Below are 43,876 nucleotides of genomic sequence, written 5' to 3' on the forward strand. Positions count from 1 at the left end.
ACTGGGGACTGGGGACTGGGGACTGGGGACTGGGGACTGGGGACTGGGTGAAAAGTCTTTTTGTGTTTAGGTTCGATCGTCTGTTGATGTCCTAACACTACTGGGGACGGCTATAAATGCGCGATCGCTCTTAGTAAAACGTGCCATCCTATTTACAGGTGCTAATAACCAAGCAGCCCAAGCAGTTTATCAACAAATTGGCTTTTTGCCTACTGGCGAGAAGTATGGCTTAGTCTTATTTGAAGAGACTCAGAATTGAGAAATATTGAGTTAAACATTGGAGGCGCAACACCTTACGCCCTTGCGATCCATTTATATTTTAGCTATTTCTGGATTTGCTGGAATTGATTTTGTAGTCTTTACTGAATTGATTGTAATACTTGAAGTATGAGCCAGTATCGTTTCAAACAGTCATTTTCTGCCGATCCCAGCTTAAGCGATAAGCTTTTTGACTTGATGGAAGTCACATTTCCCGGACTCAGCAGTTTAGCAGAATGTGCAAGAAAACTAGGTGCATCCTGGGAAACAGCTTCAACTCCCTTTATTCGCTTTCATGATGATATAGCTATTACCCATGTGGGAGTGTTAGAAATTCCCATGCAAATTATGGGACAAAGGCTCACTGTCGGAGGAGTTCATGGAGTAGCTACCCGTGCAGAATTTCGCCGGAGAGGGTATTACCGGGAAGTGATGCAGGAAGTGCTAGGGTATTGCGATCGCGATCGCTTTTATGAAACCCTGGTACTGACGACACCACAACCAGAGTTGTACTTACCTTTTGGCTTTCGTGTTGTCGAAGAACACATCTTCAAAATTAAGTGTAACTCCACAGGTGGCACTGATAGCTTCAGAATACTGGATTTTACAAATACTAAAGATTACACATTGCTACACAGACTTTTGGAAACACGCATTCCTGTCTCTAATATAGTTGGCGTAGTCAACGAAAAACCTGTGTTCTGTGTCAATGAAGGAAGTCGTCCCTTATATTATGCAGAAGATTTAGATTTAATCGCCTGTATGGAGATAGAAGATAACCGACTTCATCTTTTCGATTTAGTGACAACGCAGATATGTTCTTTGAAGAATATTCTTAGTAAGATCCCTCAACCCATTGAAGAAGTAGTGATTTACTTTAGTCCAGAACTTCTGGATGTTAAAGATGTGCAAGCATTCACCCATACATTTGATGAAACCGTGCTGATGGTTCGTGGTAAATTTGCAGCAGAAGGCGAGAAATTTATGCTGCCGCGTTCTGCAAGGTGTTGAGTTACTTAAAAACAATTAAATCATAATAGAACTGAGAGTTTCATCATCAGGATTGCTTTATGATGTATCAAACTGACCCGCCGCGATCGCCAAAAGATGTATTGCCAACCATGTACGATCTTCCTAGTGAAGACCCAGAGGAGCCTGGTTTGCCCGATCAGTTTCATTTATTGCAACCTCGTCTGTTAGACGAAACCTTTCGTCCACCAAATTATCCAAGCGACGAGATATTTGTTGCTAGCGATCTGAATCTTTATTACGATCCGCGCCGTCCACTATGGTATAAGCGACCAGATTGGTTTGCCGTTTTAGGTGTTTCCCGTCTCTATGAACAACGAGATTTACGTTTAAGTTATGTCGTTTGGCAAGAGGGAGTTCAGCCTTTTATTGTGGTAGAATTGCTGTCTCCAGGCACTGAAAAGGAAGACTTAGGGCAAACATTGCGGGATATCAAGCAACCACCAGCAAAGTGGGAAGTATATGAGCAGATTTTGCGTGTGCCTTATTATATAGTATTCGATCGCTACAAATATGAGTTAAGGGTATTTAAGTTAGACGGTGGTCGTTATGCTGAAATCACACTGTCAGAGTCGCGCTTCTGGATACCAGAACTAGAATTAGGTTTGGGTGTTTGGCAGGGACGTTATCAAGATGTAGAACAGCCTTGGTTACGGTGGTATGATTGGACAGGCTGCTGGGTATTGACTTCTACAGAACAAGAAAGTCAAAGGGCTGAACAAGAAAGTCAACGGGCTGAACAAGAAAGACAACGGGCTGAACGGTTGATTGCACAATTGCGATCGCTAGGTGTTGAACCCGATTTAGATTAGCTTTTTGCCTGTTTTATAGCCCTGCAAACCACTCATAGCCTCGATCTTCCCAATAGCCTTTAGTGGGTAATAAATTGCTGACGAATGTAATTTGAGTTACCCACTTGCTTTGCTTGTAGCCCAATTTAATTGGGGATGCTAGGCGCATCGGCGCACCATTATCAACTGATAAGGGTTGTCCATTCTTTTGATAAGCCATGAGAGTTTGGGGATGTATGGCAGAAGCAAGATCCCAGCTTTCATAGTAGCCATCCGCAGATTTGAAGTAGACATAACGGACGTTTGACTTCGGCTGTACCAGCGCTACTAAATCTCGTAATCGCACACCTCCCCATTGAACGATCGCAGCCCAGCCTTCAACACAGACATGGCGAATTACCATTGAAGTCAAGGGTAGTTTTTGAATATCTCCCATACTCAATTGCATCGCATTATTCACCTCACCATCAATTATTAAGCGAAACTGTGCCGGATCGATTTGCGGGGTAAAATCAAAGGTATTAATCAGCAATTTATCTGCTTCTATGGCACTGACAGAAAATTCAGGTATAGGTTTTTGAGTTAGCAGAAGTGCTTCAAGACTTTGGTTTAGTGGCTCAGAGATTTGCCGCAGATTATCTGAGAACAAATCTGTTCCACAGCCACCAAGAAGAAAGCCTACTCCTGAAAGTCCAGATACTTGCAGTAACCGACGACGGGATAGGGTACGTTTGGGAAGAATCAGACTCATAAAACCTCTACAGCAACATAGATTTCACTAATTTGACTAATTCAAGGGTTAAAGCAAAGGTAAAAGTCAATATTTCGCATTTATCTGCCTTGCGATCGCCAACCTAAAGATTGTAAGTTAGTTACACACATAAAAATCCCCACGCATTTATTTTCTACTGATAACGGATATTTAATTTGTCTTAAGCGCTATTTTAAAAACATAAAAAACCCTAATTAGTTACAACTTTCAAATATGTCAGACAACAAAGAATTTTCATCCGAAAAAAGCTCTTCTGTTAAAAATGTCTTGATTATAGGTGCAGCCGGGTATATTGGCGGAGCGCTGTGCCGAAAGTTTTCTCAGACACAAGATTTTGCCGCATTGGCACTTGTGCGTCCGAGTAGTGATATTGAGCGTATAAAGCCTTTCTGCAAGGAAATAATCCGCTCTCAAGAGGTAGAAATTTCCAGCAATGATATTGCACAAGCAATTCGCAAGCATGATATTACAACAGTAATTAATGTAGCGTGGCATATGCCTCCAGAATCAACCCAAGAAGCTCAATTCGCTTTAGACCGTATAGCATTAGAAGCCACTTTATACGGTACTAGTGCAGTTTCGCCAGATATTCATGTAATTACAACCAGTGGGAATTTCTCTTTGATTACCGCCAATGGAGGACGAATAACAGAAATACCGCCGCCAAAAGGATATACACGACCCGAATATTTAGTATGTTTTGATTTACTATCGGGTGTAAATGTGTTGAAAGATGTGCTAGTAGAAGAATATATCAGTAATAAAGGTAATGCCTCGATTGTCTATCCTTCATCAGTGTATGGTTCAGCACCAACTCGTGGCAGTTTCTGGGATTTTGCAATTCAGCAGTTCATTACAGGGAAACCATACCAAGGCTATCAGCCATTTCCACCAGATTTTATGACGGCGTGGATTCATGTTGAAGATTTAGCAGACTGCTACATTGCGGTAGCGCGATTTGGCTCCAAAGGGGGACACTACCTTGCTGCACCTGAAAATTTTAGTATTAGCCAAGTGTCAAAAATGTTTGCCCAGGCTGCTCAGGTAGAATTTATAGCACCAGTCTTTGAAAACAAAGACAAAGTTATATTTGATGATTCTCATACTAGAGAAGTACTTCAACTTCAATGGAAGTATAAACTGGCTGATGAGATGAAAGGTTGGGTAGAAAGAATAAAAGAGTTAGGAACTTATTTTTTAGAGTAAATCAGGGGTAAATAACTAGTCAATTGTTCGATGAGCTTGATTAAAGCCATCCGTCAACGTCACCGACGAATGGCTGCTCGCTCTATTGTTATTCCTTTCCCCCTTACCCTTTACCCTTTCCCGACAAATGCCAAGAAGTCTATTATGGGAGGTTTTAAGACTTTATCAATAAGTATGTAATTACGAATTACGTTAGCGCAGCGTTAGCGACGCAGGAGCGTCATTACGAATTACGAATTATATTGCAATCCTTCAGCACTGCTACCAATTTTTCAATATGTGCTACTTCATGAGTTGCCATCACGGATATTCTGATTCGACTTGTGGGCACTGTGGGGGGACGAATTGCTGGGGCAAAAATGCCAGCATCTCTTAGCTGTTTTCCAGCTTTGAGCGCATCTGTAGCATTAGGCAATTGAAAACATAATATGGGTGATTCAGAAGGCAGCAATTTCAGGTTAGGTAACTGTTGCAGCAAAGTTTTCAAGTAATGTATATTCCTCCACAATTGGGCGCGGCGTTGCGGTTCTTGTTGCACTATTTTAATTGCTGCTAAAGCCGCGGCTGTATCAGCAGGTGAAAGCCCAGTGGTATAAATCCAACTGGGTGCGCGGTTTTGCAAAAAGTCAATTAGGGCGCTACTTCCTGCTACATACCCGCCTAAACTACCTAAAGCTTTACTCAAAGTGCCAACTTGAATTAATTGCTTTCCTGTACACCCAAAATGCTCTACACACCCAGCGCCAGTTTTTCCTAGTACCCCAGTGGCATGAGCTTCATCGACTAGCAGCATACAGCTAAATTCATCAGCGATCGCCAACAGTGCAGGCAACGGACATAAATCGCCATCCATGCTGAAGACGGTATCAGTAAGAATCAAACAGCGTCGGTAATTTTGCCGCTGCTGCTTCAACTGAGTTTTTAATACTGCCAGATCGCAGTGTGGATATTCCACCACTGCTGCACCGCTAAGAATCGCTCCATTTTTCAGACTGGAATGATTGTACTGGTCAGAAAATATTAAATCGCGCTTGCCCACAAGAGCGGTAATTGCACCCAAATTTGCTAGATACCCGGAACTAAATACCAAGGCATCTTCTGTTTGTTTGGTAGATGCGATCGCCTCTTCTAACTCCCTGTGTAACTCCCGATGCCCACTGAGTAATCTCGAACCAGTACTACCAGTCCCAAATTCCGCGATCGCAGCAGTTGCAGCCGCCATCAACCGTTCATCTCCAGCCAATCCCAAATAGTCATTGCTGGCAAAATTAATTACCTCTTGCCCAGCTAAAACCACCGTTGCACCCGGACGACCACTGATCGGTTGTACTGAGCGATACCAGTCCGCCCGATGAATTGTTGCTAACGACTGTTCTAGCCAAGCATAAGGATCGGTGGGGAATGGGGACTGGGGACTGGGGACTGGGGATTGGGAATTGGGCATTGGGCATTGGGCATTGGGCAGGGGGCAGGGGGCATTGGGCAGGGGGCATTGGGCAGGGGGCAGGGGGCAGGGGGAGAATAACTAATAACAAATGACAAATGACCAATGACAAATGACAACTAAACTTGTTCGCTACTGAGATGAGCGATCGCTTGTTTAATCCAGTCTTCGACATAGGCATCTTTGGGTAGTCCGATGTCTTCGCTGACCACATGCAGGGCGTGACTGACTTCATGGGCAGTATATCCCAAGGCGAAGAGAGTCATTTGCACTTCTTCGAGAATTCCTGGTGCTGGCCCGCCTGTGGCGACGAAGAACCCGGCTGATTTGCGCCACTCGACTAATTTGCTTTTCAGTTCCAAACAGATGCGTTCAGCGATTTTTTTACCGACACCGGGAGCCTGAATGAGGATTTGTGTATTGCCAGCGATAATTGCTTGGACTAAATCTGGTAGTTCCAGAGTGTCTAAGAGGGCGATCGCTAAGGCTGCACCAATACCTGTGACAGTCAGCAAGTGGCGAAATAAATCGCGTTCAGCTGGGGAAGCAAAGCCATAAAGAAAGGGCACTTCTTCACGAATTTGCAAATGGGTAAAAATTTGCGTTACTCCTCCCGATTCTGGTAACTGGTTTGCTAGGCGTTGGGGAACTTGCAAATCATACCCCAAGCCATTCACTTCCAGAGTCAGAATCACGCGATTAGCGCCAATTGTTTGGATACCAGCGACTATACCTTTTAAATAACTAATCATTACAAGAGACCAAAATAATTTAAGCCTTCGATAATTCCACCTGCACAAAATCCTCTTGCCAGGTAGTGATAGTCTGCGGGATGCTCATTGTGCCATTGGAGTAACTCTTTTCGGGCATTCCCCACAATGATTCCCCGTTCGTTGCCTACAGCAAATAAAGCAATATCATTACCCGAATCACCACAGACAACTGTTTGTTCTGCTGCAAATTTCCACTTCTGGCGCAAAAACTGCATTGCTTGACCTTTATCGCTGGTCAGGGGTACAATGTCAAGGTCTATTCCGCTACTGTAGATTAACTTTACATTTAATTTAGCTTTTTGCAACTCAGCTTCAAGTTGTGGTAGAAGATTCGCAGATACTTCTTGTTCTAAAAAACAACTCACTTTGAAGGGACGCTGTTCTGAATCTGGTTGCCGAACTAACTGAGGATATTTTTTTGTAATAGATAATACAGTTTCCCGTTCCCATCCGGGAGAAAGGATTTCTGACCAACCTGAGTCTGGAGTATCAGTACCATCAAGGTAAATTTCTGTACCCACAGATAGGACGAGGGCATCGGGTTGCAAAAGATTTTTTTGAGCTTGGAGTTCTTTGTAAAGTACAGGCGATCGCCCCGTAGAATAAACGATTTTAGTGCCGTATTCTTGGCGATGTCTCTCCAACAGTTGATTTAGTTCTGGTAAAGCGCTGTCATCGCCCACAGTCCGGTATACGAGGGTGTCATCTAAATCGGTTACAAACAGAAATGGTTTCATGATTAATACCTCTTGCAAAATCTCGTTATTCTACCGCGTGAAGGGACTTTTGCAAGATATTTCTTTGTTAAAAACAAAATATGTCAGATATTCAATTCGACTAACCACTTTTAAAACAACTTCTAATGCCTTCAGATTTTTGTAAATTAATAAATTGTTTTTCTCTTGGTTGTATTTTCTTTATATTTATTGCATTTACAGTGTTATTTGAGCAAGATAAAGTGACAACTTTCACCTGCGAAAGAAAAACACAAATTCATTGTCAGTTAACTCTTGCAAATGAGTGGAAATCAAGCGTAGAAACCTATTCTTTAGAAGAGTTTAGAGGAGCAAAATTTTATTTTAATCATGGTATCGACAATTACTGTGTTGTTCTTTTGACTAATTTTGGCAAATTACCTTATACTTTTTACTATCCCTTCCAATCTGAAGCTCAAGAAATTGTAGATAAGATTAATACTTTCATTAGTAATCCTCAAGAAGAATTGGTTACTGTCACTCAAGACAGATCCATTTCTCTCAATTTAGCTGCCGCTATTTGTTTTATATTTAGTGTATTTGGTTTAGGTCTTACCCTTTACTCATATATTTCCACCCTGCCCTAACTGAATCAACAAATTTCCCACAGTTAAACTCAGTTGCTTCAAAGAGCGATCGCTAATATGCAGTCTTTGTCTCGTTCCCATGCTCTGCATAGGAATGGCTTATTAGAGGCTCCGCCTCCAGTCAAGACATTGAGTCAAAGACTCAATGAATGCATTCCCAGGCGCAGCCTGGAAACGAGTCAAGCCTCATCAAACCAGCTTTTTAGGACTTGTGTGTACACTGTAGCCTTTTATGATATCTGTTATATTTCAGGAAATAAATCAATTTATAAGTCCATTTCAATGATTGTTGCAAAGACTTAAGCCTTTCTTATACATGGAAGAAGATTAGCTGCAAAGTATTAAGCCTTTCCAAAAAATAATTATACATTAGCTGCAAATGCTTAAACCTTTCTTATACATGGAAGAAGATTAGCTGCAAAGTATTAAGCCTTTCCAAAAAATAATTATACATTAGCTGCAAATGCTTAAACCTTTCTTATACATGGAAGAACATTAGCTGCAAACGCTCAATTTTTGACAACTAGTGTTTAAATTTGAGCGATGTCGAATGAGACTTAGCACCAAAAAACAATGTAGAGACTTAGTACTACGTCTCTTTGGCTTAATGCACTACGATACAATCAATTTAACCACCTCTACTGCCTGCGCTCGTAGTCAACACCTCTTCACAACATTCGACTCCAACTGATTCTCCCTCCGACATTCCGCCTCTTGAGAGTGGTGATCGCCTACATTTGTGATCGCCCGTAGGCAAAAATGGATAAAGTCGAGCTTAGTCTTTGGTTTTATTCCTCTGTTCAAGCTACCCCTAGATTTTAAAAAATTAATCATAAATTTTGTGTTGAATATTATTAGTACATACTTTTACTAGATTCTTTTTTTACTCTGCACACTGTATAAATGCTAGAATCCTCAAGTAGACAGTTAGGATACTTAGATGCCAGTTGTAACTAACTCAATCAAGTTTGGTACAGACGGCTGGCGGGGCGTTATCGGTGACGAGTTCACCTTTGAACGCCTAGCCCTGGTCGCGCCAGTTGCCGCAAAAGTATTATATGATACGTATTTTTCTACGGTGGGTAGCCGGACAATAATTGTCGGTTACGATCGCCGATTCATGGCCGAAGACTTTGCTCGTGCTGTCGCCGATACTGTCTCTGCTGTCGGCTTTGATGTGCTACTGAGCGAAAGCTTTGCCCCAACTCCAGCTTATAGTTGGGCAGCAAAAGAACTCAATGCTTTGGGGGCGCTGGTAATTACAGCCAGCCATAATCCTGGTGCATATTTGGGGTTAAAAGTCAAAGGATATTTTGGTGGGTCGGTACCGCCAGAAGTCACAAAAGAGATAGAAGCGCAGTTGTCGGTTGGAGTACCACTAGCAGCTACCCCAGGCAAGCAAGAGAAGTTCGATCCCTGGCCCAGTTATACCCAAGCGCTAGAAGGTAAAGTTGATATCGCTAAACTTCGAGAAGCGATCGCATCTGGCAAACTGACATTATTTGCCGATGTTATGCATGGCGCGGCGGCTGGCGGATTGGCGAAACTACTAGGCGATCGAGTCAAAGAAATCAACAGCGATCGCGATCCCCTCTTTGGAGGCGGTGCGCCGGAACCATTGCCGAAATACCTTTCAAAGCTATTTGAAGTCATCAAGACTCACCGAGAAACCGATCAATCGGGTTTAACAGTGGGGTTAGTATTTGATGGAGACTGCGATCGCATTGCAGCAGTAGATGGAGAAGCCAACTTCCTCAGCTCCCAAGTATTAATCCCGATATTAATCGACCATTTAACCCTGCGGCGCGACTTTAAGGGGGAAATAGTTAAAACTGTTAGTGGTTCCGACTTGATGCCCCTTGTAGCAGCACTACATAACCTGTCAGTCTTTGAAACAGCAGTTGGTTATAAATACATCGCTGACAGAATGTTAGTAGCAAAAGTGTTGCTGGGCGGTGAAGAATCGGGAGGAATTGGCTATGGCAGCCATATTCCCGAACGCGATGCATTGCTGTCAGCATTGTACGTACTAGAGGCGATTGTCGAATCTGGTTTGGATTTAGGTGAATATTATCGCTACTTGCAGAAACAAACAGGGTTTACCTCAGCATACGATCGCATTGACTTGCCCTTAGCAAATATGGAAGTGCGATCGCGTCTTTTGCAACAACTGCAAACCCAACCCTTAACGGAAATTGCAGGGAAAGCAGTGATTGATTGCCAAACAATTGACGGCTACAAGTATCGCCTTGCAGATAAAAGCTGGTTAATGATTCGCTTTAGCGGGACTGAGCCAGTTTTACGCCTCTACTGCGAAGCCTCAACAATTGAGCAAGTGCATCAAACTCTTGCTTGGGCGAAACAGTGGGCGGAGTAAAATTAGTGAGGAGTTGAGAGTTAGGAGTTAAGAATTAATAACTCATAACTTATCACTCCTAACTCCTAACTGATAACTTTTTATGACATTACTTGTAGTAGCCACAGGAAATCCAGGTAAGTTGCGGGAAATGCAAGCTTACCTGGAAAATTCTGGTTGGGAATTAACCCTTAAACCTGAAGAGTTGGAAATTGAAGAGACGGGCGAAACTTTTGCCGCTAACGCTTGTCTAAAAGCGTCGCAAATTGCTAAAGCTACGGGAAACTGGGCAATTGCTGATGATTCAGGCTTGCAAGTAGATGCCCTAAATGGCGCACCAGGAGTTTATTCTGCACGTTACGCCAAAACCGACTCAGAACGCATTGCTAGGGTACTCAAAGAATTAGACAACGAGGTAAATCGGCAAGCTCAATTTGTTTGTGCAGTAGCGATCGCTCGTCCTGATGGTGCGATCGTATTACAATCTGAAGGTATTTGTCGCGGCGAAATTCTCCACGTGCCTCGTGGTGATAGTGGTTTCGGCTACGATCCAATTTTTTATGTGCAAGAGTTGCAATTAACTTTTGCTGAAATGACACGGGAGTTGAAGAGGTCAATTAGCCATCGAGGCAAGGCTTTTACAGCTTTACTTCCGCAATTAGAGAGAGTTAAGAGACGCGATTAATCGCGTCTGTACAAAAGTTAAGAGTAGAGACGCGATTAATCGCGTCTGTTAGGAGTTATGAATTCTGCTAAATCTTCATTCATTAGTCTTGACTCATAACTCTTAACTCTTAACTCATAACTTTTTTAAACTGCTTCTGTGTTCTTTTCGCCAGTGCGAATCCGAATCACTTGCTCAACAGGCGAGATGAAAATTTTACCATCGCCGATTTCACCAGTGCGGGCAGCAGCAATAATTTTGTCTACCACCATATCAACTTGATTGTCGTCAACGACGATTTCCACTTTGAGTTTTTGGAGGAACTCAACGGTGTACTCAGAACCACGATACCGTTCAGTTTGACCTTTTTGCCGTCCGAACCCCCGGACTTCAGAAACAGTCATGCCAACAATACCAGCGTTAACTAAAGCAATTTTCACCTCATCTAGCTTAAATGGGCGGATAATAGCTTCGACTTTTTTCATCTTCTTGACTCCTGACTTCTACTAGCTTCGTTTATATATCTAACCAGATCCGCTGTCCGAAGCTGTAACTAGCAGTGCTTTTCCTAAAAAATATGTAATAATTACAACTTTTTTAAAATGTAGGTGCTTTACTTGAGGGTTTATGACATAACAAGCGGCAAGGATTTATTAATTGGATAATCTTTGAGGTTCTAACATCAAGAAGTTGCTGTCAATTTAGCATTTTATGTAGCTTTTATAACCTAAAAATAGATTGTTTCCACCATTTAGCAGATTTGTTCAGATATTTAGAGAGCGATCGCAGCCAAATTGCATACTAGCCCGAAAGCCTGCTACTGCTGACTGTGGGAATGTCAACTAACGTTTCTGATGTTCAAACAAGGGACGCACAACGAAATATCCAGCACTAAAGGCAGTCAGCATGATTAACAAGATGGTAATAATTAACCACCAGCCATTGAGTCCCTTGACATCTGGCTCAGTAGTGGAATAATAACTGACTTGCTGCTCTTCTATAAAAATTGGTTCTGATATCGGAAAGTTCATTTCCATTACAGGTGCAGAAAAGTCTTGGTGGCGGCTTTTTTTAGCTGGTTGTTTGGACACAACAGATGGACGCGAACGAGAAACCTGCTGAGGTGAACGCGCTTGTGTTACTGGCTGTTTAGCAGTACTTTTAACATCACCAGAAGCTTGGTTAGCTTGGGGATAATTAGCTGTAGCATGGGAATCGACAAAATTTTGCAAACGAGAAAAAGACTCAACGACTTTGGTAATTTCTTGGCGTAATAGTTGATTTTCTTGTACTAGTTGCTGATTTTGGGTGGTGAGTGCATTTAGCCTCGCCTGTGCTGCTTGCAACTCTGTTGACAATTCCCTGTATACAGATAGTGGTACAGAGGGAGGATAGGCTTGAGTAGTCGGTGTTGGCGAATTTCTGTGAACAGAACCTATGGTTGTTCGCATCGGGGGCTTGGTATTAAAAATCAAAGTAATTAGATCGTACAGAGATGCTAACAGAGATAGTCACCCCTGAAACTATGCCCAAGAATAATAGAAAAATACCGAAAGGGCAAAGATTTTTTATTTGGGCATTGAAGATGAGGTACTGAGAAAACTTTTCTTTAGTCCCTATCCCGAATGCCCAGTCTCCAATCTCTAATCCCTAGTCTCTAGTCCCTAGTCCCCACAATGGGAAGAAGTGTCCCACAGGGCCTTGTCCTTCGCCAATATCTAGGGCGTAAGTGAGTGCGGTAGTCACATATTCCTTTGCCTGTTGCACTGCCTGCCACAAATCTTTTCCTTTAGCTAGATTAGCAGCGATCGCAGCCGATAGCGTACAACCAGTACCGTGGGTATTTTTTGTCTCTACTTGCTGGCAAGTCAAAACTTCTAACTTGTCCCCATCAAACCAGATATCAACGCCACGCAAATCCCCCTGCATACCTCCGCCTTTGACTAAAACAACCTTTGTCTTTAAAGTCTTGTAAATAATTTCCGCAGCAGCTTGCATATCCTCTAAAGAATTAATTTGTAAACCGCTCAAAATCTGGGCTTCATAGCGATTGGGCGTGATCATAACCGCTTTCGGAATCAAGGCATGGCATAAAGTCTTTACAGCATCATCATCAATCAATTGTGCTCCCGTGCGTGACACCATTACTGGATCGACTACTAAATTATTGATTTGTAAAGCTTCTACTTGCTGGGCAACAGCAAAAATAATTTCCTGATTGAGCAACATTCCAGTTTTAGCAGCTTGTACGCCAATATCCTCAACTACTGCCTGAATTTGCGCTACAACAGCCTCTGTTGGCATAGCATCGACCCTCTTCACTCCTAGAGTGTTTTGTGCCGTGACGCAGGTTATAGCACTAGTACCGTGGACACAGTGAAAAGCAAAGGTACGTAAATCAGCTTGAATTCCTGCACCACCACCGCTATCTGAACCAGCAATGGTTAAAGCAACAGGTATTCTGGAGTTTATTTCAGCGTTCATATTATGAAGATTAAGTAAGTTGGTGTCATCAAACCAAACTATCTCAAAGATTGATGAACTAGGCTAAAATCCTTTTTCTTCCTGCGCGCCACCACAACCTGACTTTAGAGTTCTGAATTATTTAGAGAAACTTCATCAAATCCTTGCACAAAGCGCTTTTTATGCTCATATCATTCTGGAAATTAATAGAACTCCAGCAGACATATCCATAATTTTTTGCATTTTGTTGTAAAAAAACTTACCAGGTTCCGGGCTTTTACTGATATCAAGTGCTATTTGTAAAGGTTAGTTTTAACTAAGTTCACAACGCTCAGTTACACCGCTTAAAACAGGTTCAACTAAGTTGTTACATTAGTCCCCTTAAGTTAAAGGGTCAACCTAACTAAAGTTTCAACCAATTTAACTTCGATCGCTTTAACTTTAAGTCCCCAGTTATCAGCTAAGGGTGAATTTTACCATGCAGATTTGGCAACCTTCTGACCTAAAACAACGCATAAAGTTCAGAGGAATTACTATGCCAAATCCGATCGTTTTATTGAAAAAAACAGATGCTAAAGCTGGTTTACAAAGAGCAGCAATGTCTACGATGGGCTACGCCTACGCAGTGGCTAAAGATAAAGTCTGGAGTAGAAGTATCTACGCGCTAATCGTCCAATTAATCTCAACAAAACTCTGACGATTGACGGTATTGATATTCCTGATTTAACCATTAACGGTTGACAGGATAAAAAATTTTCAGTTTGACAACAGTGTTTCTATAATCGACGCGATTTTAAGTCGCGATCGGATAACTGTGACTGTCCTTAACAGTTCAGATAGATGGCTCATTCAAATAACTACTTAGCAACTGAAGAAAGTTGCTGAGATTGTACTACCAATTTCCCTTACACATATTCGGAGTAAACAGATGGCTGGCAATACATATTACGTTTCTGCAACAGGCAGTGATAGAAATAATGGCTTAGACGAAGAATCTGCATTTCTCAGCTTGGGTAGAGCCGTATATGAGATGAAAGCAGGCGACACCCTCTATGTGATGAATGGAAATTATCAAATGAAAGGGATTACGCTTTTTAACTTGAATGGCTCACCAGATAACTGGACAACAATAAAAGCTTATCCAGGGGCTACGCCGACGATCACAACAACGGGAAGTGGCATTAATATATTGAGTTCATCCTACGTGCGGATTGAAGGACTTAATATAAAAGGCAATCGGGAAAACATCACTCTCGAATATGCCTTGCAAGAGAAGAATAACCTGAATAACCCCTTGACCAATAGTAATGGTATTGCTGTTAATGCATGGAAAAACGTTGATGGTGAAGGTGGTACTAATCCCCATCATATTGTCATCACTGGTAACACAATCCGTAACTTTCCAGGTGGAGGTATAGCATTCAGTAATTCAGACTATATAACTGTTGAGAAAAACATTGTGTCTGGAAATGCTTGGTATTCACCTCACGGCAATCAGGGAATAACCTCTCTCAACAGTTTTAATTTTGATAACAATACCACTGACTACAGAATGATTTTGCGAGACAACATTGTCTACGATAACCAAAGTTTAGTTCCGTGGAAAAATGGAGGCGTTGACAAAATCACTGAGGGACATGGGATTATGCTTGATACTACCGATATCAGCAAAGATAATGTGCCCTATACAGGTAAAGCATTAATTGCAAATAACATTACTTACAACAATGGAGGTGCAGGCATTAATGTTTTCAAAGCTACCAATGTTGATGTTATCAACAACACAGCTTACAAGAATGCCCAAGTTCTTACAGATTCTGGAGAGATTAGTGTTACTTACTCGGAAAATGTACGTGCCTACAACAACATTTTGTATGCAAACGACAATCAATATGCTAACAGAATTAAGTACGACACAAATGTAATTTTCGATCGCAATCTTGTTTATAACTCGAACCTATTCCAAGCTTCAGATAATTTAAACGCTACAGGGTTACAGAATCTTTTGGGTCAAGATCCTCAATTCGTTGATGCAGACAAAGGGAATTTTGCACTCAAACCTGGAAGTGTTGCGATCGATGGTGGTTCCAATGCCTTCAATAGCATCACTAAGAAGACTCCTCAGGATGGTGATGGTAATGGCAGTACAGTCATTGATATTGGTGCATACGAAGCTCCCCGCAACTCCACCAAAACCCCAGAAATTCAAGTTCTCAATGGCAATGTTGACATTATAGATGGCAACACCGCTATTAACTTTGGTGAGACTCTTGTTGGTGAACCCTTGACTAAAACCTTTACTATCAAGAATACCGGTATAGCTGCACTCAACCTAAGTAATCTTAAACTTCCCGACGGATTTAGTTTGGTTGGAACTCTTCCAACGAGCGTGGCTGTTAATGCTTCCACCACCCTATCGGTGGCACTCAACCCCACTACAACCGGCGTCTATAGTGGCAGCCTCAGTTTAAACAACAACGATATTAATGAAAGCCACTTTGACTTTGCCATTAGTGGCACAGTTAATGCTCCAGAAATTCAAGTTCTCGATGGCAATGTTAACATTACAGATGGCAACACCACTGCCATTAACTTTGGTGAAACGACTGTTGGTGACAGCTTAACCAAAACCTTTACCATCAAGAACACCGATACAGGCATACTCAAGCTGAGTAATCTGAAACTTCCAGACGGATTTAGTTTGGTCGGAACTCTTCCAACGAGCGTGGCTGGTAATGCTTCTACTACCATATTGGTAGCACTCAACCCCACTACAGCCGGTACTTATAGTGGCAACTTGAGTTTAAACAATAACGATAGTAATGAAAGCCCCTTTAACTTTGCTATTAGTGGCACAGTTAGACCTGCTCCTGCCCCGGAAATTCAAGTTCTCAATGGTACCAACTCCAATGACACCTTTGTTATCCAACGAGGTGATGGCAATTACAGCATCACCAACTTTGGTGGTGTAGGTACTGGCTCAAATCCTCCGGCTACGGTCATTGCCAAGATAGATACCTTACAATTTATTGGGACTGAATTGACTGCGAGAAATCTGCAATTAACTCAAAATGGCAGCAATTTAGAAGTCAGCTTTGGAAATGTGGCTAATACTAAAGTCACTCTGCAAAACTTTAAGTTAGAAAACCTAGACAACTTAGCCGCATCGACAACAAGACCTGCCATTGGCAATATCATCTTTGACGGAGAAGACAGTGTTACCAAAAGCTTTGATGTGATTAATGCCAACTCCACTCAAACATATATTTCTACAACAAACACTGTCACTTTCCTCAATGACTTGAACAATAACATCAGCGGTTTTTACGCTTCCAACGATGTGATTAATGGTCAAGGGGGTAATGATACCATCGATGGCAGTGGTGGTGACGACCTACTGCGGGGTGGTACTGGCAACGATCTTCTCATTGGTGGACAAGGCAATGATACTCTTGTGGGTGGCATCGGTGCTGACTCTTTCCTCTACAACACCAATTCCATCTTTAATAGTGCGGTTGTGGGTATTGATACTATCGCTGACTTCAATCGCTCTCAAGGTGATAAGATTGTCCTCGATAAGACTACCTTTACTGCTATTACTTCTGTTGGGGGAACGGGTTTTAGTAACGCTAGTGATTTTCAAATCAGCAGTTCAGGGGCACTTAGCAATGCTGTAATTGTCTACGACCGTATGACTGGGCAGTTATTTTACAATCAAAATGGCAGTGCTGCTGGTTTCGGCAGTGGTGGTCAATTTGCACAACTTACTGGTGCGCCCTATGTTACTGCCTCTGACTTTATCATTCAAGCATAGTTAGTAGTTCGCTTTCGTAACTTGGCTCTTTTAAGGGCAAGGGGGAAAGGGAAAAGATGTTTACTCCTTTAACCTTTCCCCTTTTCCCAGCCTTCACCTAACAATTATTGAATTTATGGAGATGTTTAATAAATGGTAGTCAAGTAAAAGCCATTCCAAAAAACATCTTTCCAATAAAAATGTCGTTGTCCATGAATAATATCATCACTAGCGATCTAACTTTTTGACCAGAAATAGCCGTATTATTTGGAACTTATAGTTGTAATATAACTACTGCTATGGTTGCGATCGCAACTCTTGTAATAGCCCCTGCAAAAACTTTCCCCATTCTGCTGCCAAAGGGATTTCTGTAAACGGAACCCGCACTGAGTTAGCAGATTCGGAAAATAGAAATTCTAATTCTATGGAACGACCTTTCTCCGGTGGATTGTTTACATCTACTAATTTTTTATCTACTAAAACCTGGATTTGTTTGATATCAAGCAAGGAGAATGTTTCTAGTTTAATCGGCCCTTGAGGCGTGGGTTTTCCCCAAGTTATATTATTGCCTTTTTGAGCCAATACAGCATAAATATCATATTTAGCCCGTTCAAATTGCTCTGCCCAAGTGCGATAGGCTTCGACTTTTTGATACTCCTTCGAGCCTTGCCAAGCTAACCAGAAAAACATTACTAACAGAGGCAACCACAAAAGACCACGTTCCATTGTTAAAAAAATCCTGATTCCTGAATAAAACTTGTAACTAAAAGTGCAAAATCTACCAACAAGTGATGCAAATAAGTTATGGTATGAGCAAACTGGCAAAAAGCGGTGATGAGTTAATATGAGAAAGCTTATATTATGGTGCTTGTTTGTCATTGGGCTGGGATCTGCCATATTTGGTTTCCTGAATTTTCAGGGATTGGCAGCTAAAGGAGAGTTTGAGACGATTTTGCTTGATTTTCGGGAAGATATTCCATCACTTGTAGTGGAACAGGATTTGCAAGCGATCGCCAAACAATACAACGTTACACCCCAATTAGACAACAAGTTTTCCAAAAAAGATAATGTGTATATTATCAAGGGCGATCGCCAACGGCTCCAAGAACTGAAAAAATCTCAGTTTGCCCAAGCGACAGAATTCATTGAACCAAACTATATCTACAACAAGATTCCACAACCAGGTAAAACCGCTTGGCTAGGTGAATTTTTAACACCCCAAGAAGATGAAGAAGCAAGTCCTTCATTAACTGGCCCTAATGACCAATATTACAGCAAGCAATGGAACTTGCACAAAATCGGTGTTGAAGGCGCATGGAGTCAAACCAAAGGCAGTGGCATCACAGTTGCAGTTATTGACACTGGAATTACCAAGGTTCGCGACTTGTATGAGACAAAATTCGTCAAGGGCTATGATTTTGTTAACGACCGAGAAGAAGCCACAGACGATAATGGTCACGGTACCCATGTTGCCGGAACTATTGCTCAAGCCACAAATAATAAATATGGCGTCGCTGGAATTGCCTACGAAGCCAGTCTGATGCCCCTGAAGGTACTCAGTTCTTATGGCGGTGGTACCGTTGCCGATATTGCCGAAGCGATTAAATTTGCTGCTGATAAAGGCGCAGATGTAATTAATATGAGCTTGGGTGGTGGCGGTGAAAGCCAGTTGATGAAACAAGCGATCGAGTATGCTCATCGAAAAGGTGTTGTTATTATTGCCGCAGCCGGAAATGAAAACGCCAATGGAGCAAGCTATCCAGCTCGCTATCCCTACGTCATCGGCGTTTCGGCAATTGGCCCAGATGGCGAAAGAGCGCCCTATTCTAACTTTGGTGCAGGAGTAGATATCTCTGCTCCTGGTGGTAGTGAAGCTGGTAAAATTCTCCAAGAAACCATCGATGAAAAAGGCGAAGGCGTATTTCTCGGCTTCCAAGGTACAAGCATGGCTTCTCCCCACGTTGCTGGTGTTGCGGCATTAATCAAAGCTGCTGGCATCAAAGAACCAGATGAAGTTTTAAAAGTCCTCAAACAGTCGGCGCGAGTTATTCAGGATGATGGTTTGAACTATTATGGCGCTGGACAACTCAATGCAGAAGCAGCAGTCAAACTAGCCTTTAGCGGACAAATCAGTTTTCCAGATTTCTTTCGGTGGTTAAGGGATAGCGGCTATCTTAACCCCGGCTTTTGGATTGATGGTGGTGCGATCGCACTGTTACCCAAGATTTTAATGGTAGTTGGTTCCTATCTGCTGGCTTGGTTTTTACGTGTTTACTTCCCCTTCACTTGGAGTTGGTCTTTATCCAGTGGATTAATCGCCGGCAGTTCTGGGTTATTCTTCCTCAAGGGAATCTATATTTTTGATCTTCCCCAATGGCCTTTCCGGGTTTTGGGCAGTTCAATTCCCGAATTAGGCAATACTCTCCAGGGAACTGATGCATTAAATCCCCTATTTGCCAGTGTACTGATTCCCATTGTGTTGATGGCATTGCTACTAGGACATCCTAGTTGGAAATGGTTTGCCATTGGTTCAACTTTAGGTGTAGCAGCGTGCTTAACTACAAGTGCGTTTTTCGAGCCGACAGTTTGGGGATTGGGAAGTGGTAACTTAGCACGCCTCTTCCTCATTGCTAATGCCCTAGTCTGTTATGGACTTGTTCGTTTAGCATTGAAAAACGAAGAGAAAATAGCATAAATGGGGAATAGGGAATGGGGCATTGGGCATAGCGCATGGAGAATCAATTTTTTTAACTCCTAACTCCTAATTCCTAACTCCCAATTCCCTACTCTCCTTACTCAGCACTCAGCACTCAGCACTCAGAACTGTTATGAGCATTACACTTACAGGTACAGTCGAACGTCGTGATATTGGTACAGGCGCATGGGCGTTAGTTACAGAAGAGGGCGTTACTTACGAAATCCTCAGAGGGGCTGACAAAGACCTACTCAAAGCCGGACAAAAAGCAAAAGTTAAAGGGCAGGTGCGTGAAGATATCATGACAACTGCCATGATTGGCCCTGCCTTAGAGGTCAAATCTTTTGAGGTAATTAGTTCTGATTAGCTGTGGAATTTAGAACCTCTTGTAGACGGCTTCTAAACTCCCCTTTGGGATGGCCTCCTTTTACTTCACCAACAATCTGAAATTCCCCCTCTGGAGAATTGCAGAGGATGTAAGTAGGCCATCCCATTTCTGATTTATCGGGATATTGAGTCAATAAAATCTTGCGATACTTGCGGTAAGCAGTCGTATCTTGCATTTTTACATCGATAAACTCTAAACCCAGTTCTTCAGCCACCTTTTTGTCATAAAAAGACATTTTGTGGCAGATGCCGCACTCTTCTGAAGAGAACTTAATTACAGCTAAACTCATGGGTTGGCTACTCTTTGATTGTAAACAAAGTTTTTTAGCATAATGCCATGAAATATTACCATATAGCTGGTCATTAGTGTCAATCTCAGGCTAAAACCCCGATCTAGTATTTTTATCCTTTTTCCTTAATAGTAGTTGTCAAGTTTAAATTAATGGGTTATCGGTAACAAACCAGTGCCGTGTCTACGACGGGCTACACCTACGCCAAAATATCAAGTTGGATGTGTTTATCAGTCCAAATCTATTCACGATCGGGATTTAAGCTTGTATTTAACAATATCCAAATCTCGATTTTTGAAAAAATAAGGTGCGTTAGCTGTCTTTGTAACGCACCATCTATTAGCAATTGCAGATTAATAAATCCACATTCCTTATTCTTCTGGCTCTAAATCGACTTCTTCCTCTTCATCTTCGTCACTAGCTTTAGCGACAGAGTTAGCAGAAACAACAGCGCCTTTATCTAGCTTTTCACGCACTAGTTTCTTGATTTCTTCAGCAAATTCAGGCTTTTCTTCTAGATACTTAATGGCGTTATCTCGTCCTTGGGAGATATTATCGCCGTTGTAACTATACCAAGCTCCTTTGCGGACAATAATGCCAGTTTCTTCTGCTAAGTCAACAAGACAACCCAAGGTAGAAATACCTTTACCAAAAATAATGTCAAATTCCGCTATTCTAAAAGGCGGCGCTACTTTATTTTTGGCGACTTTGACTTTTACACGATTACCAAATTCATCTGTACCTTTTTTCAAGGTTTGAATTCGGCGAATGTCCAAGCGCACCGAAGCGTAAAACTTCAATGCGTTACCACCAGTTGTGGTTTCTGGGCTACCGTAAGTAACACCAATTTTTTGTCGCAACTGGTTGATGAAAATTACTGTACAACCAGATTTACCAATGTTTCCAGTAATCTTACGTAGGGCTTGGCTCATTAACCGCGCTTGCAGGCCAACGTGAGCATCACCCATATCGCCTTCAATTTCAGCACGGGGAACCAATGCTGCTACTGAGTCTATAACTACAATATCAACCGCAGCAGAGCGAACAAGTTGATCGACAATTTCTAAAGCTGATTCGCCCGTGTCAGGTTGGGAAATCAACAAATTGTCAATATCTACACCCAATGCCGCAGCATAAGTAGGGTCTAGGGCGTGTTCAGCATCAACAAAGGCAGCAATACCGCCATTTCTTTGCACTTCGGCGAGCGCGTGTAGCGCTACTGTAGTTTTACCAGAACTTTCCGGCCCATAAATTTCAATTACCCGCCCCTTGGGTAAACCACCACCCAATGCTAAATCTAGGGTAAGCGCTCCACTGGAAATCGTTTCCACCCGCATCCGGGTAGCATCGCCCAAGCGCATGATTGCTCCTTTACCAAAGCTGCGCTCAATCTGGTTGAGCACCATAGTCAGTGCTTTTTGCTTGCCAGAAGTATCGGTGTTGATAGCCATTCCTGCCTCTAATGCCTCTTAATATATGTTTTTAAGGAGTGTTGGTGTCGGAGTTTGAGTAGAACAGATATACTATTTTAACCAGAAAATTCTGGAATAGGACTTCTCAAATCAAAAAAGGGGTGTGACAAGATCGTAACTCGATCGCTACCAAATTAGGGTAGCTCTGCACAATGATACCAACTTACATTCAGACATAGCTTCTTTTTGGCTGGGTAAGCAAGGGTTTTCAAAGAAAAGATACTTAACAACACTGTCAGTAGAGCTAGACTCGTGAGCATTTGCGGGGGTTGCTAAATTAGGAGCGATCGCTATGGCAATCATCATATCATCTACAGCGACTTCATCGGGTAAGGCGAAGATGTTGACGCTTTCCAGGTAATAATCATGGGATTTTCAAAGCTTTGAGGGTGACTTCCACGCGCAAGATGTTGTCTGTAATTTTGGCTTGTACTTGAGTGTGCTTAGGGGGTGAGGCGATTTACTGTTAGTTAGAGGTTTGAACAAGCTACTGAGTTGGGGTTATATTGTTTGTGTCAACTAACCTCATATTATTGTTTTTTGTCTTTAATCTAAATATATTTACTTAAAAAATGCTCAGTTTTAGTTTTGTGTTCACTTAAATTTCCAATGATTGAGCAAGTGATGAATTCACGGGGAATTATTGCTTTTTGCTGGAAGATAGACTGAAATTTTCAGTCTGGTAATTTTATAGATATCAGTTGAATAAGAGTAAGAGTTAGATTGCCTTTTAGCTTTGTAATATTGGCACTATAAACCAACAGTAAACGTCACATAACTTTGATATTTTTTATAATGAAAGAATTATTTAGTGGTTATTACAGGCCAAGTGAAATAGATTTTCAAAAAATTTGGCAATCAGCAACTTTTGTGCTAGATGCCAATATTCTACTTAATATGTATCGATATCCTGAAGAAGCACGGAGACAGCTTTTTACTGTTCTACAAAGTATAGCACCTCGTCTTTGGGTTCCATATCAAGCTGCACTTGAATTTCAAAGAAACCGCCTTACTGTTATTGCTGAACAAAAGAAACGTTTTTCAGATGTTCGTAAAGTTCTAGACAGTTCTAGAGCCGCAATGATCTCTGAACTAGAAAAATTACAGTTAAAGAAGCGACACTCATCTATTCAAGCTGATGAACTTGTTTCAGCCCTTGATCAACAAATCACTGATTTTCTAGCCAATTTAGACCAGCTTGAAGCTACTCAGCTATCAGTAACAGATAGCGATCCAATTAGAGAACAACTTGATCAATTACTAAAAGAAAAAGTCGGTGAATCTTTTTCTCAAGAAGAAATTACCAAGATATATCAAGAAGGAGAAATTAGATTTAAGAGTGATATACCACCAGGATATAAAGACCAGAAGAAAGAAACTGATAGCAAAAGCGATATTTTTTCCTACGGTGGTGTAATTTATCAACGTAAGTATGGAGATTTAGTACTTTGGAAGCAAATAATTAATAAAGCATCACAAGATTCTATTCAATCAATAGTATTTCTTACTGATGATGAAAAAGAAGATTGGTGGTGGATAACTGATTCTCAAGGTAAAAATAAGATTGGCCCACGTCCTGAATTAGTTAATGAAATTTCAAGAGAGGCTGGTACTAAGCTCTTTTATATGTATAATTCAGAACAATTTCTAAAGTATTCTAAAGAATTCTTAAATACCAATGTTACTGATGAATCAATATCCCAAGTTCGTGAAGTTGTTAGAGCATCTTTAGAGGGACGTTTAGCTTTTAGGCAATTAGAGCTTGTTGCGGCAAAATCTGTACTTATATGGCTTCAAAAACGTTATGCTAACTTTAGTATCCTGGAAAACAAACGAGGTTTTCCAGATTATATAGTTCGTGATTCAGAATCAGAAAGAAATTTGGGATTTGAAATCAAAATATTTCGCGATCCACTTACTGTTCGATCCATTTTACGAGATCAGAAATATCGTGGTTATTATGAAACTAAAGAAGGTTCACTTGATGAAATAACCTTTGTATTCGTAATGCAGGATGAAGAAGTAGCACACCAAACTATCCAAATATTAGAAAAAAATAATAGTCAATTGCCACCATGCGTGAATCTTATTATTGGAGTAGCTAACTTAGAAAATGAAGATGATTCAACAGCAGAATTTTATCTATTAGCAGAGTTTAATAGAGATGCATTATAGCTATTAAAATGTGGTGCATTACTAACAATAATCACAGTCTGTCTATCTCTTGTAATTTTTTGATATATTTTTCAAAATCATCTACCACCATAGTGAACCGGAATTTGACGTTTTGCAAGTAGATACTGAAATGCAATGCGGTTCATCTCTACCAAACGACTGGCTTGAGCGAAGGTGAGTTTTTCTTTCCCAAGAAGCATAGCGGCAATTTCTTTTTTCAGTTCAATCTCAGCTATGCGGGTTGCAGCTAAAATTTGATCATAAATAACGATGTTCATTGCTGAATTCTTCTCTACATAACTATTTTATTTACATAAACGAGCAGCAAGTTCTGTTAAGCCAAAATTGAGATGAGAATAGTCATTTGTTAAAATATAATCAAAATGTCTAAAATAGTCAAAATCACTTTGCAGACCTATACTCTCACAGATGCTCGTAACAAACACGGTGAGGTTTTGATAAGGCTTCTACTGAGCCAGTTCTACTAACCAAGCAATCACGGCCTAGCCATGTGATCATCTCAGCAGAGAGCTACCAAAAATTAATTAATCGGCTGGAAGAATTAGAGGATATGGTTTTCGGTCAAGCTGCTGAAGTTGCTCTGAGTCAATCCAAAATCATTGGTACAGAGGCTTTTACATCTCGACTAGAGCATTTAGCTAATGGCGAAACTTGATGGCACTTCATATATCACCATTGTTGCTATAAACGCCAGTTATCTAGCTTTAGTGAATAATTTAAATCTTGAATTCTTTGATAATGAGATAAATTACCCGTAACTAAAGTTAGATTATGACTGATGGCAATTGCAGCAATCATACAATCAGGATAACCAATTCTTTTTCCGGTTGTCTCTAAATCAGCGTAAATTTTCCCTGCTAATACAGCTTCTGTCAAGTCAAAGGATAATATTTCCTGTGAAGCCAGTATAGTTAAAAATTGCTGAAGACGTTTTTCTTGCTTACGTTTTTGCCAACCTTCTACAATTTCCATGACCGTAATTGCAGAAATTGTATATTTATTAAATTGGCTTAAGTAACTATTGGCTTTGAAAATAATACGAGGATTTACTCGTTTAATAATTTCTGAAAGAATATCCGTATCAAGTAGAGATTTTTCTACTTCATTCATCTGTTCCAGTATATCCTCTTTTTTCCATCGCCTCAGCAACAATTTCATCAACAATTTCTGGAACATCAGCATATAATCCCATTAAAGGATCGTTTTTCTCCTGGACTTCTGCTAAACGTTCAATTACATGACTAATCAATTCTGATAGAGTTGATTGATTGACTATTGCCAGAGTTTTTGCTCGTTCAAAGGTGAGTCTGTCTAGTTCAAGTTCTATTTTTTCCATTATGGTTTTAAACTCTGTTTAGTGATTAATTTAAGTCTAATAGGTTTTTTGGATATTTTCAGTTTGGTTATTCAACAAAATAGCTATCAATTAACGTTATTTGCTAAGATTTGATTAGGCTTTTGCTTTCGTATATCTTTGATGACTCTCGACTTTCCCGACTCTCTGATTCTTGATACAGCGCTTTCAGTTTCTGGATTAACTGACTATATCCGTTTGCTGTTAGAGCAAGATGAACAATTGCGGCAAGTTTGGGTAACTGGCGAAGTTTCCAGTGCTAACAACCATCGCAGTGGGTTGTTTTTTACGCTGCAAGATCCCGATCGCACTGCCGGAATTAAGTGTGTAGTATGGAATAGCCAATTGCCAAAACTCGCCCAAATGCCTATTCCTGGCGAACAGATAATCATTTTGGGCAGTATTCGCGTCTATCCGCAACGGGGAGAGTATCAGTTATCAGTTTGGCAAACTCTACCTGTTGGTGTTGGTTTACAGGCACTGCGCTATCAACAACTCAAAAATCGCTTGCTGGCTGAGGGATTATTCGACGCGCAAAGAAAGCGATCGCTCCCCATTCATCCCCAAACGATCGCTGTCGTCACTTCACCAACGGCTGCTGCTTGGGGTGATATTCAAAAAACCTTGAAGCAAAGGTATCCAGGTTTACACGTTTTATTTTCTCCCGCGACCGTACAAGGTGAGCAAGCACCAGAATCTATTGTCAAAGCAATTGAGCGTGTGGAAAGAGATGGACGCGCCGAAGTGCTAATTTTGTCGCGGGGTGGTGGCGCGGTGGAAGAATTAGCTTGCTTTAATGATGAACGAGTGGTGCGATCGCTTGCTAGTTGTTCTATTCCTGTAATTACAGGGATCGGACATCAACGAGATGAATCTTTAGCAGATTTAGTTGCAGATGTATGTGTGCATACACCGACTGCGGCAGCGGAAATGGTTGTACCAGCACTTTCAGAGTTATATACTGAGCATCGGCAGCGAGTTGTCGCTTTACATGAGGCGGTGCATGACTTTAAAGAAAATGCTGAGAATAAACTGCAAGTATTACGTAATCGTTTGCGACGTTTGCGCTTAGATCGGCAAGTGCAGCAGGAAGTGGAAAAGCTTGCTTGGAAACGTCAGCATTTGGTGCAAATTACCACGGGGCGATCGCAGCAAGCAACGCAGCATCTAGAATTATTACGGCAAAAGTTGGCTAGTCTTGACCCGAAAGCGGTGTTGCAGCGTGGTTATGCGGTGGTGAGAAGCGAAGATGGAGCGATCGCTCGTTCGGCAGCAGAGTTGGCTGTGGGGCAAGAGTTAATGATTCAATTGGGGCAAGGTGAGGTTAAAGTGAAGGTTATGGAAGTGAACGAACCGCAGAGGCGCAGAGGACGCAGAGAGATTAATGGTTAAACGTAAGGGTGCTTCTAGTTCTGAGGAAGGTTGGAATTATGAGGCGAAGGTTGCTGAGATAGAGGGAATTATTACTCGCATTGAGGCGGGTGAATTGGAATTGGAAGCTGTGTTTGACCAATTTGCAACTGCTGTGGAGTATTTGCGTCAGTGCGAAGGTTTTTTGCAGCAGCGACAACAGCAGGTAGATTTGTTGATTGAAACATTAAGCCAAGAGTAGATGCCGGAGACTCCAGTTTGAGTCTAGGCTAGTAGTGTGAATATAGAAGTTTGCTTTTTAAGTCAGGACTCAAAATCTCAAATATAAAGCAATACAGTTCAGATAAGCCCAAAACACTTGTAGAGACGGCGATTTATCGCGTCTCGAAAACCAAAAATTGTTGCCACTAGCCCTTAACTGAACCGTATTGAGATATAAAGAGTTTCTGCCTCCTTGAAGCCAGAATTCTAATGAGGAGTTGGATAAACAGAGAATGACTGATAAAATCATTGATTTGACAAACTGCGATCGCGAACCGATCCACATTCCCAGTTTGATCCAGCCTCACGGGGTTTTACTGGTTTTGCAAGATCCCACGCTGGAAATCGTTCAGGTGAGCAGTAATACTCAGCAAGTTATTGGTCGTCAACCTGATGAATTGCTGGGCAAGTCGCTATCAGATTTACTCAATGTCAAGCAGATTAAACTAATTCAACAATGTCTGGCAGAGGATTTTGAGAGCGTTAATCCCCTAAATATAATCATCAAACATCAAAATAAATCAATTCCTTTTGATGGTATTGTCCATCGTTTAAATACTATTATTATTTTGGAATTAGAGCTGAAAAAAGCGAAGGAAAAACTAGGCTTTTTTGACTTTTATCAACAGGTAAGAGGAACCATTACCCGCATTCAAAAAGCACCAACGTTGCTAGAAATGTGCCAGATTGTGGTGACAGAAGTTCGGCGAATCACTAGCTTCGATCGCGTTATGGTCTATCGATTCGATCGCGAAGGAGCAGGCAGGGTGATCGCTGAAGATACCAATCAGGAAATGCCCTATTTGGATTTACACTATCCGCCCTCTGACATTCCCAAGCAAGCCCGACAGCTATACACCTTAAACTGGCTGCGGCTAATTCCAGATGCTAGCTACCAGCCTGTCACCTTAATTCCAGCGAACAATCCTTTAACAAATCAACCGCTCGATCTCAGTTTATCTATATTGCGGAGTGTTTCTCCAATTCATCTAGAGTACCTGCAAAATATGGGCGTGACTGCCTCTATGTCTATTTCTCTGATGCACGAGCAAAAGCTTTGGGGATTGATTGCCTGTCACCATTCGTCACCCAAATATATTTCTTACAATATCCGCACCATCTGCGAGTTCATTGGACAGGTGATGTCTGTGGAACTGGCAAATAAAGAAGCAAGTGAAGATATTGATTACAAAAGTCAATTAAAGTCATTACAAACTCAATTTGTCGAAGGCTTGTCTCAGGCTGAGTATTTCCTGGATGGTATGGTGCAAATGAAATCTCAATTACTCAATCTGATCGGCGCCACAGGAGCGGTGATATGTAATGGCAACCAGTATATTCAAGTGGGTAAAACGCCATCGCAGTCAGAGGTTCACGCCTTACTTGATTGGATTAAACCTCAACTGCATCATAACTTGTTTGAGACGCGATCGCTGACGAAAAATTACCCTGCCGCCTCCTTCTTTAAAGCGATCGCTAGTGGCGTGTTAGCTCTGGAAATTTCCAAAGTTCACCACAATTATATTCTCTGGTTTCGTCCAGAGGTGATTCAAACGGTGAATTGGGGCGGCAACCCCAACAAGCCTGTGGAAGTTTTCTCAGATGGCAGTTTAAGAATGTCTCCTCGCAAATCCTTTGAATTATGGCAAGAAACGGTGCAAGGAGCTGCCCTACCCTGGAAACCCTGTGAAATTGAGGTGGTTACTGAACTGCGAAGCCTGATTGTGGGCGTTGTGTTACAGCAGGCAGACAAACTGGCATCGATGAATTTTGAGTTACAACGGAGTAACGAAGAACTTGATTCTTTTGCCTACGTTGCTTCCCATGACCTCAAAGAACCGCTGCGGGGCATTCACAACTACGCTAACTTCTTAATGGAAGATTATGCAGATGTACTAGATAATGATGGAATTGCCAAACTGCAAACCTTGGTGCGGCTGACGCAGCGAATGGAAGACCTGATCAATTCCCTCCTCCATTTCTCGCGGTTGGGACGCGCCGAACTGGTCAGGCAATCAGTGAATCTGCATGAGTTAGTGCCTCAGGTAATCGCCATTTTGACCATTTCCCGACCGCAGAGCGAAGTTGAGTTTCGCATTCCTCAACCCCTGAAGAGCGTTCAAGCCGATCGCGCTCAGATTAATGAACTGTTCAGCAACCTGATTAGCAACGCTATTAAGTACAATGATAAACCTGAGAAATGGGTCGAAATAGGTTTTATTGAAGGCAATGGGGAAAGCAAAGTTGCTTCTAATTCTGTAACTTTTTACGTTCGTGATAACGGTATTGGCATCCCCCAAGAACATCTCGACAAAATCTTTCAAATCTTCCGCCGCTTACATGGACGGGATGACTTTGGCGGTGGGACTGGCGTAGGGTTAACCATTGCCCGTAAAATTGTGGAACGTCATGGTGGTAGAATTTGGGTGGAATCTACCCCAACTCTTGGTAGTACCTTTTACTTTACCCTGTCGGCGGAGGCAAATACATGACTCAAATTTCAGCCTCCCCGATCCCGGAAAAACCACTACTTTTAATTGTCGAGGATAGCAATGAAGACTTTGAGACACTGCAAAGATTTCTAGGGCGTTCTACCATTGCGATCGCTATTCAGAGGTGTGTGAATGGAGAACAAGCCTTGGCGTTTCTTTATCGCACTGGTAGCTATGTGGAGCGCAAAAGTGCGCCCCGACCCGGCTTGATTATGCTTGACTTGAACCTACCCGGAACCGATGGACGAGAAGTGTTACGCCGGATTAAACATGATGATAACTTGAAGATGATTCCAGTGGTGGTGTTTACTACCTCTAATAATCCCAAAGATATTGAAGTATGTTATCAATATGGTGTCAACAGCTACATCGTTAAACCAATCAATTTTGCTCAACTGAAAAGAGATATTCAGATGCTTGTGGAATATTGGTTTGAAGTGACGACGCTGCCTGATTATCCCAAGGATTAGTCCTAAGTCAGAGATCGCGCATTGTCTTAATTGTTGATGATTGCCAGAAGATTGAGAACTCTATTTGCGGTATTTACTGCGTGACCAAGATTATTCCCATAGCATTTTAGCTCGACTTTATCCACGATTAAGAACTCGGTTTTCTGTATCCGGCAAAAACCCTAACTTTTGAGCAAATAGTTTTTCCAGATTACAGATTAGACCTCTTGCAAAAGTCCCTAACACCCCACCCCCAACCCCTCCCCGCTCTTCGGGAGGGGAGACAAAGCGTAGCTTTGGCGGGGTGGGGTTCTTTCTTATTTTTGATTTATGCAAGAGGTCTATTATCGATGAAGTTAAAAAGTAAAACTACTGTCCCATAAGGGTTGCATTCAAAAATACAGCATTTTGCGATCGCACCTCAGAATGTGGATTATATCTTATATAGGACTCCTATTTGATTTTTGAACAAGACTCAGCACGGTATCCTTTCTTTCCTATTCCCTATTCCCTGTTCCCTGCCCACGCAAGTAAATTCTCCGAATCAAACCGGATTCCTATATATATTACTTATTGAGTATATTTGCAATTGTGATAATGGCGATCGCATTCAGTTTATATATGTCCTGCCATTGGTCTAATATTATGCTGAGTAAAAAATTTATTATTCAGACTGCAAAGTTTAGGGAACTGAGAGAAAGAGGGTTTTAAGACTTTTACATAGATGCAGTCCGACAATAATAACTAAGGGACTTCCAAGAAATAAATTATCCAAATAAACGTAGACGCATACTCCTACAAAGAAGCAAGCTAGCAAGAGCGTCTCCAAGAGTTGCGCCTACTCTACGAGAACGCCAAAGGCGAAGCCGCAGGCTACCACTCCAGACACAGAGAACACAGAAAAAGGAGAAATAAAGAGGGTTTTTTCGTCAGGTTTGGGAAATTTTTTTATTTAGAAATCCCTAATGAATCAGATATAGCAACCGAATTTAAACACGAGAATATTAGAAGATTAAAATTTCCTAATTATAAGCTTTACAGCGATTTTATTTCTCCCAAATGATTTAGGATTGCTATTACGATCTTCATAGAAAATTTGTATTATTGAATGAATATTTATAGATTATTCTGTGGCAAAAGTGATATAAATTTTATAAGTAAGTTAAGAACTAATTTATACATTAAAACTATCAAATAAATTAACGCAAAGCAGATGTAAAGAGCGAATCAATAAATCTATAAAATATGTTAAAATCCTGGTATAATCAGGGTTTTAGCATATTTTGAAAAATGTCAATTTTCTATGCCAACCTGCTGAATGTGGGTTAACATCTACTTGATTAATTAATTCACAATGTCTCAGCAACAGCGCGCTCTCTTAATTGTCGATGATTCCCCAGAAGATCGAGAACTCTATCGGCGGTATTTACTGCGCGATCGCGAATATTCTTACACTATCCTAGAAGCAACGCTGGGACAACAGGGGCTAGAACTTTGGCAGCAACATCAGCCCGATGTAGTATTGCTTGATTATCGATTGCCCGACCTAGACGGACTGGAATTTCTGGCACAATTGCAACCCTCGTCGAGCCAACAGCCTTGCCTACCCGTGATTGTCGTCACTGGACAGGGCAATGAGGCGATCGCAGTTAAGGCAATCAAAGCGGGCGCACAAGATTATCTTGTCAAAGAGCAAATTACCCCAGAAGGGCTGCAAATAGCGGTCAATGGGGCAATTGAAACAGTGCAGCTACGCACCCAACTACAACAGCGGATTGAACGAGAGCGTGTAGTCTCACATATTACCCAGAAAATTCACCAATCGCTAAATCTGGATGAAATTCTTCAGACAACTGTAGCCGAAGTGCGAGAATTTCTGCACACCGATCGCGTCTTGGTTTTTCAGTTAAACCCTGATGGTAATGGGACAGTAGTAGCAGAATCGGTTGGGGAAAAGTGGCGATCGCTGCTTGACTCTACTATGTACGATCCCTGCCTCGCAAAGAACTACCTTGCATGGAATCCATTGGAAACTGTCAGCTACGATACCGTCTTTGTCGAGAATTATATCCAACGCTATCGTCAGGGTTACGTAACGGCAATATTTGATATTCAGCATAGCAGTATCGATCCCTGCCACGTTGAATTGTTGGCTCAGTTTCAAGTGAAAGCTAATCTGGTCGTGCCGATTATTTACGATGACCACTTTTGGGGGTTGCTAATTGCTCATAACTGTGCAAATCCTCGAAAGTGGCAACCCTTAGAGATCGACTTGCTCAAAGAACTGGCGATTCAAGTTGGCATTGCAATTCGCCAAGCGGAACTCTATCAGCAGGCACAAAATGAACTGACCGAGCGCAGACGGGTAGAAGCAGAATTACGGGAGAGTGAAGAACAGCTGCGATTAGCACTATCAGCCTCGCGGATGGGAACGTGGAACTGGAACATCCAAACGGGAAAAATTTCTTGGTCGGATAACCTGGAAGCCTTGTTTGGAATGGAACCAGCAGAATTTGACGGTTCATTCGAAATGTTTGCCGCGCGAGTCCACCCTCAAGATCGCGATCGCGTGCTGACAGCCGTCGAGCTTGCTGTCGCCACCGGAGAAGACTATGACATTGAATTTCGGGTAGTGTATTCCAACGGTAAAATTCGCTGGGCATTAAGCCAGGGTAAGGTGCTCTACGACCAACAGGGGCAACCAATTCAGATGGCCGGTATCGATTTAGATATCACCGAACGCAAACAGTCAGCCGAAACTCTGCGCGAGAGTGAGGAACGTTTTCGGCAGCTTGCAGAAAATATTGATGCGGTGTTCTGGATCAAAGAAGTGTCGTAAAATCGAGTCAGCTATGTTAGTCCTGCATATAAACGACTGTGGGGATTGAACCCGCAAGAATTGTATCAAGAACAACAAATATGGATCGATCGCATCCATCCAGAGGATCGAGAATCTACAGACAGAGCGTTTCATGAAAAAGCTGTCGCCGGGAAATTTGATCAGGAATATCGGATTATTTTACCCAATGGTAATATTCGCTGGGTTCACGATCGCTGCTTTCCCCTGCGAGATGAAACAGGAGAGATTTATCGGTTTGCCGGGATTGCCGAAGACATCAGCGATCGCAAACAGGCAGAGCAAGCTTTGCGAAACAGTGAAGAACGCCTGCAAATGGCACTGGAAGGTTCTGGTGGCGGTCTATGGGATTGGAACATTATTACTAATGAAGATTATTTAAGTTCCAGATGGCTGGAAATGCTCGGATATGAAAAAGGAGAGTTACCGGATGACTTTAGCAGTTGGCAGCGACTAATTCATCCTGACGATAAAGTTTGGGTGATGGAACGGTTGAATGCCCATCTTCAGGACGATTCGGTGTCTTACAAATTTGAATATCGGATCTTAACCAAGTCTGGGGAGTGGAAATGGATTGCCAACCACGGAAAAGTGGTTTTGCGCGATCGACAAGGCAATCCCCTGCGAATGGCAGGCATCCATCATGATGTCACAGATCGCAAACAGGCAGAGCTTGCTTTGCGCCAGAGTGAAGAATTTAAGAACCGCATTTTAGAAAGCAGTACTGACTGCATCAAGGTATTAAGCCTCGATGGGCGGCTGCTGTACATGAATACAGGTGGACTGTGTTTAATGGAAATTGATAACTTAAATTCCTATCTGAATACTGAATGGCTCTGTTTCTGGGAAGGCAGTTATCGGCAGCAGGCAGAGGAGGCACTTGCTGCCGCTAAAACAGGCGAAGTCAGCATTTTTCGCGGATACTGCCCAACTGCAAAAGGCACTCCGAAATGGTGGGAAGTGGTCGTTAGCCCGATCTTGGATGGCTCTGGGCAGCTGGAACGAATCTTGTTGATTTCACGAGACATTACCGATCGCAAAAAGATAGAACTCCTGTTGCAGGAGAGCGAAGCCCGGTTGAAATTGGCGTACAAAGCTACGCAATCGGGATTATGGGACTGGGACATTATCCGCAACAGAGCTCATGTATCTGAAGAGTATATCAATCTGTTTGGGCTTGACCCAACCACAAAGGAAATCACCTATGAACTGTGGTTAAGTATCTTGCACCCAGACGATCGCACCTCAGCCAATGAAACGGTGACTAACACTATCCAGCAACAGCAAGAACACTATGAAGATGATTTCCGCATTATACATCCTGATGGCATTCGCTGGTTAGCGGCTAGAGGTCAGGTTTTCTATGATGTTGCGGGCAATGCGGTACGGATGGTAGGCAACGTCCGAGATATCACCGCTCGCAAACAAGCTGAAATCGAACGCGATCGCCTATTTCAACTAGAACAAGCAGCCAGAGCCGAAGCCGAACGCGCTAATCGAATCAAAGATGAGTTTCTGGCTATTCTCTCCCATGAATTGCGATCGCCTCTCAACCCGATTCTCGGCTGGACAAAACTGCTGCAAACCCGCAAATTTAGTGAAAAGAAAACGGCTGAAGCTTTAGCCACCATCGAACGCAACGCCAAACTACAAACTCAACTGATTGATGACTTGCTTGATGTAGCCAAGATTCTCCGGGGCAAACTCAGCATCGATGCAGCTCCTGTAAATTTGGCATTTGTGATTGAATCTGCGCTCGACACAGTAAATACAGCAGCCCTTTCCAAATCAATTGTGTTGCATTCAGTACTGCCGAATATTGGGCAAGTCTCTGGAGATTCCAACCGCCTTCAACAAATCGTTTGGAATTTACTTTCCAACGCGATCAAGTTTACCCCCAAAGGCGGACGGGTAGAAACCAGATTAGAGCGAGTTGACGATCGGGTACAGATTATCGTCAGTGACACTGGCAAGGGTATTAACCCAGATTTTCTCCCGTATATTTTTGAATCATTCCGTCAAGAAGATGTCTCAATTACTCGCAAGTATGGCGGGTTGGGATTGGGATTAGCGATCGTCCGGCAGTTGGTTGAGGCGCACGGCGGCACCATCACGGCTGATAGTCCAGGTGTTGGCTTGGGAGCCACCTTTAGAGTCCAATTGCCACTGCTGAATGTTGAACCGGAAATCAAGCAGACAGATGAGTTGCCACAACCAGCACTCGAACTCACCGGGATTCGAGTCCTCACAGTTGATGATGACCCCGATGCCCGTGAGCTAATAACAGTATTGCTTGCTGAATACGGCGCGCAAGTCCTGACTGTTGCCTCTGCGACAGAGGTTTTAGCAAACTTAGAATCCTTTCAACCCGATGTTTTAGTCAGTGATATTGGAATGCCCGAAGTCGATGGCTATTCTCTGATTCAACAAATCCGCGCTTTAACTCCCGAAAAAGGGGGAAAGATTCCCGCGATCGCTTTGACTGCTTATGCTAGAGTTGAAGACTATCAACTAGTGATAAGCAGTGGCTATCAACTGCACGTTACCAAGCCCCTCGATCCAGAAGAGTTAGTTCAAGCTGTGGTAGTACTTGCACGCAGTAAACAAAACCATCCCATTTCTCAAAATGATTCGGTTTAACCTTCAATCAACACCTGTGTTTGGATTGACCTTTAAAAGTACTTCTCGAATAATGGCGGAAGACTCCTTGGCAGAGAGTGCCTCCTCTTTGAATCGTGCCGCCAAGGTTTGATTGCGAACCTCCATCCTTGAAGCCATACGATGTGATAAAGAAGCTTTCTCTTCCAATGCCCTCAAAGCGATCCATAGTGCATCTTCCACCTTATCATACTGCGTGGCCAGCAAAGTTTCTGCTGAATAAGCATGACCCGTGCGGCAGCGGAAGCGCAACAAATTTCCCTCTTCGAGTTCCCAGAGGATACCGCCGCAGTCAGGACAGCCAAAGGTTGATGGTTTACCAGGTCGATTGCTTTCGTTTTCTACTGCTTCCAAATTCAATTGCACTATTTCAGTTTCAAACTCTATCTCGCTAGGTACTGGGTTTTCCGGTTGTACTTTCATTGGTGTATTAACTAGAGCTACTAAAGTAGAAGGAATATCTGAAAGTGGCAGAATATGGTCAATATCCTCTACGTTCTCGATCGCATTACGTGGCATATCAGGATACAAAGCATCGTCAGGATTTTGGACAATTGCCACACCGCGCCGCATTTTTACAGCCATTAGTCCCGCCGTGCCGTCGTCAAGCAGACCTGTTAGTAGCACAGCAATCACTCGCTGCCCATAAGTTCGCGCTGCACTGCGAAACAATGGATCGATAGCAGGACGACAACGGTTTTCTTTTGCACCCCGCGTCAAACGCAAATATCCTTTTTCTACCAGTAAATGGTAGTCAGGCAAAGCGACATAAATCGAACCACGAACAATAGCTTCGCCGTCCTGAGCGTGAGACACTGGCAAGTTGCCAGCACGACTTAATATTTCTGGCAGAAAACTCTTGCTGTGACTGGATACATGAAGGACTATAATTACAGCAGCATTGAGATCGGGCGGCAAATGCTTGACTAGATAAGTCAGCGCCTCAACTCCACCTGCTGATGTTCCAACGACGATAATATTCTGTTCAAGCATTAATGTAACAATTTGACTAGTATAGCAGCGTGGGCAACAAAAGCACATATACCGCCAGTCTTAACATTAACGCAGCCAAAGAATTTGCTCACCTAGCTTTGAGAGGATTATATTCTTTTTTGAGGAATAGGATTTTAGCTCGACTTTATCCAAAATTAAGAACTCGGCTTTCCTTATCCGGCAAAAACCCTGGCTTTTTGGCAAATACTTTTTCCATGTCACTGATTTCCGGTCAAGTCCAAAAACTAAAACTATCGTCCCTCAATGGTTTCAGTGTCAGGTTTTGGGTTTCATAAAAATGGATAAAGTCGAGTTAAGAATCCTTGATTTTTTTAGTTGAACAAAGTTAAACCAACCTATAAATATTTAATTTTTTCAGAATAATAAAAGAGCGCTAACTGGGTACTCAGAAATGCTTTGATTATTTGGGCTTTGGCTAGTTGTCTAGTGGGGAGATTGGTGATTTTAAATTGTATAACTTGAATAGCTGACTTTTCACGTTATGTGGAAAAGCGCACGAAAAACCTAACCCTCTAACCCCCTTCCCGATGCTCTAAGGGTTGAAAATTCAAAGTCTCTCTCCTTTTAGGAGAGAGATTTAGAGAGAGGTTTTCCAGATACCGTGAAAAATCAGCTTAAATAGACGCGATCGCATTTCTAAAAAAATATAAACATTAATAATCCTTAATAGTTAATACTATTAAGGATTGTTAACATGAGCAAAAACTGCTCACAAACCTGATTTTTCCTTAAAAATCATCGAGAAACTGACTAAGGCGACTGATTACGGGGTCAACCTCTTGAGGAGGGGTAGCAACAGTATAAGAAGTATTATTTACTACTTCTAATTGAGTTGGAGACGGAATGAACGAGCGATCGTTGACGATGAGCGCCAGTTGTGCAACTTGTTGAGAAAGTTGCAGTAGATGATGTTCCATCGCCTCCAAACGATTAGATCCCTTGGCAAAAAAACGTTCCTCAAGTCCAGCCACTTGACGTTGCAGTTCACCGATTTGTTGATCGATCGGTGTATTTACTGCCGTTTGTGGAGCAGGTTGTACAGTTTCCGGTACACATAAAGATTGCCACAAGGCTTCTTTACAGAGATCGCTGAAAGTCTTGTCTGGTTGTTTTTCCAAATAACTTTCTACTTGCGCTAACAAGCTTTCATCAGCAAGCTCTGGGTTGAACGTGACGGATTTAACTACCTTTTTTGACCATTGGAACATCAGCTTTATGCCCTAGCAGCGCGATTGGAGGATAATTGTGCCTCTCCATAAATATACTGCCCCAAAGCATTCGCCTGACGGGAAGGTGCTGCTAAATGAGCATTAATCTTTGCTTCTTTGAGCAGACGTTGAACGTCGTCCCAGAAGAACTCACCACCGCCGCCAGTAAGAATCACATCGGTGACGCGTTCTGGCAACCAGGCTAGCACACGGCTACAAATTTCGCGCGAAAACATCTCTGTGAGGTTGGGAAGAAAATCATCTAGGTTGGTGGGCTTGCTAGCGCCTTTAGGACGGTAAAAGCGTTCACCTCTGGGTTTGTTGACAGCGGAAATCAACGCTAGAGATTGACTATCTGCTCCCTCGATTTCGGCGGACACCAATTCATAAAACTTATTCATCCCGAAGTCTTCGCTCTTAGAAGCACCTCTGGCAAAACGGAAGTTATCTACCATCAAAAGATCCACGGTTTGATGACCAATATCGACGATCGCCACCGATATTTTTGTAAAATCGGGACTACCAGGGTTTTTCTTGGGTTGAGCTTCAGACCATAACAGGCTGCCGTAGCCTTCTGGCATGACCCATACCTTACTGACGTTCAGCGACACAGATTCGCCTCGGAAGTTCAACACGTGAGGGCCACCTACTTGGCTAATCAATTGTGCTTTTTCTTTTTCAAATTGCTCTAAGGAAAGAAAAGGCAGACCAAGTACAACTGAGATATCGTCTCTGAGTTTGAAGTAGCCAGCACTTGCTAAAACTTTTACCAGTGCAGCTTCTACCTTAGATTGTCCGACTCCTAAATTCGCCCCAAAATCGGCTGCCAGTTGACCAACAGCATATCCATTTCCTTGATACTCCAGCCACAAATCCATTAAGGGGTCAGTAGCTCTGGCTTCAAAAACACCACCGCGTACTTGTTCGATTGACATCTGCTTGACGTTGGCAGGTACGAACACCACACTGCCTGGTTCGCGACTCACACAAGTTTTTGTGGAAGTTCTACCTAAATCAACACTGAGAATGGTTTTCCCAGAACCACCGGCTGGCTTGCTAGTGGGAGGATTATTATTAACAGCATTGATAGGAGTAGATGCTAACGGCTGCCTATTCATGGGTATAGCAGCAGCATTGATAGGGGTAGCGGCGGAAGGTTGGTCTGTCATGAAAGCTCCTAGTTCAAACTTAACTGTAAAAAGTTGTCATGCTCATCTTACAAAAATGCGAGCAACCAGAAATTCTAGGTTGCGTCAAGTGTAGCTAGAAATACGCCAAAAATTAATTCCGGCGATACCTCTGGTAAGCTCTGCCAACGCACATCTAGTATTATTTGGCATAGTGTAGGCGAATTTTGGCCAGATGTAACCCCTGCTTTCACTGCTTTCAAACCAAAAGCGTCCGTGTTTCATCTTCTAGTGCGTCTAGTGCGTCTTAACTGGCGCTTGAATATCCAGAAAACAAATGCTAGAACCAAACCACCAAGCACGATTTTAGATACAGGAGCAAGGTACTTGTCCACAAGTTCATACTGACTACCCAATATGTATCCTGAGTATGTTAACAAACCCACCCAAGCAGCGCTACCTAATGTTGTGTAAACCAAAAATGGTAGCAAAGGCATATTGCTAATACCTGCGGGAACAGAAATCAAGGTGCGGATTCCTGGCACAAGACGACCAATTAATACTGCTGTTCTACCTTGTCGGTCAAACCACTCTTTGGCTTTGGTAATATCTTTACTGGATATAGCCAGCCATTTGCCATACTTGTCAGCCCAAGCTTTCAAACGGATTTCACCCAAAAACTTACCCGGATAGTACCAAATAAGTGCGCCCAATACAGAACCCAAAAGTCCTGCGAAAAATACACCAATAATATTCAGCTTTGCCTCTCCTGGTTGATATGGACTTGCTGTAAATCCAGCTAGTGGCATAATCAATTCTGAAGGAATGGGGGGAAAAAGATTCTCTAAAAACATTAGTAAGGCGATTCCCCAATAGCCAAAATAGTTGATAGTATTAGTTATCCATTCAAGCATTGAGTTAATTCCTGAAATTGCTGGACTAGTCTTGTTGCTAAATTCAGCTTTAGCTTTTTTAAAGGGTAATTATTCTCGCTTGCTACAGTCAAGGGAATTGGGCTGCACTAAAAATTGCCATCATAACTGAAAAATAGAGTCAGACAAGTAGAAGCTAGGTGCCTGTTTCATTAATGTTGAGAGTTAGAAAAGTTCGTAAGTAGCTCTACCTTTGAGATTGAACGATTTATCGCTCACTACAAACCTCACAAAATTAATCAAACGAACTACTAGGTTTTGTTTTCTAATTTTTTAGATCCCCCTTAGCCTGCTTTTTTAAAGGGACTAGGAAGGATCTAAAGATTTGATGGCAAATTTAAAAACATATTCTAGGTTTTCTGCTGAAGTTGAGACTGTGGGGTAGCACCGGGAGAGAAGGGAGAAAATTTCACCTTGTCCCCCTCATCCCCCTCATCCCCTATTCTTCTAGACTGTGGGGGTCAAAGATTGTACCCTTGGTTCCGATTGCCAGTCTAAGGGATTCCAAACTCGATCTTCCAGCGCCATCTGCTCAATTAAACTTGCAAGTCTCAAGGCTTTAAGAGCTTGTTCGCCACCTACTGAAGGTTGATTGCCACCGTGTACGCAGTTGACAAAATGTTCTAATTCTGCACTTAGGGGTTGAATATTGCTGGTGTAGACTTTTTCAATTACACCGTCTTGCCTGTAAAGTACTTGTCGGTGGTCGGTGAGAGAATTGGCAGCTGTTTGTCGGTGAATCAAAATTTCATTCTTGAGAAAATCTGCCTCAGTAAATGAATTTTTGCAATGGGCGACAATTCGGCGAATTTTGCGGTGAGTGACTTTACTAGCAGTCAGAGTAGCAACAATACCATTGGCAAACCCCAAGGTGGCGGTTACGTAATCTAAATAACCAGAGTCTAGGGAGCGAGTACCACTAGCAGTCAATTTCGTGACTGGGGAAGCAGCTAATTCCAAAAGTAAGTCGATGTCATGGATCATTAAATCCAGCACAACTGAAACATCGTTTGCCCGATCTGAGTAAGGACTCATTCTGTGGGCTTCTAGCGCCAGCAATTCCTCTGTTTTTAGAACTTGGCTCAGTTCTTTAAAAGCTGGGTTAAAACGCTCAATATGACCTACTTGCAGGATACATCCAGACTCAGCTGCGGCATTTACTAAAGACTCTGCCTCAGAAATACTGGCTGCGATCGGTTTTTCAATCAAAACATGAATTCCCGCTAACAGACAGTTGATGCCCACGGCATAGTGCAGACGGGTGGGAACAGCTACACAAACTGCTTCCACAAGGGGTAGCAGATCGCAATAATCTTCAAAAAAACGCACCTTGTACTTGCTGGCAGTTTCTAATCCTCGCTCGACGTTAATATCTGCCACTCCGACTAGTTCAACATCTTTCATTGAACTCAGCACGCGAGCGTGGTGTTGTCCCATGTTACCCACTCCAATCACGCCTATGCGGATTGGTCGTGGCTGGTTGCGCTGTGTATATGGATTCGGTTCTGCCACTGACATGCTATTTTGCACTATTATTCTCTCCTCAACCACCAAATTTAGAGACGCTACGGCCGTTGGCGTTTATACTCGAAAGCCGGTTACGATCCGTCTAAAACCATCCAGATGGTAACATAGAGCCTATGTTTATGAAGAATTTCAAAGTTTGCGATCGGTTCCCGTAATCTAAATATCTTTTGTATAGATATTTCGAGTTTGCTTTGGAGTTTGTTCTTTCTCCAAAAATATATGTATTTTTATTAACTTTAAACGTTTCAGTACAAATTAAGTATAAATTCTCCTTGGCATCGCTTTCTGGCGTCTTGTTAAGGTTTGATGCGGTGATTTGAAATCCAAAATTTGCAACCGAGATGAAAGCTGTAATTTTGTTATCTGGGGGATTGGACTCTTCCACAATTCTGTACAAAGCTCAAGCTGATGGCTGTGAATGTCATGCTATTTCCTTTGATTACCAGCAGCGACATCGACGAGAGTTACAGTCAGCGTTCAGTGTCGCTCAAAAAGCTGCGATCGCAAAACATCAGGTAGTTAACTTTGACTTACGACAATGGGGCGGTTCGGCCCTTACCGATAATGCCATTGATTTACCCCAAGAGCGATCGCTGGATGAAATGTCTCAAAATATTCCTGTCACTTATGTTCCGGCTCGTAATACCATCTTTTTAAGCTTTGCTCTTAGTTACGCCGAAGCGATCGCCGCAGAGCGCGTCTATATCGGCGTTAATGCCCTCGATTACTCAGGATATCCTGATTGTCGCCCCGACTATATCCAAGCAATGCAGGAAGTTTTTCGCTTGGGAACTAAACAAGGGCGTGAGGGACAACCAATTAAGATTGTTGCACCCCTAATCAACCTGAAAAAAACCGAAATCATCCAACTGGGGAATCAATTGGGAGTTCCTTGGGAACTAACTTGGTCTTGCTATACAGGTGGAGATGTTGCCTGTGGTGTGTGTGATTCTTGTCGCTTACGGCTAGCAGCTTTTGCCGAATTGGGACTTGTCGATCCAGTGGCGTATGCACAGTAGAGGCATTGGACAATTCAATTTTAGATTTTGGATTGACAATTTTGGATTAAATTTCAATCTAAAATCCAAATTCTAAAATCTAAAATTCTTACTCCCCTGCCCCTCTGCTCCCCTGCTCCCCTGCTCCCCTGCCCCTCTGCCCCTCTTCCTCTAACCGTCGCAGTTGAATTTGATGCAGGCGTGGGCCAACAATTGATATCACGGTAAATTCGAGATTTTGATAACAAAAGATTTCGCCTTTGGCCGGAATTTTCTGTAACTCATACAGCAAAAAGCCCCCTAGTGTTTGGTATTCTCTGGTCAGGGGCAAATTGAGATGCAAAACTTCATTGAGGTCTTCAAGGTTGATTTGTGCTTGCACTAAAAATTTATGCTCATCTAACATCTGAATCAGCAAGTCGTCATTGCTCTCAGGTTCGCTGGGATCGCCAATAATTTCGGCAATCACATCTTTGATTGTCACTAGTCCCACAGTAGAGCCAAATTCATTCACTACCATCACCATAGCGGGTTTCTCTTGCTGCATCATGGGCAAAAGTTCACTCAAGGGCGTGTGTTCTGGAACAAACCGGGCGGGACGCATCCAAGGTTGGATCTGTGTCTCTAAACTGAGGTTTCCGACTGCCAAAGGTTGTGCCAAATCTTTAAAATAAACAATACCGCGAACATCGTCTAAAGATTCACCAATCACGGGATAGCGAGAGTAACCAGTAGAAGCCATTTCCCTGAGTAATGTCTGGAAGGTAGCATCTTTTGGCAGTGTGATAATACTGGTGCGCGGGATCATCACATCTTGCGCCATGACATCCCCAAACTCGAAGACATTATTGAGCAATTCTCGCTCTGCACGCTGTAAACCAGTAGACCCCCATTCTGTAGAGATAATCAGTTGTAATTCTTCGGGAGTTACAGGCGGTCGCCAGCCTTGGCCTGTGTATTGGATGCCAAAAATCCGTAATAAAAAACGAGTTGATTGGTTAAGAATCCAGATGAAGGGGCCAAAAAAACGCACGATCGCTTTTACCAAAGGCCCCAAAAACCTCGCTAGCTGTTCTGAGTACAGCATGGCTAAAGATTTGGGACATAGTTCTCCAATCACAATTTGCAAATAGGCAATTAAGAAAAAGGCGATAGGAATTGATAGGGAATGGGCGAGGAAGGTAGTCATCCCACTGGGTAAAGGCCAGGATCTCAACCAGGCCTTCACCAGCACAACAATCGTACTTTCGCCAATCCATCCCAGTGCCAAACTAGAGAGGGTAATGCCTAACTGGGTGGTAGATAGCAGTCGGTCAATACTGCGTTGTAACATTTCTACAGCGATCGCGGGAATATCCCCAGCCTTAACTAGCTGGTGAATACGCGATCGCCGCACGCTCACCATCGAAAACTCCGCCGTTACAAAAAAGGCATTTATGGCAATCAGTAGTAACACTGACAACAACCGCAGCGCCACTTCTATCAAACTTAAATTAGGAAAACCACTCACCGCCAAAGCTCGTGTAAAACTCACGCCCTCCATTTAGGGGGACTGGGTATTGGGTATTGGGTATTGGGTATTGGGTATTGGGTATTGGGTATTAGGTAATGAAAAAGTATTCCTAAATATTTATTTCCTATTACCCAGTCCCCAGTCCCCAGTCCCCAGTCCCCAGTCCCCAGTCCCCAGTCCCCAG

38 protein-coding genes and 1 pseudogene are annotated in these 43,876 nt (G+C 42.5%); 19 read left to right on the forward strand and 20 right to left on the reverse strand.

Features of this window, described 5'->3' with window-relative positions:
* Positions 1–387 precede the first annotated feature (387 nt).
* Positions 388–1,269 carry a GNAT family N-acetyltransferase gene (locus tag RMX89_RS28865; RefSeq protein ID WP_322685086.1) on the forward strand — a complete coding sequence of 294 codons (882 nt, stop codon included), beginning with the start codon at positions 388–390 and terminating at the stop codon, positions 1,267–1,269.
* 62 nt (positions 1,270–1,331) lie between these two features.
* Positions 1,332–2,099, forward strand: a complete 768-nt coding sequence (locus RMX89_RS28870) for a Uma2 family endonuclease (protein WP_322691365.1) — start codon at positions 1,332–1,334, stop codon at positions 2,097–2,099.
* A 13-nt stretch (positions 2,100–2,112) separates the two neighbouring features.
* On the opposite strand, the gene RMX89_RS28875 is transcribed toward RMX89_RS28870, so the two are convergent.
* Complete coding sequence (locus tag RMX89_RS28875) at positions 2,113–2,829, reverse strand: molybdopterin-dependent oxidoreductase (protein ID WP_322691344.1); 717 nt, start codon at positions 2,827–2,829, stop codon at positions 2,113–2,115.
* 234 nt (positions 2,830–3,063) lie between these two features.
* On the opposite strand from RMX89_RS28875, the gene RMX89_RS28880 reads away from it, so the two are divergent.
* Positions 3,064–4,056, forward strand: coding sequence for an NAD-dependent epimerase/dehydratase family protein (locus RMX89_RS28880; RefSeq protein WP_322691345.1), 993 nt, complete (start codon positions 3,064–3,066; stop codon positions 4,054–4,056).
* Between the two features lie 223 nt (positions 4,057–4,279).
* Here the strand turns inward: RMX89_RS28880 and bioF are convergent, their stop codons facing one another.
* The 3 genes from bioF to RMX89_RS28895 form a co-directional block, all read right to left on the reverse strand.
* The gene (gene bioF / locus RMX89_RS28885) at positions 4,280–5,500 is read right to left on the reverse strand and encodes an 8-amino-7-oxononanoate synthase (RefSeq protein ID WP_322691346.1); all 1,221 of its coding nucleotides are present in this window, start codon (positions 5,498–5,500) and stop codon (positions 4,280–4,282) included.
* Positions 5,501–5,619: 119 nt separating this feature from the next.
* Positions 5,620–6,252, reverse strand: a complete 633-nt coding sequence (ruvA, locus tag RMX89_RS28890) for a Holliday junction branch migration protein RuvA (RefSeq protein ID WP_099101282.1) — start codon at positions 6,250–6,252, stop codon at positions 5,620–5,622.
* Positions 6,252–7,010: a sucrose-phosphate phosphatase gene (locus tag RMX89_RS28895; protein ID WP_322691347.1), complete on the reverse strand. Its 759-nt coding sequence runs from the start codon at positions 7,008–7,010 to the stop codon at positions 6,252–6,254. The genes ruvA and RMX89_RS28895 overlap by 1 nt, the downstream gene beginning before the upstream one ends.
* A 125-nt stretch (positions 7,011–7,135) precedes the next feature.
* Here RMX89_RS28895 and RMX89_RS28900 point away from each other — a divergent pair, with 125 nt between their 5' ends.
* The 3 genes from RMX89_RS28900 (at position 7,136) to rdgB (ending at position 10,656) form a co-directional block, all read left to right on the forward strand.
* Positions 7,136–7,615 carry a hypothetical protein gene (locus RMX89_RS28900; protein WP_322691348.1) on the forward strand — a complete coding sequence of 160 codons (480 nt, stop codon included), beginning with the start codon at positions 7,136–7,138 and terminating at the stop codon, positions 7,613–7,615.
* A 940-nt stretch (positions 7,616–8,555) separates the two neighbouring features.
* Positions 8,556–9,992 carry a phosphoglucomutase/phosphomannomutase family protein gene (locus RMX89_RS28905; protein WP_322691349.1) on the forward strand — a complete coding sequence of 479 codons (1,437 nt, stop codon included), beginning with the start codon at positions 8,556–8,558 and terminating at the stop codon, positions 9,990–9,992.
* Positions 9,993–10,074: 82 nt separating this feature from the next.
* Complete coding sequence (gene rdgB / locus RMX89_RS28910) at positions 10,075–10,656, forward strand: RdgB/HAM1 family non-canonical purine NTP pyrophosphatase (protein WP_322691350.1); 582 nt, start codon at positions 10,075–10,077, stop codon at positions 10,654–10,656.
* A gap of 125 nt (positions 10,657–10,781) precedes the next feature.
* Here the strand turns inward: rdgB and RMX89_RS28915 are convergent, their stop codons facing one another.
* The 3 genes from RMX89_RS28915 to thiD form a co-directional block, all read right to left on the reverse strand.
* Positions 10,782–11,120 (reverse strand): P-II family nitrogen regulator, encoded by a 339-nt coding sequence (locus RMX89_RS28915; RefSeq protein ID WP_012410794.1) that lies wholly within the window; start codon positions 11,118–11,120, stop codon positions 10,782–10,784.
* A 357-nt stretch (positions 11,121–11,477) separates the two neighbouring features.
* Positions 11,478–12,086, reverse strand: coding sequence for a hypothetical protein (locus RMX89_RS28920; RefSeq protein ID WP_322691351.1), 609 nt, complete (start codon positions 12,084–12,086; stop codon positions 11,478–11,480).
* Positions 12,087–12,285: 199 nt separating this feature from the next.
* Positions 12,286–13,119, reverse strand: coding sequence for a bifunctional hydroxymethylpyrimidine kinase/phosphomethylpyrimidine kinase (gene thiD, locus RMX89_RS28925; protein ID WP_322673716.1), 834 nt, complete (start codon positions 13,117–13,119; stop codon positions 12,286–12,288).
* A gap of 514 nt (positions 13,120–13,633) precedes the next feature.
* On the opposite strand from thiD, the gene RMX89_RS28930 reads away from it, so the two are divergent.
* Positions 13,634–13,795: a hypothetical protein gene (locus RMX89_RS28930; protein ID WP_322691352.1), complete on the forward strand. Its 162-nt coding sequence runs from the start codon at positions 13,634–13,636 to the stop codon at positions 13,793–13,795.
* Between the two features lie 231 nt (positions 13,796–14,026).
* Complete coding sequence (locus RMX89_RS28935) at positions 14,027–16,912, forward strand: choice-of-anchor D domain-containing protein (protein ID WP_322691353.1); 2,886 nt, start codon at positions 14,027–14,029, stop codon at positions 16,910–16,912.
* Between the two features lie 276 nt (positions 16,913–17,188).
* On the opposite strand, the gene RMX89_RS28940 is transcribed toward RMX89_RS28935, so the two are convergent.
* Positions 17,189–17,617: a hypothetical protein gene (locus RMX89_RS28940; protein ID WP_322691354.1), complete on the reverse strand. Its 429-nt coding sequence runs from the start codon at positions 17,615–17,617 to the stop codon at positions 17,189–17,191.
* A 118-nt stretch (positions 17,618–17,735) separates the two neighbouring features.
* On the opposite strand from RMX89_RS28940, the gene RMX89_RS28945 reads away from it, so the two are divergent.
* Both RMX89_RS28945 and RMX89_RS28950 read left to right on the forward strand, forming a co-directional pair.
* Positions 17,736–19,586: a S8 family peptidase gene (locus RMX89_RS28945; protein WP_322691355.1), complete on the forward strand. Its 1,851-nt coding sequence runs from the start codon at positions 17,736–17,738 to the stop codon at positions 19,584–19,586.
* A 133-nt stretch (positions 19,587–19,719) separates the two neighbouring features.
* Entirely contained in the window at positions 19,720–19,953 is a 234-nt protein-coding gene (locus RMX89_RS28950) for a hypothetical protein (protein ID WP_289796246.1), read from the forward strand.
* Here RMX89_RS28950 and RMX89_RS28955 read toward each other — a convergent pair.
* The 3 genes from RMX89_RS28955 to RMX89_RS28965 form a co-directional block, all read right to left on the reverse strand.
* Positions 19,940–20,263, reverse strand: a complete 324-nt coding sequence (locus RMX89_RS28955; protein ID WP_099103723.1) for a thioredoxin family protein — start codon at positions 20,261–20,263, stop codon at positions 19,940–19,942. The genes RMX89_RS28950 and RMX89_RS28955 overlap by 14 nt on opposite strands.
* A 371-nt stretch (positions 20,264–20,634) precedes the next feature.
* Positions 20,635–21,714: a recombinase RecA gene (gene recA / locus RMX89_RS28960; RefSeq protein WP_292865143.1), complete on the reverse strand. Its 1,080-nt coding sequence runs from the start codon at positions 21,712–21,714 to the stop codon at positions 20,635–20,637.
* Between the two features lie 147 nt (positions 21,715–21,861).
* On the reverse strand, positions 21,862–22,041 hold the full coding sequence (locus tag RMX89_RS28965; RefSeq protein ID WP_322691356.1) for a hypothetical protein: 180 nt from the start codon (positions 22,039–22,041) through the stop codon (positions 21,862–21,864).
* 489 nt (positions 22,042–22,530) lie between these two features.
* On the opposite strand from RMX89_RS28965, the gene RMX89_RS28970 reads away from it, so the two are divergent.
* Positions 22,531–23,910, forward strand: a complete 1,380-nt coding sequence (locus RMX89_RS28970) for a PIN-like domain-containing protein (RefSeq protein ID WP_322691357.1) — start codon at positions 22,531–22,533, stop codon at positions 23,908–23,910.
* A 77-nt stretch (positions 23,911–23,987) separates the two neighbouring features.
* On the opposite strand, the gene RMX89_RS28975 is transcribed toward RMX89_RS28970, so the two are convergent.
* Complete coding sequence (locus RMX89_RS28975; RefSeq protein WP_322691358.1) at positions 23,988–24,188, reverse strand: UPF0175 family protein; 201 nt, start codon at positions 24,186–24,188, stop codon at positions 23,988–23,990.
* A gap of 233 nt (positions 24,189–24,421) precedes the next feature.
* Here RMX89_RS28975 and RMX89_RS28980 point away from each other — a divergent pair, with 233 nt between their 5' ends.
* Entirely contained in the window at positions 24,422–24,586 is a 165-nt protein-coding gene (locus tag RMX89_RS28980) for a hypothetical protein (protein WP_322691359.1), read from the forward strand.
* 26 nt (positions 24,587–24,612) lie between these two features.
* On the opposite strand, the gene RMX89_RS28985 is transcribed toward RMX89_RS28980, so the two are convergent.
* Together RMX89_RS28985 and RMX89_RS28990 are read right to left on the reverse strand one after the other, a co-directional pair.
* Positions 24,613–25,041, reverse strand: coding sequence for a type II toxin-antitoxin system VapC family toxin (locus tag RMX89_RS28985; protein WP_322691360.1), 429 nt, complete (start codon positions 25,039–25,041; stop codon positions 24,613–24,615).
* Positions 25,034–25,267 carry a hypothetical protein gene (locus RMX89_RS28990; protein ID WP_229469801.1) on the reverse strand — a complete coding sequence of 78 codons (234 nt, stop codon included), beginning with the start codon at positions 25,265–25,267 and terminating at the stop codon, positions 25,034–25,036. Before RMX89_RS28990 ends, RMX89_RS28985 begins: the two co-directional genes overlap by 8 nt.
* Positions 25,268–25,408: 141 nt before the next feature.
* Here RMX89_RS28990 and xseA point away from each other — a divergent pair, with 141 nt between their 5' ends.
* The 6 genes and pseudogenes from xseA to RMX89_RS34615 form a co-directional block, all read left to right on the forward strand.
* The gene (gene xseA, locus RMX89_RS28995) at positions 25,409–26,677 is read left to right on the forward strand and encodes an exodeoxyribonuclease VII large subunit (protein ID WP_322691361.1); all 1,269 of its coding nucleotides are present in this window, start codon (positions 25,409–25,411) and stop codon (positions 26,675–26,677) included.
* Positions 26,670–26,897, forward strand: a complete 228-nt coding sequence (gene xseB, locus RMX89_RS29000) for an exodeoxyribonuclease VII small subunit (RefSeq protein ID WP_099102361.1) — start codon at positions 26,670–26,672, stop codon at positions 26,895–26,897. Before xseA ends, xseB begins: the two co-directional genes overlap by 8 nt.
* A 253-nt stretch (positions 26,898–27,150) precedes the next feature.
* Positions 27,151–29,409, forward strand: a complete 2,259-nt coding sequence (locus RMX89_RS29005) for an ATP-binding protein (RefSeq protein WP_322691362.1) — start codon at positions 27,151–27,153, stop codon at positions 29,407–29,409.
* Positions 29,406–29,879 (forward strand): response regulator, encoded by a 474-nt coding sequence (locus RMX89_RS29010; RefSeq protein WP_322685072.1) that lies wholly within the window; start codon positions 29,406–29,408, stop codon positions 29,877–29,879. Before RMX89_RS29005 ends, RMX89_RS29010 begins: the two co-directional genes overlap by 4 nt.
* Positions 29,880–31,212: 1,333 nt before the next feature.
* Positions 31,213–32,697 carry a response regulator gene (locus tag RMX89_RS29015; RefSeq protein ID WP_322691363.1) on the forward strand — a complete coding sequence of 495 codons (1,485 nt, stop codon included), beginning with the start codon at positions 31,213–31,215 and terminating at the stop codon, positions 32,695–32,697.
* A gap of 15 nt (positions 32,698–32,712) precedes the next feature.
* Positions 32,713–35,355, forward strand: a pseudogene (locus tag RMX89_RS34615) (PAS domain-containing protein); the annotation flags it as partial.
* Positions 35,356–35,358: 3 nt separating this feature from the next.
* Here the strand turns inward: RMX89_RS34615 and RMX89_RS29030 are convergent.
* From RMX89_RS29030 to RMX89_RS29050, 5 genes are all read right to left on the reverse strand, one after another.
* On the reverse strand, positions 35,359–36,366 hold the full coding sequence (locus RMX89_RS29030; protein WP_322673705.1) for a chemotaxis protein CheB: 1,008 nt from the start codon (positions 36,364–36,366) through the stop codon (positions 35,359–35,361).
* A 749-nt stretch (positions 36,367–37,115) separates the two neighbouring features.
* On the reverse strand, positions 37,116–37,595 hold the full coding sequence (locus tag RMX89_RS29035) for a plasmid segregation centromere-binding protein ParR (RefSeq protein WP_322673704.1): 480 nt from the start codon (positions 37,593–37,595) through the stop codon (positions 37,116–37,118).
* Between the two features lie 5 nt (positions 37,596–37,600).
* Positions 37,601–38,764, reverse strand: a complete 1,164-nt coding sequence (locus tag RMX89_RS29040; RefSeq protein ID WP_322673703.1) for a ParM/StbA family protein — start codon at positions 38,762–38,764, stop codon at positions 37,601–37,603.
* 239 nt (positions 38,765–39,003) lie between these two features.
* On the reverse strand, positions 39,004–39,636 hold the full coding sequence (locus RMX89_RS29045) for a DedA family protein (protein WP_322673702.1): 633 nt from the start codon (positions 39,634–39,636) through the stop codon (positions 39,004–39,006).
* A 465-nt stretch (positions 39,637–40,101) separates the two neighbouring features.
* Entirely contained in the window at positions 40,102–41,184 is a 1,083-nt protein-coding gene (locus RMX89_RS29050) for a Gfo/Idh/MocA family protein (protein WP_099102323.1), read from the reverse strand.
* 338 nt (positions 41,185–41,522) lie between these two features.
* On the opposite strand from RMX89_RS29050, the gene queC reads away from it, so the two are divergent.
* The gene (queC, locus tag RMX89_RS29055) at positions 41,523–42,200 is read left to right on the forward strand and encodes a 7-cyano-7-deazaguanine synthase QueC (RefSeq protein ID WP_322685069.1); all 678 of its coding nucleotides are present in this window, start codon (positions 41,523–41,525) and stop codon (positions 42,198–42,200) included.
* An 88-nt stretch (positions 42,201–42,288) separates the two neighbouring features.
* On the opposite strand, the gene RMX89_RS29060 is transcribed toward queC, so the two are convergent.
* Positions 42,289–43,722: a hemolysin family protein gene (locus RMX89_RS29060; RefSeq protein WP_322691364.1), complete on the reverse strand. Its 1,434-nt coding sequence runs from the start codon at positions 43,720–43,722 to the stop codon at positions 42,289–42,291.
* Positions 43,723–43,876: the final 154 nt, after the last annotated feature.

Source organism: Nostoc sp. DedSLP04, assembly GCF_034530775.1.
GTDB lineage: Bacteria > Cyanobacteriota > Cyanobacteriia > Cyanobacteriales > Nostocaceae > Nostoc.

What these genes read in the sequence shown, in the direction of transcription:
- RMX89_RS28865 (WP_322685086.1), top strand. Translation starts at nt 388, where the DNA reads ATGAGCCAGTATCGTTTCAAACAGTCATTTTCTGCCGATCCCAGCTTA.
- RMX89_RS28870 (WP_322691365.1), top strand. Translation starts at nt 1,332, where the DNA reads ATGTATCAAACTGACCCGCCGCGATCGCCAAAAGATGTATTGCCAACC.
- RMX89_RS28875 (WP_322691344.1), bottom strand. Translation starts at nt 2,829, where the DNA reads ATGAGTCTGATTCTTCCCAAACGTACCCTATCCCGTCGTCGGTTACTG.
- RMX89_RS28880 (WP_322691345.1), top strand. Translation starts at nt 3,064, where the DNA reads ATGTCAGACAACAAAGAATTTTCATCCGAAAAAAGCTCTTCTGTTAAA.
- bioF (WP_322691346.1), bottom strand. Translation starts at nt 5,500, where the DNA reads ATGCCCAATTCCCAATCCCCAGTCCCCAGTCCCCAGTCCCCATTCCCC.
- ruvA (WP_099101282.1), bottom strand. Translation starts at nt 6,252, where the DNA reads ATGATTAGTTATTTAAAAGGTATAGTCGCTGGTATCCAAACAATTGGC.
- RMX89_RS28895 (WP_322691347.1), bottom strand. Translation starts at nt 7,010, where the DNA reads ATGAAACCATTTCTGTTTGTAACCGATTTAGATGACACCCTCGTATAC.
- RMX89_RS28900 (WP_322691348.1), top strand. Translation starts at nt 7,136, where the DNA reads ATGCCTTCAGATTTTTGTAAATTAATAAATTGTTTTTCTCTTGGTTGT.
- RMX89_RS28905 (WP_322691349.1), top strand. Translation starts at nt 8,556, where the DNA reads ATGCCAGTTGTAACTAACTCAATCAAGTTTGGTACAGACGGCTGGCGG.
- rdgB (WP_322691350.1), top strand. Translation starts at nt 10,075, where the DNA reads ATGACATTACTTGTAGTAGCCACAGGAAATCCAGGTAAGTTGCGGGAA.
- RMX89_RS28915 (WP_012410794.1), bottom strand. Translation starts at nt 11,120, where the DNA reads ATGAAAAAAGTCGAAGCTATTATCCGCCCATTTAAGCTAGATGAGGTG.
- RMX89_RS28920 (WP_322691351.1), bottom strand. Translation starts at nt 12,086, where the DNA reads ATGCGAACAACCATAGGTTCTGTTCACAGAAATTCGCCAACACCGACT.
- thiD (WP_322673716.1), bottom strand. Translation starts at nt 13,119, where the DNA reads ATGAACGCTGAAATAAACTCCAGAATACCTGTTGCTTTAACCATTGCT.
- RMX89_RS28930 (WP_322691352.1), top strand. Translation starts at nt 13,634, where the DNA reads ATGCCAAATCCGATCGTTTTATTGAAAAAAACAGATGCTAAAGCTGGT.
- RMX89_RS28935 (WP_322691353.1), top strand. Translation starts at nt 14,027, where the DNA reads ATGGCTGGCAATACATATTACGTTTCTGCAACAGGCAGTGATAGAAAT.
- RMX89_RS28940 (WP_322691354.1), bottom strand. Translation starts at nt 17,617, where the DNA reads ATGGAACGTGGTCTTTTGTGGTTGCCTCTGTTAGTAATGTTTTTCTGG.
- RMX89_RS28945 (WP_322691355.1), top strand. Translation starts at nt 17,736, where the DNA reads ATGAGAAAGCTTATATTATGGTGCTTGTTTGTCATTGGGCTGGGATCT.
- RMX89_RS28950 (WP_289796246.1), top strand. Translation starts at nt 19,720, where the DNA reads ATGAGCATTACACTTACAGGTACAGTCGAACGTCGTGATATTGGTACA.
- RMX89_RS28955 (WP_099103723.1), bottom strand. Translation starts at nt 20,263, where the DNA reads ATGAGTTTAGCTGTAATTAAGTTCTCTTCAGAAGAGTGCGGCATCTGC.
- recA (WP_292865143.1), bottom strand. Translation starts at nt 21,714, where the DNA reads ATGGCTATCAACACCGATACTTCTGGCAAGCAAAAAGCACTGACTATG.
- RMX89_RS28965 (WP_322691356.1), bottom strand. Translation starts at nt 22,041, where the DNA reads ATGATGATTGCCATAGCGATCGCTCCTAATTTAGCAACCCCCGCAAAT.
- RMX89_RS28970 (WP_322691357.1), top strand. Translation starts at nt 22,531, where the DNA reads ATGAAAGAATTATTTAGTGGTTATTACAGGCCAAGTGAAATAGATTTT.
- RMX89_RS28975 (WP_322691358.1), bottom strand. Translation starts at nt 24,188, where the DNA reads ATGAACATCGTTATTTATGATCAAATTTTAGCTGCAACCCGCATAGCT.
- RMX89_RS28985 (WP_322691360.1), bottom strand. Translation starts at nt 25,041, where the DNA reads ATGAATGAAGTAGAAAAATCTCTACTTGATACGGATATTCTTTCAGAA.
- RMX89_RS28990 (WP_229469801.1), bottom strand. Translation starts at nt 25,267, where the DNA reads ATGGAAAAAATAGAACTTGAACTAGACAGACTCACCTTTGAACGAGCA.
- xseA (WP_322691361.1), top strand. Translation starts at nt 25,409, where the DNA reads ATGACTCTCGACTTTCCCGACTCTCTGATTCTTGATACAGCGCTTTCA.
- xseB (WP_099102361.1), top strand. Translation starts at nt 26,670, where the DNA reads ATGGTTAAACGTAAGGGTGCTTCTAGTTCTGAGGAAGGTTGGAATTAT.
- RMX89_RS29005 (WP_322691362.1), top strand. Translation starts at nt 27,151, where the DNA reads ATGACTGATAAAATCATTGATTTGACAAACTGCGATCGCGAACCGATC.
- RMX89_RS29010 (WP_322685072.1), top strand. Translation starts at nt 29,406, where the DNA reads ATGACTCAAATTTCAGCCTCCCCGATCCCGGAAAAACCACTACTTTTA.
- RMX89_RS29015 (WP_322691363.1), top strand. Translation starts at nt 31,213, where the DNA reads ATGTCTCAGCAACAGCGCGCTCTCTTAATTGTCGATGATTCCCCAGAA.
- RMX89_RS29030 (WP_322673705.1), bottom strand. Translation starts at nt 36,366, where the DNA reads ATGCTTGAACAGAATATTATCGTCGTTGGAACATCAGCAGGTGGAGTT.
- RMX89_RS29035 (WP_322673704.1), bottom strand. Translation starts at nt 37,595, where the DNA reads ATGTTCCAATGGTCAAAAAAGGTAGTTAAATCCGTCACGTTCAACCCA.
- RMX89_RS29040 (WP_322673703.1), bottom strand. Translation starts at nt 38,764, where the DNA reads ATGACAGACCAACCTTCCGCCGCTACCCCTATCAATGCTGCTGCTATA.
- RMX89_RS29045 (WP_322673702.1), bottom strand. Translation starts at nt 39,636, where the DNA reads ATGCTTGAATGGATAACTAATACTATCAACTATTTTGGCTATTGGGGA.
- queC (WP_322685069.1), top strand. Translation starts at nt 41,523, where the DNA reads ATGAAAGCTGTAATTTTGTTATCTGGGGGATTGGACTCTTCCACAATT.
- RMX89_RS29060 (WP_322691364.1), bottom strand. Translation starts at nt 43,722, where the DNA reads ATGGAGGGCGTGAGTTTTACACGAGCTTTGGCGGTGAGTGGTTTTCCT.